Origin of the sequence: Salinirubrum litoreum, from assembly GCF_020567425.1 — an archaeon.
Lineage (GTDB): Archaea > Halobacteriota > Halobacteria > Halobacteriales > Haloferacaceae > Salinirubrum > Salinirubrum litoreum.
In genome coordinates this window covers 115,067-172,581 of the sequence record NZ_JAJCVJ010000004.1, presented here as the reverse complement: position 1 = coordinate 172,581, position 57,515 = coordinate 115,067, and the positions used below count along the sequence as shown (strand labels likewise).

At 68.4% G+C, this 57,515-nt stretch carries 53 protein-coding genes and 1 tRNA gene (1 of these 54 cut by a window edge); 38 read left to right on the top strand and 16 right to left on the bottom strand.

The genetic code is table 11. From position 1 onward, the window contains the following. The 6 genes from LI337_RS19350 to LI337_RS19325 form a co-directional block, all read left to right on the top strand. On the top strand, positions 1–645 hold the 3' end of the coding sequence (locus tag LI337_RS19350; RefSeq protein ID WP_227231576.1) for an AAA domain-containing protein. 2,022 nt of this gene lie to the left of the window's left edge; only the last 645 of its 2,667 coding nucleotides appear in the window; its start codon lies off the left edge, out of view; its stop codon occupies positions 643–645. Positions 646–753: 108 nt separating this feature from the next. Next, the gene (locus tag LI337_RS19345) at positions 754–1,236 is read left to right on the top strand and encodes a DUF6789 family protein (RefSeq protein ID WP_227231575.1); all 483 of its coding nucleotides are present in this window, start codon (positions 754–756) and stop codon (positions 1,234–1,236) included. Between the two features lie 77 nt (positions 1,237–1,313). Beyond that, complete coding sequence (locus tag LI337_RS19340) at positions 1,314–2,531, top strand: lactate racemase domain-containing protein (RefSeq protein ID WP_227231574.1); 1,218 nt, start codon at positions 1,314–1,316, stop codon at positions 2,529–2,531. A gap of 60 nt (positions 2,532–2,591) precedes the next feature. Next, a complete protein-coding gene (locus LI337_RS19335; protein WP_227231573.1) occupies positions 2,592–2,792 on the top strand; it encodes a hypothetical protein in 201 nt (66 codons plus the stop codon). 126 nt (positions 2,793–2,918) lie between these two features. After that, positions 2,919–4,022 carry a hypothetical protein gene (locus LI337_RS19330; RefSeq protein ID WP_227231572.1) on the top strand — a complete coding sequence of 368 codons (1,104 nt, stop codon included), beginning with the start codon at positions 2,919–2,921 and terminating at the stop codon, positions 4,020–4,022. A gap of 141 nt (positions 4,023–4,163) precedes the next feature. Continuing rightward, positions 4,164–5,585 carry an FAD-binding oxidoreductase gene (locus LI337_RS19325; RefSeq protein WP_227231571.1) on the top strand — a complete coding sequence of 474 codons (1,422 nt, stop codon included), beginning with the start codon at positions 4,164–4,166 and terminating at the stop codon, positions 5,583–5,585. 30 nt (positions 5,586–5,615) lie between these two features. Here LI337_RS19325 and LI337_RS19320 read toward each other — a convergent pair whose 3' ends face one another. Beyond that, positions 5,616–8,369 (bottom strand): ATP-dependent helicase, encoded by a 2,754-nt coding sequence (locus LI337_RS19320; protein ID WP_227231570.1) that lies wholly within the window; start codon positions 8,367–8,369, stop codon positions 5,616–5,618. 138 nt (positions 8,370–8,507) lie between these two features. Between LI337_RS19320 and LI337_RS19315 the strand changes: the two genes are divergently transcribed. From LI337_RS19315 to LI337_RS19300, 4 genes are all read left to right on the top strand, one after another. Continuing rightward, positions 8,508–8,957 (top strand): ferritin-like domain-containing protein, encoded by a 450-nt coding sequence (locus LI337_RS19315; RefSeq protein ID WP_227231569.1) that lies wholly within the window; start codon positions 8,508–8,510, stop codon positions 8,955–8,957. A gap of 90 nt (positions 8,958–9,047) precedes the next feature. After that, positions 9,048–9,788: an MBL fold metallo-hydrolase gene (locus LI337_RS19310; protein WP_227231568.1), complete on the top strand. Its 741-nt coding sequence runs from the start codon at positions 9,048–9,050 to the stop codon at positions 9,786–9,788. A gap of 201 nt (positions 9,789–9,989) precedes the next feature. Next, entirely contained in the window at positions 9,990–10,472 is a 483-nt protein-coding gene (locus tag LI337_RS19305) for a dihydrofolate reductase (RefSeq protein ID WP_227231567.1), read from the top strand. A 187-nt stretch (positions 10,473–10,659) separates the two neighbouring features. Next, positions 10,660–11,613 (top strand): phytoene/squalene synthase family protein, encoded by a 954-nt coding sequence (locus LI337_RS19300; protein ID WP_227231566.1) that lies wholly within the window; start codon positions 10,660–10,662, stop codon positions 11,611–11,613. A 17-nt stretch (positions 11,614–11,630) separates the two neighbouring features. On the opposite strand, the gene LI337_RS19295 is transcribed toward LI337_RS19300, so the two are convergent. The 3 genes from LI337_RS19295 to LI337_RS19285 form a co-directional block, all read right to left on the bottom strand. After that, positions 11,631–12,278, bottom strand: a complete 648-nt coding sequence (locus tag LI337_RS19295; RefSeq protein WP_227231565.1) for a bifunctional 4-hydroxy-2-oxoglutarate aldolase/2-dehydro-3-deoxy-phosphogluconate aldolase — start codon at positions 12,276–12,278, stop codon at positions 11,631–11,633. An 83-nt stretch (positions 12,279–12,361) separates the two neighbouring features. After that, positions 12,362–13,933 (bottom strand): SipW-dependent-type signal peptide-containing protein, encoded by a 1,572-nt coding sequence (locus tag LI337_RS19290; RefSeq protein ID WP_227231564.1) that lies wholly within the window; start codon positions 13,931–13,933, stop codon positions 12,362–12,364. 318 nt (positions 13,934–14,251) lie between these two features. Continuing rightward, positions 14,252–16,120, bottom strand: a complete 1,869-nt coding sequence (locus tag LI337_RS19285) for a vWA domain-containing protein (RefSeq protein ID WP_227231563.1) — start codon at positions 16,118–16,120, stop codon at positions 14,252–14,254. 782 nt (positions 16,121–16,902) lie between these two features. Between LI337_RS19285 and LI337_RS19280 the strand changes: the two genes are divergently transcribed. Then, complete coding sequence (locus LI337_RS19280; protein WP_227231562.1) at positions 16,903–17,430, top strand: DUF7344 domain-containing protein; 528 nt, start codon at positions 16,903–16,905, stop codon at positions 17,428–17,430. A gap of 483 nt (positions 17,431–17,913) precedes the next feature. On the opposite strand, the gene LI337_RS19275 is transcribed toward LI337_RS19280, so the two are convergent. Beyond that, positions 17,914–18,993, bottom strand: a complete 1,080-nt coding sequence (locus LI337_RS19275; protein WP_227231561.1) for a tubulin/FtsZ family protein — start codon at positions 18,991–18,993, stop codon at positions 17,914–17,916. A 76-nt stretch (positions 18,994–19,069) separates the two neighbouring features. Here LI337_RS19275 and LI337_RS19270 point away from each other — a divergent pair, with 76 nt between their 5' ends. The 14 genes from LI337_RS19270 to LI337_RS19205 all read left to right on the top strand — a co-directional run bounded on the left by LI337_RS19270 (position 19,070) and on the right by LI337_RS19205 (position 35,212). After that, a complete protein-coding gene (locus LI337_RS19270) occupies positions 19,070–19,606 on the top strand; it encodes a DUF7310 family coiled-coil domain-containing protein (RefSeq protein ID WP_227231560.1) in 537 nt (178 codons plus the stop codon). Continuing rightward, complete coding sequence (locus tag LI337_RS19265; protein WP_227231559.1) at positions 19,603–20,082, top strand: DUF7311 family protein; 480 nt, start codon at positions 19,603–19,605, stop codon at positions 20,080–20,082. The genes LI337_RS19270 and LI337_RS19265 overlap by 4 nt, the downstream gene beginning before the upstream one ends. A 78-nt stretch (positions 20,083–20,160) precedes the next feature. After that, complete coding sequence (locus LI337_RS19260; protein WP_227231558.1) at positions 20,161–22,233, top strand: ATPase, T2SS/T4P/T4SS family; 2,073 nt, start codon at positions 20,161–20,163, stop codon at positions 22,231–22,233. A 59-nt stretch (positions 22,234–22,292) separates the two neighbouring features. Next, complete coding sequence (locus LI337_RS19255; RefSeq protein WP_264475176.1) at positions 22,293–24,095, top strand: type II secretion system protein; 1,803 nt, start codon at positions 22,293–22,295, stop codon at positions 24,093–24,095. A gap of 87 nt (positions 24,096–24,182) precedes the next feature. Continuing rightward, complete coding sequence (locus tag LI337_RS19250; protein ID WP_227231556.1) at positions 24,183–24,653, top strand: DUF7283 family protein; 471 nt, start codon at positions 24,183–24,185, stop codon at positions 24,651–24,653. Further along, positions 24,631–25,077 carry a DUF7285 family protein gene (locus LI337_RS19245; protein ID WP_227231555.1) on the top strand — a complete coding sequence of 149 codons (447 nt, stop codon included), beginning with the start codon at positions 24,631–24,633 and terminating at the stop codon, positions 25,075–25,077. Before LI337_RS19250 ends, LI337_RS19245 begins: the two co-directional genes overlap by 23 nt. After that, positions 25,074–26,072 carry a DUF7284 family protein gene (locus tag LI337_RS19240; protein WP_227231554.1) on the top strand — a complete coding sequence of 333 codons (999 nt, stop codon included), beginning with the start codon at positions 25,074–25,076 and terminating at the stop codon, positions 26,070–26,072. The genes LI337_RS19245 and LI337_RS19240 overlap by 4 nt, the downstream gene beginning before the upstream one ends. Continuing rightward, complete coding sequence (locus LI337_RS19235) at positions 26,069–29,353, top strand: DUF7286 family protein (RefSeq protein ID WP_227231553.1); 3,285 nt, start codon at positions 26,069–26,071, stop codon at positions 29,351–29,353. The genes LI337_RS19240 and LI337_RS19235 overlap by 4 nt, the downstream gene beginning before the upstream one ends. A gap of 22 nt (positions 29,354–29,375) precedes the next feature. Next, entirely contained in the window at positions 29,376–29,813 is a 438-nt protein-coding gene (locus LI337_RS19230; RefSeq protein ID WP_227231552.1) for a DUF5791 family protein, read from the top strand. After that, entirely contained in the window at positions 29,810–30,703 is an 894-nt protein-coding gene (locus tag LI337_RS19225; RefSeq protein WP_227231551.1) for an SDR family oxidoreductase, read from the top strand. The genes LI337_RS19230 and LI337_RS19225 overlap by 4 nt, the downstream gene beginning before the upstream one ends. Before the next feature lie 115 nt (positions 30,704–30,818). Further along, positions 30,819–32,003, top strand: a complete 1,185-nt coding sequence (locus tag LI337_RS19220; protein ID WP_227231550.1) for a DHH family phosphoesterase — start codon at positions 30,819–30,821, stop codon at positions 32,001–32,003. A gap of 514 nt (positions 32,004–32,517) precedes the next feature. Further along, a complete protein-coding gene (locus tag LI337_RS19215; protein ID WP_227231549.1) occupies positions 32,518–32,961 on the top strand; it encodes a DUF5788 family protein in 444 nt (147 codons plus the stop codon). Continuing rightward, positions 32,958–34,706: a DNA polymerase/3'-5' exonuclease PolX gene (polX, locus tag LI337_RS19210; RefSeq protein WP_227231548.1), complete on the top strand. Its 1,749-nt coding sequence runs from the start codon at positions 32,958–32,960 to the stop codon at positions 34,704–34,706. Before LI337_RS19215 ends, polX begins: the two co-directional genes overlap by 4 nt. Then, on the top strand, positions 34,706–35,212 hold the full coding sequence (locus LI337_RS19205; protein WP_227231547.1) for a Mut7-C RNAse domain-containing protein: 507 nt from the start codon (positions 34,706–34,708) through the stop codon (positions 35,210–35,212). The genes polX and LI337_RS19205 overlap by 1 nt, the downstream gene beginning before the upstream one ends. Positions 35,213–35,240: 28 nt before the next feature. Here LI337_RS19205 and LI337_RS19200 read toward each other — a convergent pair whose 3' ends face one another. Next, positions 35,241–36,125, bottom strand: a complete 885-nt coding sequence (locus LI337_RS19200; RefSeq protein WP_227231546.1) for a cell division protein CdpA domain-containing protein — start codon at positions 36,123–36,125, stop codon at positions 35,241–35,243. Between the two features lie 162 nt (positions 36,126–36,287). On the opposite strand from LI337_RS19200, the gene LI337_RS19195 reads away from it, so the two are divergent. Beyond that, positions 36,288–36,578, top strand: coding sequence for a DUF5789 family protein (locus LI337_RS19195; protein WP_227231545.1), 291 nt, complete (start codon positions 36,288–36,290; stop codon positions 36,576–36,578). Between the two features lie 10 nt (positions 36,579–36,588). Continuing rightward, entirely contained in the window at positions 36,589–37,257 is a 669-nt protein-coding gene (locus LI337_RS19190; RefSeq protein ID WP_345777779.1) for a CPBP family glutamic-type intramembrane protease, read from the top strand. A gap of 240 nt (positions 37,258–37,497) precedes the next feature. Here the strand turns inward: LI337_RS19190 and LI337_RS19185 are convergent, their stop codons facing one another. After that, positions 37,498–38,577 (bottom strand): M42 family metallopeptidase, encoded by a 1,080-nt coding sequence (locus LI337_RS19185; RefSeq protein ID WP_227231544.1) that lies wholly within the window; start codon positions 38,575–38,577, stop codon positions 37,498–37,500. Positions 38,578–38,734: 157 nt separating this feature from the next. Between LI337_RS19185 and LI337_RS19180 the strand changes: the two genes are divergently transcribed. Next, positions 38,735–38,992 (top strand): MTH865 family protein, encoded by a 258-nt coding sequence (locus LI337_RS19180; RefSeq protein ID WP_227231543.1) that lies wholly within the window; start codon positions 38,735–38,737, stop codon positions 38,990–38,992. A gap of 193 nt (positions 38,993–39,185) precedes the next feature. Next, positions 39,186–40,481, top strand: a complete 1,296-nt coding sequence (locus tag LI337_RS19175; RefSeq protein ID WP_227231542.1) for an MFS transporter — start codon at positions 39,186–39,188, stop codon at positions 40,479–40,481. Positions 40,482–40,529: 48 nt separating this feature from the next. On the opposite strand, the gene LI337_RS19170 is transcribed toward LI337_RS19175, so the two are convergent. The 4 genes from LI337_RS19170 to LI337_RS19155 all read right to left on the bottom strand — a co-directional run bounded on the left by LI337_RS19170 (position 40,530) and on the right by LI337_RS19155 (position 44,206). Further along, positions 40,530–40,778 carry a Sec-independent protein translocase subunit TatA/TatB gene (locus tag LI337_RS19170; RefSeq protein WP_227231541.1) on the bottom strand — a complete coding sequence of 83 codons (249 nt, stop codon included), beginning with the start codon at positions 40,776–40,778 and terminating at the stop codon, positions 40,530–40,532. Positions 40,779–41,188: 410 nt separating this feature from the next. Further along, a tRNA-Gly gene (locus LI337_RS19165) sits at positions 41,189–41,259 on the bottom strand. Between the two features lie 85 nt (positions 41,260–41,344). After that, entirely contained in the window at positions 41,345–43,315 is a 1,971-nt protein-coding gene (locus LI337_RS19160) for an aconitate hydratase (protein ID WP_227231540.1), read from the bottom strand. A gap of 672 nt (positions 43,316–43,987) precedes the next feature. After that, on the bottom strand, positions 43,988–44,206 hold the full coding sequence (locus tag LI337_RS19155) for a hypothetical protein (protein WP_227231539.1): 219 nt from the start codon (positions 44,204–44,206) through the stop codon (positions 43,988–43,990). A 118-nt stretch (positions 44,207–44,324) separates the two neighbouring features. Here LI337_RS19155 and LI337_RS19150 point away from each other — a divergent pair, with 118 nt between their 5' ends. Both LI337_RS19150 and LI337_RS19145 read left to right on the top strand, forming a co-directional pair. Beyond that, a complete protein-coding gene (locus LI337_RS19150) occupies positions 44,325–44,870 on the top strand; it encodes a J domain-containing protein (protein ID WP_227231538.1) in 546 nt (181 codons plus the stop codon). Between the two features lie 78 nt (positions 44,871–44,948). Next, entirely contained in the window at positions 44,949–45,485 is a 537-nt protein-coding gene (locus tag LI337_RS19145) for a DUF8056 family protein (RefSeq protein WP_227231537.1), read from the top strand. Between the two features lie 60 nt (positions 45,486–45,545). On the opposite strand, the gene LI337_RS19140 is transcribed toward LI337_RS19145, so the two are convergent. From LI337_RS19140 to LI337_RS19130, 3 genes are all read right to left on the bottom strand, one after another. Then, positions 45,546–46,004, bottom strand: a complete 459-nt coding sequence (locus LI337_RS19140) for a DUF7992 family protein (RefSeq protein ID WP_227231536.1) — start codon at positions 46,002–46,004, stop codon at positions 45,546–45,548. A 72-nt stretch (positions 46,005–46,076) separates the two neighbouring features. Further along, complete coding sequence (locus tag LI337_RS19135; protein ID WP_227231535.1) at positions 46,077–46,274, bottom strand: hypothetical protein; 198 nt, start codon at positions 46,272–46,274, stop codon at positions 46,077–46,079. A gap of 293 nt (positions 46,275–46,567) precedes the next feature. After that, positions 46,568–46,717 (bottom strand): hypothetical protein, encoded by a 150-nt coding sequence (locus LI337_RS19130; RefSeq protein ID WP_227231534.1) that lies wholly within the window; start codon positions 46,715–46,717, stop codon positions 46,568–46,570. 273 nt (positions 46,718–46,990) lie between these two features. On the opposite strand from LI337_RS19130, the gene LI337_RS19125 reads away from it, so the two are divergent. The 3 genes from LI337_RS19125 to LI337_RS19115 all read left to right on the top strand — a co-directional run bounded on the left by LI337_RS19125 (position 46,991) and on the right by LI337_RS19115 (position 49,273). Further along, complete coding sequence (locus tag LI337_RS19125) at positions 46,991–48,001, top strand: lamin tail domain-containing protein (protein ID WP_227231533.1); 1,011 nt, start codon at positions 46,991–46,993, stop codon at positions 47,999–48,001. 259 nt (positions 48,002–48,260) lie between these two features. Beyond that, positions 48,261–48,650 carry a DUF7961 family protein gene (locus tag LI337_RS19120; RefSeq protein WP_227231532.1) on the top strand — a complete coding sequence of 130 codons (390 nt, stop codon included), beginning with the start codon at positions 48,261–48,263 and terminating at the stop codon, positions 48,648–48,650. Further along, the gene (locus LI337_RS19115; protein ID WP_227231531.1) at positions 48,650–49,273 is read left to right on the top strand and encodes an METTL5 family protein; all 624 of its coding nucleotides are present in this window, start codon (positions 48,650–48,652) and stop codon (positions 49,271–49,273) included. The genes LI337_RS19120 and LI337_RS19115 overlap by 1 nt, the downstream gene beginning before the upstream one ends. A 65-nt stretch (positions 49,274–49,338) precedes the next feature. Here LI337_RS19115 and LI337_RS19110 read toward each other — a convergent pair whose 3' ends face one another. Then, the gene (locus LI337_RS19110; RefSeq protein ID WP_227231530.1) at positions 49,339–49,851 is read right to left on the bottom strand and encodes a hypothetical protein; all 513 of its coding nucleotides are present in this window, start codon (positions 49,849–49,851) and stop codon (positions 49,339–49,341) included. Between the two features lie 150 nt (positions 49,852–50,001). Continuing rightward, complete coding sequence (locus tag LI337_RS19105; RefSeq protein WP_227231529.1) at positions 50,002–51,708, bottom strand: rhomboid family intramembrane serine protease; 1,707 nt, start codon at positions 51,706–51,708, stop codon at positions 50,002–50,004. A 577-nt stretch (positions 51,709–52,285) separates the two neighbouring features. On the opposite strand from LI337_RS19105, the gene LI337_RS19100 reads away from it, so the two are divergent. From LI337_RS19100 to LI337_RS19085, 4 genes are all read left to right on the top strand, one after another. Beyond that, positions 52,286–53,455 (top strand): alpha-1 4-glucan-protein synthase, encoded by a 1,170-nt coding sequence (locus LI337_RS19100; protein WP_227231528.1) that lies wholly within the window; start codon positions 52,286–52,288, stop codon positions 53,453–53,455. A 121-nt stretch (positions 53,456–53,576) separates the two neighbouring features. Beyond that, complete coding sequence (locus LI337_RS19095) at positions 53,577–54,722, top strand: iron ABC transporter substrate-binding protein (RefSeq protein WP_227231527.1); 1,146 nt, start codon at positions 53,577–53,579, stop codon at positions 54,720–54,722. A gap of 3 nt (positions 54,723–54,725) precedes the next feature. Further along, on the top strand, positions 54,726–56,339 hold the full coding sequence (locus LI337_RS19090; protein ID WP_227231526.1) for an ABC transporter permease: 1,614 nt from the start codon (positions 54,726–54,728) through the stop codon (positions 56,337–56,339). Next, positions 56,329–57,489 carry an ABC transporter ATP-binding protein gene (locus LI337_RS19085; RefSeq protein ID WP_227231525.1) on the top strand — a complete coding sequence of 387 codons (1,161 nt, stop codon included), beginning with the start codon at positions 56,329–56,331 and terminating at the stop codon, positions 57,487–57,489. Before LI337_RS19090 ends, LI337_RS19085 begins: the two co-directional genes overlap by 11 nt. Positions 57,490–57,515: the final 26 nt, after the last annotated feature.

Below are 57,515 nucleotides of genomic sequence, written 5' to 3'. Positions count from 1 at the left end.
GAACAGCTCCCGCCGGTCGTCCGCGCCGAGAACGACCTCCAGACCTCGCTGTTCGAGCGCCTGATCGACCAGTCGCCGGAGGCGGGCGTCATGCTCGACCGCCAGTACCGCATGAGCCAGCGGATTCAGGCGTTCTCCTCGCGGGAGTTCTACGACGGCGCGCTCAAGCCCGCGTCGGGCGAGGTGGCGGGACGACACCTGCGGGACATCGGCGTCGATCCCGCCGACCTGCCGGCCGAGATCCGGAACCCGGTCTCGTTCGTCGACCCCGACGGTCGCAGAGAGGGGAACACGAACCCCCGGGAGGCAGATCGCGTCGCCGAGATCGTCGACGCCGTCCAGTCGGCAGGTGTCCCGGCCGAGGACATCGGCGTCATCGCCCCCTTCCGGGCGCAGGTCGCCGAGATCGGTCGCCGAACCGACGTGACGGTCGACACCGTGGACCGCTTCCAGGGATCGAGCGAGGAGGTCATCGTCGTCTCGTTCGTCGCCACCGGCGACCTCGACGGCCCCATCTTCGAGGACTACCGCCGGGTGAACGTCGCGCTGACGCGCGCGAAACGCGCACTGGTGCTCGTCGGTGACGCCGGGGCGCTCGCCTCGGAGCCGTTCTACGCACGCCTGCTCGACTGGGCGCGTCGGTGAGTCTCGCCGGTGAATTCCCCCCGGTGAGCCCCGCTACCGATCGGCGACGACAGTGAACCGTGCCAACACGCACCAAGATTTTTGCTCTCGCGGCCCGTCGAATCCATCATGGCTAATAGTGCAGAACACGCGACGACCACCGTACAGGAGACCGGCGGCATCGGCGTCAGAGAGATCGTCACGGCGGTAGGTGCCGGATTCCTCGGCACGGTCGCCATGAGTCCAGTCCTCGCGGTCGCGTGGGTCCTCGGGATCATCTCGCCGACCGCCTTCGAGGGACTGGCGACGATCGTCGGCCTGGGGCCGAGTCTCTCCCTCGGGTTGTTCATCTTCGTCGGCGGCGGGATGACGACCCTGCCGCTGCTGTTCGTCGCGCTGGCGATGTTCATGCCGGGGCGCACGACGACCCAGAAGGGGATCGTCTTCGCCGGCATCGTCTGGAGCGGGTGGTCGATCGCCTTCTTCACGGGACAGACTGGGCTGCTGCTACTCGCGTTCCTCGTCGTCGGACTGCTCTCGCACGTCGTCTACGGCGGGGTGCTGGGGGCGCTCTACGGCCGGTTCGCCAGCTTCCCGGAGTACGAGGTCTGAGACGACGGCCGACCGCGCCACCCGGTGAGCCTCCCGCGAAGCCGAAGCTTTTCGCCGAATCGACCCGACGACCCGGTATGGAACTCCCGCTGGGCGAGGGGACGGTTCCGGTCTCGCTCCCGGACTGTGAGGTGACGGTCGCCGAGCCACCGGGCGGGCCGGTCGTCACTCCCCGAGAAGCCGCCGAGCGCGCGCTGGACGACCCCCACGGCCCGGCGCTCGGAGACCTCGTGGCTCCGGACGACGAGGTGGCCGTCGTCGTGACCGACGTGACTCGCGCGACCCCCGACGGCGTGCTGCTCGACGCGATGCTCTCCCGTCTACCGGTCGCCCGCGAACAGGTGACGGTCGTGCTCGGTCTCGGACTGCACCGACCGATGACCGACGCCGAGATCGAGGCGGGACTGGGCGAGTACGCCGACCTCGCGGTGAACCACGATCCGGGCGACACGGTGGTCGTCGGAGAGATCGAAGGGTGCGAGATCGAACTGAATAGCCGGGTCGCCGGGGCTGACACCGTCCTCTCGACCGGGATGGTCGAACCGCACCAGTACGCCGGCTTCTCCGGCGGCGCGAAGACGGTCGTGATCGGCGCGGGCGGCGAGTCGCTGATCCGGTACACCCACGGTCCCGAACTGCTCTCACGCGAAGGTGTCCGACTCGGCGGCATCGCCGACAACCCCTTCCGAGAGACACTCGACCGGGCAGGTGACCTCGCGGGACTCGACTTCTGTCTGAACGTCACGAAGGGACCGGACGGCTTCCTCGGTGCGAGTGCGGGCCGCCCACGCGACGTAGTGCGCGACCTCGCCGACATCGCCAGAGACGCACTCTCGGTGCCGGTCTCGACCGACTACGACGCCGTCGTCGCGGGCGTCGGCGCGCCGAAGGACGCGAACCTCTACCAGACGACGCGGGCGATTACCTACCTCGTGCTCGGCGACCGAAACCCGCTCCGCCCCGGGGGGCGGGTGGTCGTGCCGGCACGTCTGCAGGAGGGTGCCGGCGAGGGTGCCGGCGAACGTCGGTTCGCCGAGCGACTCGCCTCGGCCGAGAGCGCGGCGGCGTTGTACGAGGAGATGCGCGCTGGCTACGAACCGGGTGCCCAGCGAGCGTTCGTCGTCGCCCGGGCGCTCCGAGATCACGAGGCGTGGATCACGAACAGCGAGTCGCCCGAGGTGGTGTCGGACTGTCTGCTGCACCCCGCCGAGTCGGTCGCGGACGCGGTGGAACCCGGAAGCGAGGTGCTGGTCGTCCGGGACGCGCTGAACACGCTGTTGGTCGACGACTCGTGAGCAAGGGACACCCCGTCTCGCGGGCAAGTTACTTGCTACCGTAGCCCGCAGTGGTTGTCGATGCAGACGAACAGGGTCGCGCTGGTGGGGTTGGTCGTCGGCGCAGCCGCGGGCTACGGCATCGGTGTCGGGGCGGCGATGCGGACTCCGTGGCTCGTCGCCTTCACGCTCTCGGTCGGACTGGCGGTGATGGCCGGCGCGCTGGCGATCCACTGGGGGCGGATTCTGGACGAGGAGGAGGCGGTGAAACCGCCACGGTGAGGGGGCAGTGACACTCCCACGGCACCCGGTGTGTCGCGTTCGTCCGGTTCGGCGCGTGCCAGCCACGACTTCGCGTGAGACGAGAGACCAGCAGCTAGTTACCGAGCGGTGCCGAGTCGGTCGCGCATGGAGTATCCGAGCGCCACGCGCGACGACATCGAACAGGACGTGGAGATAGACATCCTCGTCCGCGTCGAGGAGGTGAACGACGGTCGTGGCAAGATCGACAGTCTCGTCCGGACCGTCGACCGACTCGGCAACTCGATCCCACTGACCGTCTTCGAATCGAACCCGGAGTACCAGTTCACGCCCGGCAACTGGTACGTCCTCCGGCGCGCCTCGGGCAACTACTACGAGCGAAAGGACCGACTCGAACTCCGGTCGAACTTCGGGAAACTGTCCGTCGACGCGGTGCCCGACCCGAGTCCCGAGGTGGCTCCGGTGCTCGCGGCCGACTCGACCGACGCCGAGACGCAGTCCGTCGGTGACGCCACACAGCCCACCGCCGGTGCCGACACTGCGACGGACGGCGGCACCCTCGCGCTGGACATCGAGACGGTGTCGGCCGTTCCGGAGTCCGAAGTCGACCTCGACGACTCTTCGACGCTGGAACTGCTGTGTGTCGCAGTCGGCTACCGGGACCGACCCGGCGGTCACGTCGAGACCGAGGTGCTGTTCCGCGAGGGCACGGACGACCGGTCGGAACTCCAACTGTACGCCGACCTCTGTGACTGGATCGAAGCCCGCGACCCGGCCCGACTGTTGACCTACAACGGGAGCGGCTTCGATCTGCCGCACCTCCGGACCCGGATCGACCTGATCGCCGACGCCTCCGACCTGTGGTCCGAGACCGTCAAGTGCGTCGTCCGACTGTTCGGGACGAGCGACGGACCGGGGGCGCTCGACCACACCGACCTGTACGAGCGCGGGAGCCTCGCGGACGCCACCGACAGCAGGGCGACCTACTGGGACGTCTACCGGCACTCCCTCGATCCGACCGACTGGCGCGGAGAACAGCGCGAGGCCGGGCGCTACCCGGACGACTGGGACCTCGACGACCCGCGCGTTCGCGGCGGTGACGTGCCGGGGTTCGGCGACCGCTACCTCTCGCTGGTGGCCGACGGTGCGGGTGACGACCCGGAGGCACGCGCCCTCCGAGAACTCCTGCGACACTACGCGGTCGCGGACGTGGACCCGCTGTTCACACTGGCCGACGCGCGGGGCGCGTGAGATCCCGAGCCGGTTACCGAATCATTCCGAGATACGTACAGGCTACTCGATTCTACAGTGTAGCGCGTGTCACTGCGAATTTATTACTCGACGCGTCGTCGTAGTGGGTGACACTTCGGACACCCGAGCGTCGTGTTCAGCATGGCATCCACCTTCACTACCCCATTCGAGCAGTCGGTCGTCGGCGATCTCCGAGCGAAGGTCCACGGCGAGGTTATCCTCCCGGACGACGAGACCTACCACGAAGCCCGCGCGCTCTGGAACGGGCGCATCGACCGGTTCCCGGCGGCGATCGTCCGCGTCGCGTCGCCCGAGGACGTGCGAACCGTCCTCCGGTTCGCCCGCGAGCAGAACCGTGAGATCGCCGTCCGGGGCGGCGGTCACCACGTCACCGGGAGCGCGCTGGTCGACGACGGCGTCGTGATCGACCTCTCGAACCTGACCGACGTCGCTGTCGACCCCGACGCGAAGACGGTTCGTGTCGGTGCCGGGGCGCGTGTCAGCGACGTACTCTCGGCGACACAGGAACACGGACTCGCCATCGTCTGCGGCAGTGCCGCGCACAACGGCATCGCCGGTTCGACGCTCGCCGGCGCTATCGGCTGGCTTCGCCGGGCACGCGGCCTCGGTATCGACGGCCTCCGGTCGGTCGAACTCGTCACGGTCGACGGCGACATAGTGACCGTCAGCGCCGACGAACACCCGGACCTGTTCTGGGGCGTGCGCGGCGGCGGCGCGAACGTCGGTGTCGTCACGAGCTTCGAGTTCGACGCCTTCGACCTCGGTCCCGAGGTCGCGGTCGCGCAGGTCGCGTTCCCCGCCCCCGACGCGGCGACGACGGCCGACCTCTACCGCAAGTACCGCGAGTACGTCGCCGACGCGCCCGACGAAGTGACTTCGATGGCGATCACGACGGCGGTACCGCCGCTCCCGTTCGTCCCGGTCGAACAGCACGGCGCACCGATCGTGATGTACTACGCGGTCTACGCGGGCGATCCCGCAGAAGGCGAGGAGATCCTCCGGCCCCTGCGCGAGGTCGGCGAGCCCGCGATGGACATGAGCGCGACGATGCCCTTGCTCGCGCTCCACGAGGTCGCGACCGAACTGTTCCCGACCGGGAACCGCTACTCCTGGCACTCGCTGTACGCCACGGAACTGTCGGACGACCTGATCGACCGCATCGCCGAGGGTGGGGTGACCAGCCCCGGTCCCGAAGCCGGGCTGACGCTCTGGCACATGGGCGGCGCTGTCGGCGACGTAGCGGGCGACGAGACCGCCTACGGGTGGCGTGAGGCCGAGTACCTCGTCAGCATCGACGCCGGGTGGCGCGACCCCGCAGACGACGAGGCACACCTCTCGTGGGCCGAGTCGGTCTGGCACGACCTCCGCGAGTCGCCGGCGACGATCGAGGGGTTCTACCCCGGCTTCCCCGGCTTCGTGACCGGCGAGGAGCGCGCCCGGATGGCCTACGGCGAGAACTACGACCGACTCGCCGAACTGAAGGCGGAGTACGACCCCCAGAACCTGCTCCACTCGAATCTGAACGTCGAACCGGCACGCTGACCCGGAAACGATCCGGCCGACCTCCGCCTGCTACTCCGACTCGACCCGCGCTTCCTCGCTCTCCTCGCCACCGATCTCCTGCATGACGCGCTCGTGGAACTCCTGCAAGACGGCGCTCTCGTCTTCGGCCAGCACCACGTCGCTGGCCATCAGCGTGGCGAGACCGAACGCGCGCGGCGAGGGTGTGTCCACCTGCTGGCTGTGGACCGCGATGTCTCCCTCGGCGATCTGCTGGACGATCTCCCGGATGCCGGCGACGTTCAGTTTGTCCTCCATGATCTCCCGGTAGGTCTCCTCCATCACCGCGAAGTCGTCCAGATCCTGCGCGAACGAGAGGAGCATGTCGCTGGAGACCTGCTGCTGGGCGGCCGACTTCTCGTAGCCCTTGTACCGCTTCAGGATCATCAGCGAGCGCGTGGCGTTGATCCGGAAGTAGCGCTTCAGGAGGTCGGTCCCGTCGAGGGCGGCCCGGAGGTCGGCAGCGACCGCCTCGGGGTCGAGCGACTCGATCACACGCGCTACGTCCACCTTCCGGTTCAGTGGCATCGAGACCGTGAAGCCGTGGTCCGCGACCGCCACCTGGACGTTGGTGTTCGCCTGCCGGGCGCAGTGGTACGCCACGAGTCGGGAGAGGCCGTCGTTGAACTTCCGCCCGTAGTTCGCGTGGACGTAGTAGTGCCGGCGGTACTCGTCGTGGTCCAGCGTCACCTCGACCGCGAGGCGGTCGGGCGTCGAGACGCTCCCGGTGCCGGCGTAGCGACACTGCTCGTCGAACATCCGGGCGATGGCCCGGACGCTGTTCTCGTCTAGGGGGAACTCCCGGAGCCAGTCCCGGATCGCCGGTCTGCCACCGGAATCGAGTCTGTCGAGCAGGTCGCCCTGGAACTGGACGATCTCGTGGCCCAGATCGTACGAGAGCGGGAGTCGCTCGGAGAACCACGAGGGGACGTTCGGGCGGGCGCTGGTCCGATTCACGTACACCTTCGAGCCTCTCCGGTACGAGAACTCGAAGCGCTCGCCCCCGAGGACGAACACGTCGCCCTTCTCCAACTTGTCGAGATAGCTCTCGTCCAGATTGCCGACCCACTCGTCGCTGGACCGGACGATCACGTCACAGGTGAAGCTGTCCGGGATGGTGCCGATGTTCGTCATGTAGATGACCCGCGCGAGGCGACCACGCTTGCCGATCAGTGGCTCGCCGACCGGGAAGTCGTCGTAGTGGTACTCCCCGTCAGGCGGGTCGTTGGTGTCGCGCCAGACCTTCGCGTAGACGTTCTTCTCCTCCATCCCGGCGTAGTCCGCCGTGAGGTACCGGAAGAGGCGCTCGAACTCGGCGTCGGAGAAGTCGCGGTAGGGGTACGCGCGGCGGAGCACTGCGCGGACCTCGGACTCGGGGCGCACCGCGTTGATCGCCATGCCGTACACCTGCTGAGCCGCGACGTCCTGTGCGTTCTCCGGGACGAACACGCGGTCCACGAACCCCTCCTCGGCCTTCTTCAGCATGACCGCACACTCGACGAGTTCGTCGCGGTCGAGGGCGATCACGCGCCCCTCGACGGTCTGGCCGAGTCGGTGGCCTGCTCTGCCGACGCGCTGGAGGAGTGCGGCGACCGACTTCGGCGAACCGATCTGGATCACCAGATCGAGGTGTGGCATGTCGATCCCGAGTTCGAGACTCGTGGAGGAGGTGACCACGTCGAGGTCGCCGGCCTTCAGTTGGCGTTCGATCTCCTGTCGGCGCTCCTTCGAGAGGCTCCCGTGGTGACAGCCGGAGTTCTCCTCGTCGTAGGCGTCGAACGTCTCTCTGAGGTTGTGCAGGACGCGCTCCGCGCCGGATCTGGTGTTCGTGAATATCAGGGTGTTCTCGTGGCTCTCGACGAGTTCGTGGATGCGGTCGTACAGTCGGGACTGGACCACCCCGCGCGGCGTGTCGATCAGGTCGTCGGTCGGACACTCCAGTCGGATGTCGAAGTCGCGGACGAACCGGGTGTCCACGATGTCGTAGTCGCGCGGCGGGCCGCCCGGTTCCTCTCTCCCGACGAGATACTCCGCCATCGTCGTCAGTGGCTCGACCGTGGCCGAACAGCCGATTCGGGTCGGGGAGGTGTCGGTCATCTCTTCCAAGCGTTCCAGCGAGACCGAGAGATGTGTCCCGCGTTTGTTCTCCGCGAGGCTGTGAATCTCGTCGACGACGACGTACTCGACCGTCTCCAACTTCTGCTTGAACTTCGGCGAGTTGAGCAGGATGGCGAGCGTCTCGGGCGTCGTGTTGAGGATGTGCGGCGTCGTCTCCAGCATCTTCTGGCGCTCGCTGGAGTCGGTGTCGCCGTGGCGGATCGCGTGGCGAATCTCGGTGTCCTCGCCACGCTCGGCGAGTTTCGCCTGGATGCCGTCGAGTGGGACTTCGAGGTTCCGGTGGATGTCGTTGGCCAGCGACTTCAGCGGTGAGACGTACAGACAGTAGACCGAGTTGTCGAGTCCCTCGGGTTGCTCCCGGTCCCGGCGGTACAGTTCGTTGATGATCGCGGTGAAGGAGGCGAGAGTCTTGCCGGACCCGGTCGGCGAGGCGACGAGGACGTTCTCGCGGTCGTGAATCTTCGGGATGGCCTCCCGTTGGGGCGGGGTGAAGAACCCGCCGTTGCCGGGGACGTACGCGCCGAACTGGTCGACCCACCACTCCCTGACCGAGGGTTCGAGTAAGTCGAGGACGTGGTCGTCGCAGATGTCGACCGACTCGGCGTCGAAGTCGGGGTCGGTGTCGGCGAGTAACTCGCGTCCTCCCATTGGAATGTGGGTAGGACCGGAGGGGTAAGTTCGTTGTGTCCGACGGCGGCGGTCAGTGCGCGGGCACGACGCCGCGTCGCTCTCCTCGGCTTCCGCCGCCCCAGTCTATTTGCTCCCAGCGGTCCAAGCCGAAGTCGTATGTCAGACGTCACCGACCTCCTGAAGCAGGCCTACCTCGACGAACACGAGACCGTCCTCAACTACATGACGAACGCCATCGTCCTCGACGGCGTCCGCGCCGAGGAGATCAAAGAGTCCCTCCAGACCGACATCCAAGAAGAGCTGACCCACGCCGAACAGCTCGGCCAGCGACTCAAGCAACTCGACGAGCGCCCGCCGGCCTCGGGCGAGTTCGAGGCGAGCCAGCACTCCCTCCAGCCACCGGAGGACAGCACCGACGTCCTCTCGGTGATCGAGGGTGTGCTGGACGCCGAGGAGGACGCCATCGCAACCTACCGCTCGCTGATTCAGGCCGCAGAGGCGGAAGACGACCCGGTCACGGAGGACCTCGCGGTCACCATCCTCGCCGACGAGGAGGCCCACCGCACCGAGTTCCGGGGCTACCGGAAGGAGTACAAACGCGACTGAGCCGAGTCGGTACGCGACTCGCGTGCGACCCGTTCGTGGGCTGATACCGGAGCCGACACCGATACCCGACTCGCGGCACAAGTCCCGGCCATGCACGTCACCTTTCTCGGTACCGGGGCGGCGATGCCCCTCCCGGACCGCGCGCAGACCGGTCTCCTCCTCGAGTCCGACGACCGGACACTCCTCGTGGACTGCGGCGCGGGCGTCCTCCACCGCCTCGCCGGGACCGACGCGGGCTACGAGTCGGTCTCGACGGTCCTGCTGACCCACCACCATCTGGATCACGTCGCCGACCTCATGCCACTCCTGAAGGCGCGGTGGCTCGCCGGCGAGGAGCACCTGACGGTCGTCGGTCCCAGCGGGACGAAGACCCTGCTGGACGACCTGCTCGAGGTACACGACTACCTGCAGGACCGCGTCGACCTCCGGGTCCGGGAGGTCACGCCCGACCAGTCGTTCGCGGTCGCGGGCTTCGACGTGGATTCGACGGAGACGCGTCACTCGATGCCGTGTCTGGCCTACCGGTTCGACGACCGGTTCTGCTTCTCGGGCGACAGCGAGGCGTTCGCCGGTCTCGCGGGCTTCGCCGACGACTGTCGCGCCCTGGCCCACGACTGCTCGTTCCCGGACGAGGTGGACGTGTCGAACCACCCGACGCCGACCCAGTTGGGCGAGGCGCTGGCCGACGCCGACCCGGACGTGGACCGGGTGTATCTCACGCACTGCTACCCGCACACCGAAGGGAAACACGACGAGATGCTCGCGTCGGTGCGGGCCGGGTGGGACGGCGACGTGCGGTTCGCGCGCGACGGGTTGCGAATCGAGGTGTGAACGCGGCCGGTGGTCGGATCGAGGTGTGAACGCGGCCGGTGGTGTCGGCCCCGAGAAGCCCCCGAGGAGGCTCCGAGTCGGGGCCCGGACCGTCCCACCAGTCCACCCTCAGGTCCGTCAGGCAGTCGAGTCACTCACACACCCGACGTACTCGCCGTCCGGAGTATCAACCGTTAACCACGGGCAGACCCACCCACGGGTATGGAACTCGTCTCGGTCGCCGCAGTCGCTGAGAACCGTGTCATCGGCGAGGACGGGGAACTCCCGTGGCCCTCGATCCCCGCAGACAAACGGCAGTACCGCGCCCGGATCGCCGACCACCCCGTGATCCTCGGCCGCCGGACCTTCGATTCGATGCGCGAGGACCTCCCCGGTTCTGCACAGATCGTCCTCTCGCGCACCGAACAGACCTTCGGCGTGCCGACCGCCCACTACGCGGGCGACGTGGGCGAGGCCGTCGCAGTCGCCGAATCGCTCGACAGCGAGGTGGCGTACGTCATCGGCGGACAGGCCATCTACGAACTGTTCCAGCCGCACGTCGACCGGATGGTCCTCAGTCGCGTCCACGGCGAGTACGAGGGCGACCGGCACTACCCCGAGTGGGACGAGACTGACTGGGAACTGGTCGAACGGACCGAGTTCGACCGGTTCACGCTCGAAGAGTGGGTTCGGCGTGACGAGTAGACCGTCAGGGGCGGTCTGTGGGGTGTCAGCCGCTCGGCGCGTCCCGACCGAGAGTCACGCCCGGCGGGCCGGTCGCGGGTTACAGTACACCAACTGTTATGCCACTGGGGTTGCTACAATACCATTGGCAAATGCGCGGTCATCAGGGGATTCGACGACGGACGGTAGCACCGCGACCTGACAGTTCATGGTAGCAGACGAGCAGATCGCCCAGAGTAAGGCGATTCAACGGCAGACTGGCAAGACCTTTCACTTCGCCACCCGGCTGTTGCCGGAGCGTGTGCGAGAGGCGACGTACGTACTCTACGCGTTCTTCCGGCTCGCGGACGAGGTTGTCGACGACGTGAACGGCGAGACGCCCGAGGAACAGCGCGCGCAACTGGAGGCGTTCCGCCGGCAGGCGCTCGGCGAGGAACCGGCCGACGACCCGGTGTTGGCGGCGTTCGCGGAGCTACGGGACCGCTACGACATCCCGGACTCGGACGTCCACTCGTTCATCGACGCGATGCTGGCCGACATCGAGAAGAGTCGGTACGCGACGTACGAGGAACTCGAACGGTACATGGACGGCTCTGCGGCCGCCGTGGGCCGGATGATGACGGCCGTGATGGAGACCGAGGAGGCGGAGAAGGCGCTCCCGCACGCCACCGCACTCGGCGAGGCGTTCCAGATGTCGAACTTCCTCCGGGACGTGCGCGAGGACATCGTCGAACGGGACCGCATCTACCTCCCGCAGACGACACTCGCGGAACACGGCGTGAGCGAGGCACAACTCCAGCGCTTCGAGACGGACGACTCGTTCCGGGCGGCGATGGAGGCGGAACTCCACCGCACCGAGTCGCTGTACAAGAACGGCGTCGCGGGCATCAAGTACCTCCCGCAGGACTGCCAGTTCGCGGTCCTGCTGGCGGCGGTGCTGTACGCGGATCACCACCGACTGATCCGTCGGCGGAACTACGACGTGTTGTCGGCGACCCCGTCGCTGTCGACGACCCGGAAGGTCGCGCTGTTCGTGAAGACGCGCTGGCACTGGCAGTGGAACAAGGATCCCGAAGCCGTCTTCCGGAAGGTCTCGACGGTCTCGTACCGCGAGCCGTCGAATCGCGGCGCGGAACGACCCGACCACATGCCGGTTCGCTGAGCTGTCGACGTCCGACGTTACTCGCGGGCCGACTCGACGGCGGCGACCAGTTCTTCGGCGTTCTCGGTCAGCACCTCGTACTCTTCGCGTTCGATGGCACCCCCGTCCACGAGCGCCCCGCCCGCGCCGACGACGAACGCGCCGCTTTCGACGAACTCCCCGGCGTTGTCCGGGCCGATGCCGCCGGTCGGCATGATCTCCAGTTGGCCGAGCGCACCTCGAATCGAGGAGAGATGGCCCGACCCGGCCGACGACGCGGGGAACAGCTTCAGGAAGTCCGCACCCTGCTCGGCGGCCTCGACGGCCTCTGTCGGCGTGTAGATGCCGGGGGCGACGACCGTCCCGTAGCGGTTGCAGGTGTCGACGACCTCGGGATCGAAGTGCGGCGCGACGACGAACTCCGCGCCGGCCCGGATCGCGTCGACTGCGGTACTCGAATCGAGGACCGTCCCCGCGCCGATCACGGCCTCGTCGCCGACCGCCGCGTCGAGGTCGGCGATCATCTCGATGGCGTCGGGGTTGTCGGCGGTGACTTCCAGTGCGGTGACGCCGCCCGCGAGCAGTGCCTCGGCGACCGGCACGATCTGCTCGCCGGGGACGCCCCGGAGGACCGCCACCGCGCCGCTGGCTTCCACTCGCGTCATCACGTCGGACTTGCTTGCCATGCGCGCCAGTGCGTCGGCCGGGCTGAAAAAGCGTACTACTCGGGCGAAAAGCGGTCGAAAGATCCGTGGTTTGGTCGGGCCGCTCAGTTCTGGGTCGACGCGCCGCCGAACGGGTTGGCGTTCGTCATGTTGTGGCGGCACTGGGTCGCCGCAAAGGACAGACCGAAGTCGATGGTGTCGGTCTGGACGACGTTCACGTCGATGTCGTCGGTCGAGTCGAGGCCGAACTTGCGGACCAGTTCAGCCGCCATGTTCTCGTCGGTCGCACTCGGCAGTTGGCCGAAGCCCATGCCGTCGTCCTGCTGGACGAAGCACGGGAGGTACCACCGGAACGCCACGCAGTGGACGCCCGGATCGTAGCACAGCCCCGGGTCGCCCTGCGGGGGCACGTCCGGGTCGTCCGGATCGTCCGGCGTGTCGTCGCCGTCGTAACAGAAGCTGATGTGGCTGATCGCGGCCGGGTTGTTGCTGGGGTTGAGCGGTGACTCGACCGGCCCGCCGCCGGTCGCCTCGTCGTAGACGTAGACGTTCGCGGCGTTGCCACCCTTCACGATGACGGCGTCGACGCCGAAGTTGGTCTCCCAACTGACGCTGACGATCTCGCCGTCGCGGGTCGACTCGACGACGATCGTGACCTCGCGGCCCTCGCCGATGTCGTAGGTCGTCTCCTCGAGGTCCTCGGACTCGATCTTGACCGCGCGCTGGAGGTCGGCACGGATGTCCGAACAGACCGGGTTACCGGGAACGAGGAGTTGGGTGAGCAGTTCGCCCGATCCTCCGTTGTCGCCGTTGTCGCCGTCGTCGTTGTCGTCGTGGTCGCCGTTCGGGTCCGGGATCTGGATGTCCGCGAGGGGGTTCAGTGCGAGACCCTCACCGGCGGCGTCCTTCAGGCCCGCGAGCGAGCCCCGGTAGATGTACAGTTCTTCGGCCTCGTCGTCGAGGTCGTTGTCGTCGTCGTCCGGGCCGTCGTCGTGGATGTTGTCACAGTCGACGTCGTACCACATCTCGACGTAGATGTAGTCGTCGAGTTCGCCGTCGGCGAACGCGTCCACGCCGGTGTCGCCGGCGGACGCCTCGGGTTCGACGATGCCGGCGTCGGCGTCGTTCTCGCAGGTGAACTGCGTCCAGAGGTACGCGGGGTTGTCACAGATGTGGAGGCTGATCGTCGCCTCGCCCTCGTCCTTCGGCTTCACGTCACGGAGCGTGAACATGATCTCGCTGTCGCCGTCGACGTACGCGAGTTCGTCCTCGTTCACACAGGCGTCGTACCGGCGGGTGAAGTCGGCCCACGCCTGGTTGCCCAGCGCCGGACCGTCGTCGCCGGGGACGATGCCGTCGTCGTCCTCGGGGTCGTCGGTCGTCGAGAGCGCCGGCGCCTCGCTGATGAGGACGGAGTCGGAGCCGGGGATCTCACGGGCCGTGAAGTCACCGATCAGCCCACGGGCGTTGACCTCGTCGGCCGAGAGCCACGGGTTGTACGTCGCGCGATAGTCGACCAGCAGGTCGAGGCGGCCGGCCTGCAGGGACGCGGCGACCGCTTCCTCGTCGCTGAAGAAAGCGGTCGTGCCGAGTCCTGCACCGGCCGAAGCGATACCGATGGCACCCAGTCCTGCGAGGACCGAGCGCCGGGAGATACGAACGTTGTCGGATGTCATGTGTAGGTTCCCGTCGGGGTATCCCTCGGGAAACGACCCACCGACGGAGTCGAACCGTCACGACGACGGCGTGAAGCCGTGGTCGCGGACCTGGTGTCGGCGGCGTCGACCGCCGCCGGCACCGACCGGTGAGTCACGGGAGACGAGGCGGGCACCTCGCCTCCGTAGCCCAGACACGGGCTGAGTGGGACCCGTGCGTTGGGGACGCAGGGTAGACCCTGCGCCGGTAGACGCGGGGAGAGTCGGCCCAGCGTCCGGGGGTGGGGCGGGACCGGTCTCAGGCGGTCACGCCCGCGAGTGAGTCAGCGAGTGGGACGTTCAGGCGGGCGTCTGGACTTCCTCCTCGCCGAACGGATTGGCGTTCTCCATGTTGTGGCGGCACTGGATCGCCGCGAAGTCGAAGCCGAACTCGATGCTGTCGGTCTGGGCGACGTTCACGTCGAGAGGGAGGTTCTTCGCCGCGAGTTCGTCGGCCAGCGTCTCGGCACCCTCCACGTCCGAGGGCAGGTCGAAGTCCTCGGGTTCGCAGACGAAGTACCAGTCGAAGGCGTAACAGTAGACGCCCGGCGGGAAGCACGCCATGCTGTCGTCGTCGCTGTCCACGCTCGCGGTGCTGAGCGGGATGCCGTTCTCGGCGAGTTCCAGCAGGCCCGCGAGCGAGCCCTGGTACAGGAACGTGTCGCCGCCGGCGATGCTGACCGCGATGTCGGTGAAGGCGTCGACGATCTCCGTCGAGGAGGGGGTGCCGAGCGCGCTCTGGTCGACCGTCGCGACGAGCGCGGTCGAGTCGGTGCTGGCGAGGCCCTCACCGTCGGGGGTGTCGAAGCCGAACGGGCCGGTCGGGCTGTCGAAGCCCGTGCCCATCAGGTCGATGAGTTCGGGGATCGGGAAGCCGTCGACCTGGTACGTGATGGTGTACATCGTGATACCCGCGTCGCGGGCGCGCTGTGCGGCGTCGATCGCCGCCTCTGCGCCGTCGATGTTGTTGTCACCGGCGACGTTCGGGTCGTTCGGGAAGCCGTCGGAGAGGACGATCATGACCTTCTCGGCGTCCGCGCGGGCGCTGTTGCCGGTCCCGTCGATGCCGTTGACGGTGGATTCGGCGTTGTCGCCCAGCAGGACGTTCTTCGCGGCGTTGATGCCGTCCGCGATGGCCGTGCTGCCGCTGTTGGAGATGTCGTCGACTGCGGTGTCGTAGGCGTTCTCGTTGCCGCTCGTGACGGGCGCGAGGTCGTAGTCGAGGTCGGCGTCGCTGTTGTAGGAGATCAGCGCGATCTGGCTGTCGGTCGCCTCTGCGAGGAGCACGTCGTAGAGGTCCTGTGCGCCGAACTTCGCGGAGTCGAGCTTGCCGGGGACTTCGGTGTTCTCGCCGTCGTTACACCCCGCGAAGGGGTTGAGCCACGTCATCGAGCAGGACTTGTCGAAGACGACCGCGATGTCGGCGGCACCGCCGTCGGGGCGGTTGTTACAGTTGACGTCGTCCCAGAGGCGCGCGTAGATGTAGTCGGCGAGTTCGCCGACGTCGGTCGTCGTGTCACCGGCGGAGTCTTCCGGCTCCACGAGGTCGTTCTCCGCGTTCTCGTCGAGGTTAGAGCGGAGCCACAGGAAGGCGGGGTTGCCGCAGGTGTGGATACTGATCGTCGCCTCGCCCTCGTCCTTGGGCTTGACGTCGTTCAGGTCGAACTTCAGGCCCGGTTCGCCGTCGATGTAGATCTGGCCCTCCGGTCCGAGGTAGTCGTCGTCGCCGTCGACGCGGTAGTCGTAGTCGCGGCCGATGAACTCACCGACGCGGTCGATCTCGGCGGCGAGGCTGTTCTCGTCGACGACGTCACAGGCGTCGGACGCGCGGGTGAACTGCGCCCACTCGTTGCCGGTGACGGCGGAGCCGTCTGCGGCGCGGATGTCGGGTGCCTGGCCGACCAGGTAGTTGAACTCCTGGTCCGGGTCCGGGAGCACGTTGCCGTTCACGATGGCTTCGGTCTCGGCCTGCGGGAGCCACGTGTTGTAGGTCGCGCGGTAGTCCAGCTTGAGGTCGAGGCGGCCCGCTTCGAGCGACGCGGCGACCGATTCTTCGTCGCTGAAGAAGGCGGTCGTGCCGAGACCCGCACCGGCGGAGGCGATACCGATGGTCCCGAGCCCGGCGAGCACTTTGCGCCGGGAGACGTTGAATTGGTTGTCTGATGTCATTTGAGGTTTTCCTCCCGGCTGGACGGGACCGCCCGCGCGTCTCGCGTCGGACGGTGGTCGTAGCAGTCGGGAACATCTCCTTCTCCGAGAGCAGGGGCCATAGGTAAGAACCGGCGACAGGTGGCCTAAGCACCCGGTAGAACTGCTCTCGGCGGTGCTCGTGAACCGGTACGGCTGGCGTACCTGCGAGTAGTCGGGGACGGAATCGAGGTCGGGATTGCTCGACGGTAACCGACAGGCGTGGCCGTGGTACGTGGTGCGTACCCCGGTTTAATCCCCCCTCGGGACGCGGAATTTGTTGGACGATCGACGACTGGTTCGAGGTCGGAACAGACTCGCGACCAGATTCTGGAGCAGATGCGGTGGCAGTTCGCCGGTCCCGGGTGCTCGGTCGCCGGTGACAGAGCGGGGCATCCGATCCCGCCAGCAGTCGGTGGAAACGCCGACGACCTGCGAACGAGAGCGAGCGAGAACGTGCCTCTCGTTTTGCCCGAGGCGGGGAAGGACCGAGGTCCGACCTGCCGTGCGGTCGAAGTCGCGGTGCTGTGCTGTCGCGGTCGAGTCCAGTTCGCGGCGACGAACCGCGCGCAGACCGACCACCTCGGCAGTGGGTGAGCATCGCCGAGAGGCACGCGCCTCACGAACGCCAGTCACCACGAACCCCCGTTTCAGAGCCGGTAAGCACCCCGTACCGTCCGAAACACACAGACACCCGGTCCATACCTAATACCGTCAGCCGCGTCACACGATACTGTCGCCCACCCGCGACGGAGAGTCACACGATGCTATTCAGATCCCAGCGCCTGCCGGAGTACGAGATCCACCAGATCCTGTCGAACCCCCGCCGCCGTGAGGCGCTCCGGTATCTCGGCTCCTCCCCCTCTCGGATCAGCGTGCGTGACCTCTCTGAACTCGTCGCCTCCGCAGAGACCGGCGAGGACCCCGCACCCCGCGACGTGCGCGAATCGGTGTACATCTCCCTCCACCAAACCCACCTCCCGCGCCTCCACGACCTCGGCATCGTCGAGTACGACCGCGACCTGAAGGAGGTCGAACTCCTCGATCGCGCCCGCCACGTCGACCTCTACATGGAGGTGGTCACGAAACACGGCATCACGTGGGCCGAGTACTACCGCTCGCTCGGCATCCTCGGCCTCCTGACGATCGTCGCCAGCGAGGCGTCGGTGCCGCTGATCGAGGCGGTCGACCCCCTGCTGTGGGGGTCGGGCTTCCTCGCGCTCTTTGCTGGCTCGACCGCGTACCAACTGTGGGCACACCGCTGGAACGTACTCCGGGCGCTGAAGCGGTGAGACGACTCCGTCCGTGACTCGGTCGTTCGTGTGGACTCGAGTGGATCGGCTGGAGCGAACGGAGACAGGCCGATTGCCGACATCGAGCGGTGAGCGACTGCCGACGACGAGGTCAGAGCCCCCGATCGCGGTCGGTCTCGTTCGAATCCGCGTCCCGTCGTGTCGTCACCGGCGAGCGGTCGGTGTGTCGTCACCGGCGAGCGGTCGGTGTGTCGTCACTGGTGACCACCGGGCGTCGCGGCGTCTCGGTGGGGAGTCCGGCGGTCGCAGTAGCGTCCCCCCGCCTCCCCGACTGCTGGCGACGCGGCCTGCGAGCAGGCCCTCGCTGTCGCTCGGACACTGCTCGGTCGGGTCGCCAGCAGATCGCGTCCGGTCGGACTCCGGCCCGTCGTCGCGTCGCCGTGTGGCGACAGAGTCGTCGTGTGGTCGGCACGTGGCACCCCGACTATCCGGACGGAGTCACACCCGGAGCGACCGGCCAGTTCACATCAGGTCTTCGAGCTGATCGTTGGCGAAGGCGTCGGCCGGGTCCTCGTCCGGTTCCTCGGCGTCCCGCACCGCCTGCCGAGCGCGTTCCATGAACTCCGCCAGTCGCTGGGTCCCCTCGACGCCCGCGAGCAGGACCAGCGACGCCAGTCGCTCGCTACCGAGCGGGAAGTCGCCGCCGCGAACCTCCATGCTGTTCGTCTCGTCTTCGAGCCAGCGTCGGGACTTCTCGACTCCCTTTCGCGGGATGCGATCCGGCTGGCCGGCGACGACCAGCAGCGCGCTGTCGGCGTCGGTCGCGTTCGGGAGGCTCGCACCCGACAACACCGCGCGCCGACTCGTGGACATCACCGTGTTGATGTTCTCCTCGGCCGACTCTGAGGACTCTGCACTGGCGTAGCCCAGGGAGGCGATACCACCCGATCGCAGGGTGTTGATCACCTCGCTCGTGTCCACGACGCTCTCGCCGACCCCTTCGACTGCCTCGCCGGAGGCGAGCAGCAGGCCGATCCGGCGGGCGATGGCCTCGTTGATCGCGTCGAACCCTTCTTCGACACTCTCACCCGACGACCGGAAGGCGTCGTTGTCCACCAGCAGGACCGAGTCGGCCTCGCGGGCGAACGTCTTCAGCGAGCGCCCGGCGTTGGCCTGGTAGATCGCTCCCTCGTCTCTGCCGGGGAGGATGCCGAGGCCGTAGATGGGCACGTCGTAGACGCGCTGGAGTTCCCTCGCCAGCGCGGGTGCGCCGCCCGATCCCGTGCCGCCGCCGAGTCCGGCGACGACCCAGATGGCCTCCGCCTTCGAGGAGATGCGGCCGTCGAGGGCGTCCATCACTTCGAGCGCGTCGGCCTGCATCACTTCCGCACCGAGTTCGTTGTCGCCGCCGACGCCGTGGCCGTTGACGCGATCCTGTCCGATCAACACCGTGTCGAGGGGGAGGGGCTGGAGGTCCGCTTTCGCGGTGTTGACGGCGATGGCTTCGGAGACCGCACCGAACTCCATCCGCGCGTCGAACTCCGCGAGTGCCGTGGCGAGCTTGCCGCCCGCCTGTCCGACACCGATCAGGACGGTCTTCATACACGAAACCACTCCCCCGCCCGACTTTAACGTTCCCCACGAACGTTTTTGACCGAAACCGGTACCAAGCTCGCTCGTGTCCGATTTCACCGTCTCCGCCAGTGACGCCGACGCGACCCAGTCGATCCCCGAATCGGGGGAGAAAGAGAACTATCCTGACACGAGATCCGGCGACCGACGGCCAGCACTCGACGCACGGCTCACCGCGCTCGAACGTGCCGTCACCGACGGCGAGACCGACGTCCACACGCTGGCCGACAGCGCGACGATGGACGGCCGACTCGACGACCTCGAAGCTCGCACCAGCGAGATCGAGACCAGACTGGACGAACTCGACGCCGCGATCCAGTCGCTCCGGGGCTACGTCGGCGCGGTTCGGGCGGTGAACCGCGAGGTCGAACGCCGGGCCGACGCGGCGCTCGCCGCCGTCGACCGACTCGACGACGCCGACGACGCCGGGGCGGTCGATCTCGATCTCCCCGATGCGGGCGACTCGTCCGAAGACGGGATCGACCGGACAGCAGACGAACTCCCGGCCGACGAGACGACAGAGACGCCACCGGACGCAGGCGACGGCAGCGACTTCGCCGACCGGGTCCGCGACCTGCTGTGATCCGGGCGGTTCTCGCTGTCTGTCTCGCGGTCAGCCTGCTGGGTGTCGCACTCCCCGCCGTCGAGAACGCGAGCAGTGACCACTCGGCGAGACTCGCCGACGCCGAACTCACTCGACTTCGGGCGACGCTCACCGACCTCGCGGCGACCGACGACGCGCTCCCGGCCGACAGCCCCGGCGCACGCCGCCTCGTCACGCTCCGGATTCCGACCCCGGACCTGACTGCCGCACCGGTGGCGTACCTCGCAGTCGGTGGCGTCCCCGACAGCGACTCCCGACCCGGGACCGGATCGACTCCGGATCGACTCGCCTACCGACTCGACGGCGGCCAGCCACGGACGATCACCGTCCCGGTCGACCTCCGCACCGCCGACCGCGACCCACTCGTCTTTCGGAGTCCCGGCCGCCACCGACTCAGGTGCCGACTCCTCGCCGACGACGCCGGCGTCGGGGTCCACGTCGAACGCGTCGGCTGAGAGACCGGAACGAACGAGCGCGACCGACCTCGGGTCGGCACCCAGAGGTTGAAATACCGGCGCGCGACCACCGACGGCGTGCCACTCCGCGACAGCCTCGACCGACACCTCCCGTTCGACGTGGGAGCCGACGACGCCACCGGGCCACCCACCGGCGACTGTGGCTGTGTCCCGACCTTCGAGACAGCACCCGGCAGTGACGCCGCCCTCGACACCGGCGCGGGCACCACCCCCGGCGCGGGCGTCACACTCGTTCTCGACGCCGAGCACTGCCCGCTCCGCGGCGATCTGACGACACCGGACTGCCGGGCGACGGTCGTCTCCGCGCTCACCGGACGCGACGCCGAGAGCGTCAGAGTCCGAGCAGACGGACTCGACCGCCGGTACGTCGGCGAGTCGGCGACACTGCTCCTCGCCGCCGGGCGGTTCGCTGAGCACGTCCGCACGCACGACGCCGAACTCGCGTGTCTCGCACACCGGCACCCGCGTCGGGCCGCCCACCGAGCGACCGGCCGCGCCGGCCCGGTCGCCCGCACCGCAGCCGAGACCGGACTCACGGAGTGTGTCCGGCGACTCGACCCACCGGACGAGAGTGACGGCTTCGGCCCTCGACTCTCCCCGACGGTCGCTGGCTCGTGGGTGCGACGCGACCCGCCGACCGACGCCGAACTCGCAGACGTGACCGACCTGCCGACCGGCGGGGTCGCCAGAGTCTACGACACACCGCGTGCCACCCGACGCTACCACCTCTCGCCCGACTGGTTCGAGTTCCCTCCCGCTGCGACAGCCACGCTGGGCGCCGCCTACCGCGTCCTCGCGGCAGGCGAAGTCTCCGGCGGCGACCGTGCGCCGGGACGGGCAGTGCGAGCAGTCGTGGATCGAGACGAACCCGGTATCGACGTCCCACCGAGTCGGATCACCGCCGTCCTCCGCCGGCACACGCGGGGACTCGGCGTCCTCGAACCGCTGTTCGCCGACCCGCGCGTCTCGGACGTGTACGCCACTGCACCCGTGACCGAAGGGACACTCCGCGTCGTCGTGGACGACGAACCGATGGCCACCAACGTCGGTCTCACGCAGAGCGGTGCCGAGTCGCTCGCCTCGCGGTTCCGGCGAACCAGCGGCCGGGCGTTCTCCCGCGCAGAGCCGACGCTGGACGCGACCGTGACGCCCGAGACCGACGCCCGCGACCGAGTTCGCGTCGCCGGCGTCACCGACCCCGCGAGCGACGGCCCGGCGTTCGCCTTCCGGGCACACGACCGCGAGGCGTGGACACTGCCGGGACTGATCGCCTCCGGAACGCTCCCAGCCGACGCCGCCGCGCTGCTCTCGGTCGCCGTCGAGCGTGCTGTCTCCGGGTTGATCGCCGGCACACGCGGGGCCGGGAAGACGACGACGCTCGGTGCGCTGCTGTGGGAACTGCCGGCCGTCACCCGGACGGTGGTCGTCGAGGACACGCCGGAACTCCCGGTGGCCGCGCTCCAGCGCGAGGACAGAGACGTGCAGGCACTCCGGACGACGACCGACGACGGGCCGAGCGTCTCGCCGACCGACGCCCTCCGGACCGCACTCCGACTCGGCGAGGGCGCACTGGTCGTCGGCGAGGTTCGCGGCGAGGAGGCGAGCGTGTTGTACGAGGCGATGCGCGTCGGGGCCGGCGGGAGCACGGTCCTCGGAACCATCCACGGCGAGGGCGGCGAGTCGGTGAAGGAGCGTGTCGTCGCCGACCTGGGCGTCCCCGAATCCTCCTTCGCCGAGACCGACCTGCTCGTCACCTGCTCGGTCGGCGACGGCGCGTCCGGTGGCAGGGACGCGGCCGGCGCGTCGACGCCGGGCCGGCACGTCGCCAGTATCGAGGAGGTCCAACGAACCGACGACGGCGTGGGGTTCGACCCGCTGTTCACCCGCACTGGATCGGGAACTGCGTCGGGAGACGCGAGCGACAACCCACCGATCGGACTCGCGGCGACCGGACGAATCGAACGCGGTAACAGCCGACTCGTCGCCGGCCTCACGCGACCCGAGGAGTCGTACGCCGACCTGCTCGACCTGCTCTCCGACCGGGAGGCGCTACTCGCAGACCTCGCCGAGACCGACCGGACCCGCCCGGCAGACGTGGTCGCGGCGTACCGCGACCGCCGGAGGCGCTGACGGTGAGCGACCGACTCTCGTCCACCGCGACGACCGACCGATCCGAGCGAACCACCCGGCTGGTCCGCCTCGCGGTCGCGCTGTCGGCCTGTTGTCCGGCTTCGCTCGTCCCGCCGGACACGCTCCCGGCACCGAGTGGGGACCTCCGCCGTGCGCTCTCCTTTCTCGGCGTGAGCGTCACGCCACACGGGGTCCCCTCACTCGACGCCGAGACGGTCGTCCGGGCCGGCTTCGGTGCCGGTCTGCTCGCGGGGCTGCTCGGCTTCCCGGTCGCGCTGTTCTGCTCGCTTCTCGTGCCCGCACTCCGACTCGCGGCACTCCCGGCGGTGCCGGCCGTCGCACTCGGCACCGCGCACACGGTCCACCGACTCCCAGTCTGGCTGGCCCGTGTCCGTCGGACACGCGCACTCGGCCGTGTCACGGGGTTGTTCGGACGTGCGGTCCTCCGGATGCGGATCGAACCGAGTCCGGAACGCTCGGCGGTGTTCGCCGGTCGAACCGGGACCGGCCCGCTGGCCGACAGCCTCGCGGCGCACGCTCGGCGGGCACGCGGGACGCCCCGCTCCGGGTTCGCCGGCTTCGCCGAGGAGTGGCGCGACTGGCTCCCGGCGGTCCGGCGTGCGACCGCACTGGTGGACGCCGCCGGAGACGCGCCGCCGGGTGAACGCGCCCGAACACTCGACCGGGCGCTGTCGGCCGTCCTCGACGGGACCCACGACCGACTGACCGCGTTCGCGGGCGAGATTCGCGGCCCGGCGACCGGGCTGTACGCCTTCGGGGTCCTGCTCCCCCTCGCGCTACTCGGCGTGCTCCCGGCGGCCCGTGTCGCCGGGGTCGGCGTCGGTCTCGTCCACCTCGTCCTGTTGTACGACGTGGTGCTCCCAGTCGGCTTGCTCGCCGTGTCCGCGTGGCTCCTGACGCGTCGGCCGGTCGCGTTCCCGCCGCCGCGAGTCGGTCGAGACCACCCGGACGTCCCGACCGACGCCCGGCGCACGCTGGTCGCGGTGGTCGGTGGAGGAGTGCTCGCGGGGGGCGTCACCGGCGTGGTCGTCGCCGAGTGGGCGGTCCCGGTGGCGGTCCTCGGGGCCGGGATCGGCGCGGGCTGTCTCGTCCGGTTCCGGCCGATCAAACAGGTTCGGGACCACGCGCGGGCCGTCGAGTCGGGGCTGGACGACGCGCTGTACCTCGTCGGTCGGCGCGTGCTCGAAGGCGAGTCCGTCGAGACCGCGCTCACCCGTGTCGGTTCTGAACTCTCGGACGAGACGGGTGAGGTCGTCGCCGACGCCAGCCGCCGGAGTCGAGTGCTCGATCTCGGTGTCCGGCAGGCGTTCGTCGGCGACCTCGGCGCGCTCCGAGACGTACCGAGTCAACGCGCCCGGGGGACCGCCGAACTGCTCGCGCTGGCGGCCAGCGAGGGTCGTCCGGCCGGCGAGGCGGTCGTCGCGTTGGCGGATCACCTCGGCGACCTCAGGCGCGTCGAGACCGACGCGCGACAGGAACTCCGGCAGGTGACGGGGACACTCGCCAGCACCGCCGCGCTGTTCGGGCCACTCGTGGCCGGCGCGACGGTGGCACTCGCAGACGGGATGGCCGGTGCCGGGAGGTCGACGACGACCGCGTTGACCGGTGCGGGTGCGAGTGCCGGTGGTGCTGGCACGGCCGCCGGCACGCTGGCGACCGCCGACCTCGGCGTCGCAGTCGGTGTCTACACCCTCCTGTTGACCGTCGTCCTCACGGCGCTGTCGGTCGGACTCGAACACGGATTGGATCGGGCACTCGTCGGCTACCGTGTCGGCATCGCGCTGCTGTCGGCGACCGCGACGTTTCTGGCGAGCGTCCTGGGTGCCGGACTGTTGGTGTGAGTGGTGACGAGTGCGGACCGGGTCGCGGCGAGTTCGACCGGACCAGTACGCTGAGGTTTAAATCGGAGACCGAGACCACTCCGGTCCATGTTCGACGCCCCCGTCGATGCGTGGTACGTCTGGCTCGGGCTGGCGGTCGCCAGCCTCGCAGTGTTCGGCAGTGCGAGTTCGCTTCCCACCACCCCGCCGCCGGACGCAGCCGGTGTCGCCGACACGGTCGATTCTGTGGCGGCCGACGAGTACGAGACGACCGCCGAACACCCGCTGTCGGTCTCGGCGGTGCGCGTCGGCCCACACCGCCTCGCGCTGCGGAACGACGCCGGGACGAGTCACGCCGAGTTCGCCTTCGGCCCGGTGACGCCCGTCGCCCGCGACTCCCGACTGGAGCGCGTCCTGCACGGGACGCCGGTCGACGTGGCCTTCGAGGACCGACGGGCGTTCCAACAGGCCGTGATCGACGCCCGGACCCGAGAGCCGACGTGGACAGCAGTCGATCGCTCGCTGATCGTTCGCCGCGTCTCGTGGGAGGGGCAGGATGTCACGCTCGTCGGTGTGTGACGGGGCTGTCGGCGACGCCGACTGCGATGTCGATTTCGGCACCGAGGACACCCGCGGGCAGGTCGAGCCACTCGCCGCGCTCGCGGCGGTCTTCGCGGTCTGTGTGGGACTCGCACTCTACGGCGGCGTCCTCTCCTCGGTGACACCCGAGACGAGTCGGAACCTCGCCGAGCCGACGCTGGATCGCGTTCACGACCGCGTTTCGACCGGCGGGGTGGCGGTGCCGGAGCGACTCGACGCCGCGAGGGCTGTCGGTCCGGAGGGGTACGACCTGAACCTCTCGCTGACGGCAGACGACCGCCGATGGTCGGTCGGGGAGACACCACCGCAGTCGACGACCGACACGGCGAGCCGGCCCACGGGCGTCCGAATCGTCCCCGGCCGAGTCGACCCCGGTCGACTCCGCGTGGTGATCTGGTCGTGACGAGCACCGTCCTCGACGCGGCGGTCTGTCTCCTGCTCGTCAGTGCGGGAGCCGTGACGCTGGTGACGGTGCCGGACGCGGGGGGTGTCGCTCCGGAGGCGGGCGCCGGCGGAGATGCGGTCGTGGGCGGTGTCGCCGACGCCGACGACCCCGACCGCGCCGACGCACTGGCGACGACGCTGACCACCGCGACCGCGTCGGTGAACTACACGCTCGCCCCCGGAGCACGCCGAGCGAACGGAACGCGAGTGGCCTTCCCGCACACCGACGGACCCCAGTTCGAGCGCACGAGTCGGGGAACACTCGCCGGTCTGCTGGTGGACGCGACTCTCGCTGGTATCCGCGTGGAGGGCAGTCGACTTGATCACACCGGCGACGACTTCCGACGCGGCGTGCGCGCCCGCACCCTCGAAGCGGTCGGGGCGAACACGCAGGTCGTCGCCGTCTGGCGACCGACAGCCGAGGGACCGGTCGACGGACGGGTCGTCGTCGGTCCCGACCCACCGGCCGACCGATCGGTCCACGCCGCCGTGGTTCGCGCACCGACTGGCTTCGCCGGCGGTCACGACTCGGCTTGGACGACTGCAGACGGCGCACGCCCGGCCGAGCAGGCCACCGACGAGACGCGCGCTCCCGATCCGGCGGCGGGCGAGGAGCGCGAGCGACTCGCCCGCCGTGTCGCCGGGGCGGTCGTCACCGGTCTCCTCCCACCGAGCGAGACGCGCTTCGCACTCCACGGCGACTACCCGGTGTCCGCGCTGACCCGGCACCGCTACCTCCGACTGGCACACCTGTTCGGGGTCGACCTCGACGGGAGCATCGCCGAGGACCCGGCAGAGACGAACGTGACTCGTGCCACTCGACTGCTCACGGCTGGTCTCGCGGACAGTCTCTCGCAGTCGTTCCGGCAGTCGGCGTCGTCTCCGGGAGTGGACGGCCCGGAGATCACAGTCGGACGGGTCCGGATCACGGTCCGGACGTGGGGGGCGTCGTGAGACTCGCAGACGACCGCCGGGGGCGCGTCCCCTTCGCGCTCGTCGGCGTCCTGCTCTTGCTCGGCAGTACGACCTTCGCGGTCACCCTGTCGACACAGCAGACACCGGCCGCGCCGGACGAGGACGTCCAGACCGCGATGGAGCGCGCCGAGGCGTCTGCCGGCGGGGCGGTGCGAGAGGCCACCGACGCCGCCGCGCGTGACGCCGCCCGAAATCCGGTCCTCGACCCGGCGGACACGCCTGCCGGTCGGGTGCTGAACGACTCGACCGCCTTCCGCGACGCGCTCCGACTCCGCATCTACCACGCGGTCCGCGACCGATTCACCGCAGTCGAGAGTCGCTCAGGGGACGTGGTCGCGAGTCCGTCGCTCCCGCCGACACCGAACGCCAGCGCGCTCCGGCGGGCGAAAGGCCGCGTTCAGATCGCCGGTGTCCAGAACGGGACCGCACTGCGCGTCACGGTCGAGAACGTGTCGATCACGGCCCGCGAGCAGAGTCGCGGCAGTTCGACTTCCGGTGCCGGTATCGGGGCAGACGAGTCTACCGACCGCCCCGAGCAGACCGACACTAGCGGTCCGATCGTGGGCGAGGAGGACGAGACGATCACGCTGACGGTCGAGACGCCGGCCCTCGCGCTCCACGAGCGGACCGAACGATTCGAGGAACGACTGAACACCGGTGCACTCGAGGGGTCGGGACTCGGCCGGCGACTCACCGCAGAACTGTACGTCATCACGTGGGCACGAGGCTACGCACAGTACGGCGGCCTCCCGATCCAGAACGTCCTCGGGAACCACCACGTCGAGGTGGCGACGAACGGCGGCATCGTCCGGGAACAGCGCGCCGTCTTCGGGCGGGCCGATCCGGACGCGAAGGCCGGAACGACGCGACTCGCCCTCCACGCAGGACACGAAGACCTCGCAGTGCTGACGGGCGGGAGCAAGGTCCCGTCGGCCAGACTCGCGCTGAAAGAACGTCGGAAGATACACGACGGCGGCAAGAGCCTGCCGGGGTACGACCGAGCGGCGGGTACGCCACGCGCGACCGACAGCATCTCGGTCGGGGTGAACCGGACGGCCGACGTCGCGCTGGTCGGCCTGACGACCGAGTCGAACGAACAGCGCGACACGGTCGCAACGACGACCGACGCGGAGAACCGGTCGCTCGACACCGTCCTCGCAGACGCCTACGAGCCGAGAGTCCGTCTCGTGACCGCGACACGCGAGATCGAAGACGGGGACGAACCGGCACCCGACGCACCCGGTTCCGACTGGGACCTCGTCGGGAGCGATACCGAGCGATCCACGTCGGTCCGGCAGACTGCACGGGCCCCCGACCCGACGGTCCCGGACGGGTCCCACCGACTCGGCACCTTCGACCGCGTCGTCGTCGAACGCCACCACGTCACCCGCGAGTGGCGGCGCGGCAACGAGACGCAGACGACACGCGCCTCGTGGACCGACCGCACCGCCGTCGGTGTCGCGGTCGTCGGTGACCACCTCCCAGCGGAGGTACCCGACCAGCGAGTCAACCCGATCCACGAGACCGGCGGCGCGCTGGACGGCCCGAACCTGCGAGGCGTCCCGGCGGCCGCCAGTGACGCACTCGTCGATTCGCAGGGCGGCCCGGACCGGGTGGCAGAGCGCGTCGTGACCGGCGAACTCGACAGCCGACAGACCCGCGTCGCGGGTGACCGACCGCCCGAACTCGCTCGGTGGGTGCGAGCCGACCTCGTCCGCCTCCGGAACCGCGTGGCGAACGTGTCGGTGACGGTGCGCCGTGGGAAGGTCGCCACCGCGAGGGCGAACCCACCGGCCCGACTGGCAGAGCGGATTCGCGACCGGCGGACGGACCTGTTGTCCGTGCCGCCGCGCCGGTACGACGGGATCGCCGACGTCGCACTGGTGGCCGCGCGGGCGGCGTATCTCGACCGCGTGGTCGCGCGACTGGAAGCACGCGCCGAGCGCACCGAGACGACGAACGGGAAGGTGGGCGAGGCGTTGGCGAACACCGGCGCACCCGCACGCGACAGTCTCGGCGAGTTCCTGCGGTCGAGTCGAACGCGGACGACGCCCGAGCGACAGCAGTTGGCCGAGGGTCCCGGCACGCCCGTGACCGTCGTACCGGACGGATCGCCGGCCGTGCTGACCGTCGTCGGCGTGACGCGGGAGCACGTTCCCGAGGTCGCACCGGGACACACCTACGAACCGATGGCGGCCCGGACGACCAACGTGTTCACCGTCCCCTCGGGCGAGATCGCAGACGGTGTCATCTCGTCGGTCGCCGGGAAACAGGGTCACGTGTCGGTCGGGACCGCCGGCAAGCGACTCCAGCAGGCGAACGGGACGCTGCGACACGCCGACGATCCGGAGTTTCGCGTCCACCGGAACAGCCTCCGACGGACGCTCTCGGAGCGAATCTCGCAGGCCGAAACGCGGGCACGAGAGGTACTGGGGCAAGAAACCGACCTCTCGGCGTCGGCGCGTCGTCGAGCGGTGAGTCGTGGCGTCGCGCGCTGGAACACGACCGGCGAGCGGGCGGTCGCACTCGGTGACGGATCACTGGCGACGGCTGTCGCGGCGGCAGCGGTCGACGCGGGTGCGACGGAGGGACCGGATGCGCCGAGTTCGCAGGCCGTCGAGAGCCGCCTCGAGGTCGCACTCTCCGCCCCCGAGTTTCAGCGGGCTGTCGCCGTCCCGGTCGGTGACGTGAAACCGATCGACCGGTACGCCGAACAGGTCGCCCGCGAACTGGTGAAAGAAGGGATGAAGCGCGGCGTCTCGAACGCGACCGAGTTGGCGAGAGAACGGTGGACCGACGACGTGCTCGGGTCGGTCCCGGCCGGGCTTCCGGTGGCACCGGTGCCGGGCTACTGGTACGCGACGATCAACGTCTGGGACGTGAGAGTGCGCGGGCAGTACGCCCGGTTCACGGTCCGGGCGCGGACCGGCGGGCCGACGGACCCGGACGCGGCGGTCGCGTACAGCCGAGACGGCGAGGCCGTGCGGTTCGACACCGACGAGGATGGGACGAGAGAACGACTCGGCTGGAACGATCCGGTCGACTTCGAACAGCGCACGGCGGTCGTGATCGCGGTCCCGCCGAACGGGAACGGTGTCGGCGACGTGGACGGGAACGCCGACGAGCGCTCGCCGGGGTGGCCGACGCCGGGTTGTCGTGCGCAGAACTGTCTCGCCGAGGGGAACGCGAGCAGGAGTCGGTTCGACGGCCGAGGACTCGCGGAGAGCGCGCTGGGCGGGCGCGGTGAACAACTGTTTTAGCCGACCGCCCCCCAGCACGACTATGCTCCACGATGTCGTCGCCGAACCCGGCGAACTCTCGCCGGCCGAGTTGCGCGCCGAGTACGACGCGCTCCTCCGGTCGGTCGTCGAGACGGTCGGTGTGGATCGAGTCGTCGCCGAGACGGACCTGTCGCGCGAGACGGTCGAGGCACTCGCTGCTGGCGAGTCGGCCGAGTCGGTCGCGTTGACCGTCACCGAAGCGGCCGCGATTCTGGGTCTCTCGGACGAGGTGCCCGACGCCGAGGTGGTCGTGCTGGAACTGCGCGACCACCTGCTGATGGGGATGACGACCGGCGTGCTGGACGTCGACACGATCTCGGCCGAGATCGACGCGGACCTGACGGGACAGGAGGTCCAGCAGGCGCTGGAGGGTCGCACCGAGATGACCCTCGACGAACTGGCGGCGATCCACCGGTTCGTCGCCGCCAGCCAGCGATGAGGGTCGCGGTTCTCGGCTGTGGCTACGTCGGACTGGAACTCGGCCGCCAGTTGTCGGCCGCGGGCCACGAGGTCGTCGGCGTCCGGCGCTCAGAGTCGGGACTCGCGGCAGTCGAGTCCGCCGGCCTGGAGGCCGTCGAGGCAGACGTGACCGACGCCGAGTCGCTGGCAGACGTGCCGGACGCCGACTGGGTGGTGTTCGCCGCGAGTTCCGGCGGGCGCGGTGCCGAGGCGGCACGGTCGGTGTACGTCCAGGGACTGCGGACCGCCATCCGGCAGTTCGGCTCCCGAGACGAACGCCCCGACCGACTGATCTACACCTCCTCGACCGGTGTGTACGGCGATCACGGCGGCGACTGGGTCGACGAGGAGACGCCCATCGAGCCGACGACCGAGAAGACGGAGGTGCTCGCCGAGGCCGAGCGTGTGGCCCGTGAGGTGTCGGCCGAGTACGGCATCGACGGGACTGTCGCCCGGTTCGCGGGACTGTACGGGCCGGATCGGTACCGACTCTCGCGATATCTGCAGGGACCGGTGACGGCTGGTTACCTCAACATGGTCCACCGGGACGACGCGGCCGGTGCGGTCGCGTACCTCCTCAGAGAAGACCTACTCCGGGACGACGTGGTCGTCGTCGTGGACGACGAACCCGTCTCGAAACACGAGTTCGCCGACTGGCTGGCCGACGAGTGTGGCGTGGACCGGCCCGAGAAGCGGTCGAAACAGGAGCGACTGGCGGCGGGTGAGCTCTCGGAGGCCGCCGAACGCCGGATCCTGACGAGCAAACGGTGCTCGAACGAGCGACTGCGCGGGCTGGGCTACGAGTTCCGGTACCCGACCTTCCGCGAGGGGTACCGTGACGCGATCCGGGCGTACAGCCCCGAGTCGTAGGAACTCGGCCGATTCGGCGGGAGTCGGGCTGGCCGCACCGGCGGAGAATCGTGTCCTTTCTCGCACGTCGAAACGTTGGGGAAGGTTCTTACCGGTCGGCTTTGAGGTTCGGACCATGCGGGTAGGGGCCGTCGGGAACGAAGTCGTCGGGCGCGCGGCGGAGTTCGTCCGCGCGAACCCGGAGTTGGTGGCGGCAGTAGTCGTCGGGTTGGTCGTCGCCGTCGCGGCCACGTACGCCGTCTTCCGGTATCGGCGGCCGATGGGCGTGCTGTTCAAGTCGGTGCTGGCCGACCGGGAGGAGTTGTCGGTGTTGATGCATCCGAACCCGGACCCGGACGCGATGGCGGCCGCGATCGGGGTGGCGACACTCGCCGAACAGTTGGACGTCGACACGACCCTCCAGTTCTCCGGACAGATCAGACATCAGGAAAACCGCGCCTTTCGGACCGTTCTCGACTTAGAGTTGGATCGTATCGATCACGTCTCGGAACTCTCTGCGGAAGACGTCGTACTCGTGGACCACAACAGTCCGCGTGGGTTCGCCGGCGCGGAGAGTGTCCTCCCGTTGGCGGTCGTCGACCACCATCCGGGTGAGGGCAACGGCGAGGCGTTCACCGACGTTCGGACCGACTACGGCGCGACCGCCAGCATCGTCGCGGAGTACTTCCGGAACATCGGCGCGAAGCCGGTGCCGCCGGACCAGCACGCCAGCGAGATCGGCGCGCGCTACACCATCCCCTCCGAGGTCGCCACGGGGTTGCTGTACGGAATTCTCGCGGACACCAAGCACCTGACCGCGGGCTGTGACGACGCTGACTTCGCGGCGGCGGGCTACCTCTACCCCGGCGTCGACGAGGACCTGCTGGACCGGATCGCCAACCCGCAGGTCTCCGCCGAGGTGCTGGAGGTGAAGGCCCGCGCCATCGCCGGACGGAAGGTGCAGGGGTCGTTCGCGGTCTCGGACGTAGGCGGTATCTCGAACGTCGACGCGGTGCCACAGGCCGCAGACGAGTTGATGCAACTGGAGGGCGTGACGGCGGTCGTCGTCTGCGGGGAACGCGACGGCATCGTCTACCTCTCCGGTCGGTCGCGGGACGACCGGGTCCACATGGGCCGGGCGCTGGAGGCGGCGGTCTCGGACATCCCCAACGCCAGTGCCGGCGGCCACGCCCGGATGGGCGGCGGCCAGATTCCGGAGCGTGACGAGGTGGACGTCCCCTCCGGCAACGCGAGCGCCCGGCGCGTCTCCCGGTCGGCGCTGATCGACCGTCTGTTCGATACGATGTCCGGCGACGTGTGAGCGGTGGGTCGAACGGTGTTCTCGGGTCGGCTCTGTGGGTGTTCGTGGATCGCCGGAGTACTGTGATCGTCTAGCTCGTCGGTCGTACATCGAAGACGGTGAGCCGCGACGACAATTTCAAGCCTGATCGCACTGCAGACCGCGACGACACCGCGGCTTCCGAGTTTCCACCACAGTTCACGTCACAGGACCAGTCGAACGGGCTGGCGCGACACCTCGGCGGCGTGGGGCCGCTTCGGGCGAGGCGTGGCTCGCCCGTCAGCACCGGAAGGCAGGCGAGCCGGCTTGCCGGCCCGCCTGACCGAGGAGCGTGGTTCGAGAGACGCCGAGGGCGTTCACCACTCGTCGTCTACGAGCAGTTCGACAGCATCCACGTCTGCGACCGATTCGACGGCAATCCACAGCTACAACAGACGCACCCGAAGTCACGACTTCGACTCTCCCGACACAGTACCCCGAGCCACCCACGTACTCCAGCGAAGGAGCGAAGTACGGGCCACCCCAACCGTCTCGCGTGCAAGAGTTCGAGCGAAAACAGCTCCTCGAACGCGTCAACCGGGAGGGAGCGACCGTGGGCGCGTCCATCCCCGAGACCATCGAGGTGCAAGGGGAGGAGATCGACCTCCGGTCGTTCGTCTTCGAGATCAAACGCCGGGACACCATCCCCGCCGGCGAGCGTGACCGGGTGGACCAGGCGAAGAAGAACCTCCGCCGGGAGCGTCTCCAGCGCCTCCAGCGGATCGAGAACGACGAGGTGAGCTACGAGGAGGGTGAGACACTCGTGGAGTCCATCGTCGGGATCGACCGGGCGCTGAACGCCCTCGAACAGCTCCGGCCGGTCGATCTGGAACAGGAGGCCGAACGACAGGCCGCCGCCGACCGGAAGCGCTGGATGTCGTTCCTGAAGCAGGCGCTCGGTCGCGACGACGGCGGCGTCTCGAAGCGGGGTGGCCGGTGAGCCGGAACGACGAGATCGCCGACCTGCTGGAGGAGTTCGCCGACCTGCTGGAAGCCCAGGACGTGAACTACAAGCCGCGCGCCTACCGCGACGCCGCCGAGAACGTCCGGGGCTACCACCGGCCGATCGAGGAACTCGCGGAGGAGGGACAGGAGGCGGTCGAGGAGATCGACAAGGTCGGCGACGCCATCTCGTCGAAGATCGTCGAGTATCTGACGACCGGGTCGATCGAGGAACTGGAGGAACTCCGCGACGAGATGCCCGTCGAGATGGGCGCGCTCACGTCGGTCGAGGGTGTCGGCCCGAAGACCGTCGGCGCGCTGTACGAAGCACTCGGGATCACGACACTCGACGAACTCGAAGCCGCCGCCGAAGCCGGCGAGATCCAGTCGGTGAAAGGCTTCGGCGCGAAGACCGAGCAGAACATCCTCGACGCCATCCCCTTCGCCCGCCAGACACAGGAGCGCGAACTGCTCGGCGAGGCCCGGCCCCTCGCGGACAGCGTGCTCGCGTACTTCGCCGACGTGGAACCAGCGAACCGCGCCGAGGTCGCGGGGTCGATCAGACGTTGGCGAGAGACAATCGGCGACGTGGACGTGCTGGTCGCAAGCGACGACGGCGAGTCGGTCGTCGAGGCGTTCACCGACTGGCCGGAGGCCGACTCGGTGATCGAGGCCGGCACGAGCAAGGCGTCGGTTCGGGCCGGCGGCGTGCGGGTGGACCTCCGGGTCGTCGTCCCCGAGGAGTTCGGTTCCGCCCTCCAGTACTTCACCGGGAGCAAGGAACACAACGTCCACCTCCGGAACGTCGCCATCGATCGGGGGCTGAAGATCAACGAGTACGGCATCTTCGACGTGTCCGAGGTGGAGAATCCGGACGACGGCCAGCGCGTCGGCGAGCGACTCGGCGGCCGGACGGAGGAAGAGATCTACGGGGCACTCGATTTCCCTGTTTTCCCGCCGGAGATGCGCGAAGACACCGGTGAGATCGAAGCCGCGATGGACGGAACCCTCCCCGACCCCATCGAGGAAGGCGCCCTGCGCGGCGACCTGCACACCCACACCGACTGGTCGGACGGGAACAACACCATCGCGGAGATGGTCGCCGCCGCCGCAGAGCGCGGCTACGAGTACCACGTCGTCTCGGATCACGCCACTGGCCCGGGGATGGTCGGCGGCGTCGGCCTGGACGACGACCGCCTGCGCGAGCAGATGGCAGAAGTCGAAGCCGTCGCGGCCGACGCCGACATCCCGGTCCTCCACGGCGTGGAGACGAACATCGACAAAGCAGGCGGTCTCTCGACCGACGACGACCTCCTCGCCGAACTGGACGTGGTCGTCGCCTCGCCCCACGCCGCGCTGGACCAGGACCGCGAGACCGCGACCGAGCGGATCGTCACCGCCATCGAACACCCCTCGGTCGACGTCCTCGGGCACCCGACCGGTCGCCTGCTGAATCGGCGACCCGGGCTGCCGCTGGATTACGAGCGTATCGCGGAGGCGGCCGCCGCCAACGACACGGCACTGGAGATCAACGCCAGTCCGTATCGCCTCGACCTGTCGGGCGAGGCGACGAAGTTCGCGGTGCAGGCCGGCGCGCTGATCGCCATCAACACCGACGCCCACTCGCCGGGCGAACTGGACCACGCCCGGTACGGGATCCACACCGCACGGCGTGGCTGGGCGACCGAGGCAGACGTGGTGAACACACGCGACATCGACGGACTGCGCGACTTCCTCCACTGATGGCCGACGAGGCACCCCGTTCGTCTCCCACCGACAGCCGACTCCTGCTGGACGTGATGCTCGGCAAACTCGCCAGCTACCTCCGGATGTGCGGCTACGACGCGGCCTACGCGCTGGACCGGGACGCGGAAGCCGACGACCGACTGCTCGCACTGGCAAGCGAGGAGAATCGGCGATTGCTGACCCGCGATCACCAGTTGGCGCGCCGGGCCGACCGGGACACCGCCGCCGGGAGCGTCCTGTTGCAGACGCGGGACGTGACCGACCAACTCCGGGAACTCCGCGAGGCCGGGTTCACGCTCGAACTGGATTCGGAACCGGCGCGCTGTGGTCGCTGTAACGGCCCGGTCGCAGAACTCGCGGACCACGACGAGCGACCGGCGTACGCGCCCGACACGACGCAGGACGGCGACCCGATGCGCGTCTGGCGCTGTCGGGACTGCGGACAGTGTTTCTGGAAGGGCAGTCACTGGACGCGAGTGAGCGAGACGCTCTCCGGGCTGTGAGTAGTCGGAAAACAGCGCGCCGTGTCGATCAGTTCCCGCCGCGCGCCTGCCAGTCGCGGCAGGCCTCCATGTCGTCCATCAGTTCGTCGTGTGCGCCGCAGTACGGCTGGATGCCGTCGTCGGTGCGGACGTACTGGAAGTGGTCGCAGTTCCCGCAGTAGCGATCGGTCACGTCCGGGCGCTCGGCGGCGTCTCCTGCCGCCCCGCTCCGCATCACCTCGGCGTCGTCTGTCGTCGGTGCCATCCGGTCGTGCGTGTCGCCGGACTGGTCAAGCGGCGACGAGAGGTCCTGCGTCGTCGACCCGCCGTCGCTCGCCGGCGACCCGGTCTGCGTCTCGACCTCGCCGTCCGGTTCCTGGCCGAACAGCCCGACACCGCCGAAGCCGCCGAAGCCGGAGTCTTCTCGCTCCACCACGACCGTCTCGCCCTGCCGGACTACTTCGAGGCGGGCCGTGCCGCCGGGGTCGTTCCGACGCTTGAACGTGGCGATGCCGACGAACAGACACCAGATGGTCGTCACGGTGCCGAGGAAGTACAGCCCGACGGTCGGGAGTGTGAGGTTCGCCGTGCCGCAGTTCGACCCGGACCACTGACAGGGGTACGCGTGGGCGAACAGGGCGACGCCGAGCACCGCGATCGTCGCGCCGATGACCGCCGCCGCGCGCGTCCGGCGACTGGCCGGTAGGACCGTCAGGACGCCGAGGAACGCCGCCGGGACACCGACACCCGCGAGGATACCGCCGATCCGCCTGGCGGCGGTGAGTCCCTCGATCAGGAGGTCGGTCGTGGTCACGACGATGCCGACGAGGACGAGCAGCGTCCCGAGTCCGAACAGCGCCCCACCGAGATACAGCCGCCGGAGGCTCGTCGCCGAGCCGACGTTGCCACCGTACGCCTCCGAGAGACTGGTCATACCGGGGGTACGGAAGCCTCCCACAAAACCCTACGTCAGACGGTCGCAAGACGCAGTGGCTATGACGCCTGCGTGGCCCGGCGACGGCCGGGACGACCCGTGGTCGGGCGACTCGCGCCGGGGTCCGAAGGGTTTACGCCCGCCGGTGGCAAACGCCGGAGTATGGCTGACGACGACGACGCGGAAGAGGAAGCGCCCGCGGTCGAACTCGGGACGGGCGAGTCCGTCGAGGGGGCCCCGCTGGCGCGGGTCGCCTCGCGGCTCACGTGGCCGAAGGAGGCCAGCCGAATCCGCGAGTTGGAGGGCGAGAGCACCATCCGGACACCCGCCGGACCGCAGACACTCGCGGACGTCCTGGACGACGTGGAGACGACGTACTTCGACTCCCGGCAGGAGTTTCTGGACGACGTGACGAGCGTCGTCGGCACCGGGCCGGTCGAGACTGCGGACTGACGCGTCGGCCGTGTTCGACCGCCTCCGGGGGCTGACGTGGGTCCAGCGGTCTCTCCTCGTAGGCTTACTCTTGACGATCGTGCTGAGCTACTGGCACGTCCCGAACGGCGACCTCACGGCGCGGGCCGTGCGGGACGCGGTGTTGTTCGTGTTCGCCCCCGCGCTGTTGGCGATCACCCACGGCCGGGACCTGGGTTGGCGCGTGGACCGCACCGCCCTGCGGAACACCCTCCTGCTCGCGGCGTTCGTCGTCCCCTTCTACCTCGTGGGGTCGTCGCTCCCCTCCATCCGGGCGTACTACCCGATGTGGCAGACCAGTACCGCGCTGTCGGCGTTTCTCCCGCACGCGGCCCAGCAGCTGGTGGTCGTGATCGCGGCGGAGACGTACTACCGGGGCCTGCTCTGTGTCGGCGTGCGCGACATCGGCTTCAAGAGCGTGTTCATCAGCCCGGTCGTCTACGCCCTGCACCACGTCGGGAAGCCGCCGATCGAGTTGCTGCTCTCGGGGCCGACAGACGTGTTGTTCGGCGCGGTAGATTACAAGAGCCGGTCGCTGTTGCCGTCTATCGTGGCACACGGCCTGGGACTGTGTCTCTTGGACTGGCTGGTCTTACACGAGCCACTGCTCCCGCCGGCGACCGTGGTCGAGTGGCTGTCGTGGCTCCCGATCCCACTGTAGAGCGGTCGCGATCGAGTCACGGTGAATCGGGGTCGGGGTGACGCGGGAGGTCAGTGATCGACTCGACCGTGTTTCGAGATGTGGCTCGAAGGTCGAGACGACTGGAACGATACCGCATCGTAACCACGACCGAATCCGCCACTCCGACCGCGACAGCGACCACCACTCCGACCGCGACAGCTTCCACGACTGCGACCGCCGGCTTCCAACACGACAGAGGAAGCCACGGAAACACGCGCTTCAGAGCGTGTAGTCGTGGTCACCGGTCTCGGTCTCCAAGAACGCCGTCAACAGGTCGATGGTCGCCGACACGTCGTCCGCGTGGACGCTCTCGGTCACCGTGTGGAGGTACCGCGTCGGGATCGAGATGGCACCGACCGCGGTCGCACCCCCGCCGGTCTGGAAGCCGGCGGTGTCGGTGCCGCCGGCCGGGAGCACCTCGGTCTGCGTCCTGATGCCGTGGGCCTCGGCGACCGACGTCAGCCGGCGGTGGACCTTCGGGTTCGTGATGACGCTCGAGTCCTTCAGTTTGATCGCCGTGCCCTGCCCGAGTCGCGTGACGTACTCGCCTTCGTCGAACTCCGGCAGGTCGTTCGCGACCGTCACGTCCAGCGCGATTGCGAGATCCGGCGCGATGTCCACTCCGAGGGCTCGCGCCCCGCGCAGGCCGACCTCCTCCTGTACGGTCGCGGTGAAGTGGATCGTCACCTCCGGGTCCTCGATCCGGCGAGCCGCTTCGAGCATGGCGAACAGACACACCCGGTCGTCCAGTGCCTTCCCGGTGACGTGCTCGCCGAGTCGCCGGGTCGTCTGTGCCATCGTCACCAGGTCGCCGACCGAGACGCGCTCGCGGACCTTCTCCTTCGGAAGTCCGAGATCGACGTAGACGTCCTCGACTGCGGGCGTCGACTCCACGTCGGTCTCGTCTAACGTGTGTGGCGGCACGGAGCCGATCACGCCCGGCACCTGCCCGTCTTCGGTGTGGATCGTGACGCGCTGGGCCTTCAGAACGCGCGGGTCCCAGCCGCCGAGTGGGTCCAGTTCCAGAAAGCCCTCCGAGTCGACGTGCCGGACCATGAACCCGATCTCGTCCATGTGTGCCGGGACGGCGACCTCGTAGTCGCTCGACCCCTCGATGGTGCCGACGACGTTGCCCATCGCGTCCGAGCGGACGCGATCGGTGGTCCCGGCGAGTTCCCGGCGCACGATCTCTCGGATCCGGTCCTCGTAGCCCGGGACGCCGCCGGTCTCGGTCAACTCCCGGAGGAGGTCGAAGTCGAAGTCGAGGTCGGAGCCGGCCGGAGTGTCGTCAGTCTCCATGCCAGGACCTGGCGTGGCCGGTGGCAAAAGCCCGGCGTTCGCGGGCGGTTTCGTGGGCAGGTCGTGTCGCGGTCGCCGGCGACCGTCGTCGAACAACCTTCCACACGTTCTCGGTTGTTCCGGAACGTTTTTGCGCACGATGTGTGGATACTATAGCATGGCAGACGCCGAAGCCGAACTCCGCGACCAGCTTCTCGAAGCGTTCGAAGGCGCAGACTACCCCGTGAGCAACCAGATGGACCTCGTCCCCGCCCTGCCGAACGGGCCGGGCACGAAGTTCGAGGCGGGCGACGTGAGCTTCACCGCGATGGAGATGGCCGCGAAACTCGGCGGGCACCAAGACTTCCCCTACGACTCGGCCCAGGACCTCGTCGACGACGTCATCGCGGGCCTGAAAGAAGAAGGGATGCTCTGAGTCGGCGAGAACGTCACCCGAGACAGGGCGACCGCGCCGCCGGACGACCGAGCCACCACTCGCACCACTTGTTTCGACACCGACCGAGCAGTACCGACAGCCGTGAGCACGCCTCGTGGGGTGTCCTGACGTACCGAACGCGTCCGGAAGAGCGAACTTTAACCCGGTGGACCGAGTGTTTCGAACCGAAACAGTGTCCGGCTCCGGAAACGCACTCGGCCTGCTGGCCCGCGACCGCGAGTTCGCCGCGCTGGCAGGCTCTGCCTTCGCTCGGGCACAGGCCTACTCGACGATTCTCATCGCGCTGGCGCTGTACGCCGAGCGGTTCGGCACGACCGGCACTATCGAGGGGCTGTTCGGGACCGCCTTCGCGATCGTCCAACTGCTGATCGTCCTCCCGCTGGGCCGGAAGGTCGACACGGGCAACGCGAAGTACTTCCTGCTCGTCGGCCTCGCGATCAACGTCGTCGTCTTCGTCGGGTTCGCGCTCGTCTCGAACGCGGTGGACGTGATCCTGGTCCGGGTCGTGCAGGGCGTCGGCGCGAGTATGCTCTGGATCACCGGCTCGACCGTCGTCGGCGAGATCAGTCCCGAGGACGCCTCGGGTCGCTGGCTCGGCTCGTACAACCAGGTCGGCGCGTTCTCCAGTCTCGCGGGCGACCTCGTCGGCGGCTACCTGCTGTACGCCTACGACATGTGGATCGCCTACGCCGTCCTCTCTGCGGTGACGGTCGGTGCGTTCGTCCTCGTCCTGCTCTACTTGCGCGACAATCCCGGTGGGAAGACGGACCCCGAGGAAGCGAGTGGCCGGGAGACGCTCGAAGCCCTGTTCGACCGCCCGTTGATCCGGTCGCTCGTCTTCTTCCGCCTCGCGTTCTCGGTCGGCAAGATGGCGGTCATCATCTTCCTGCCCATCTACGCCAGAACCGAGTTCGGCATCTCGGCGTTCGCCATCGGCTGGATTCTCGCGGGCGGGAAGCTCACGAAGTCCATCGTCCAGGGGTACATGGGCGATCTGACGGACCGAGTCGGCAGGAAACCGTCCTTCGTCGCGGTCGGCGCACTCGTCTACGGTCTCGGCACCGCGCTGATCCCGCTGGCGCTGTACGCCGAGGGTGCGATCGCGCCAGTCACACTGTCGGCGGTCGGCAGAAGCGTCGAACTCGGCGGCGCGTTCTTCACTCTCTTCGCGGCGTACGGCGTGCTGGGGATCGCCGACAGCATCCGACTCCCGGCGAGTATGGCGCTGTTCGTCGAGGAGGGCGAGCAGTTCGACTCGGTGGCTAGCAGTATGTCGCTCCGGTCCATCTCGTGGAAGATCGGACAGGTCGTCGGGCCGGTCTTCGTCGGCGTCGTGAAAGACTACATCTCGACGGAGGTCGCGTTCCTGACGGCGGCGGGGTTCATCGTCGTCGCCACGGGCGTCTTCGTCGTCAGCTACCGGTCCGCGCGAGCGACGCCGACCGCAGAGCCGACGCTCGGGGACTGAGTAATCGGCGTTGTGAACAGCGATGAAAAGTCGGTCGTAAGTGGGCGATCAGCGTGCGGTCGTGGCGGCCTCGTCTTCGAGCAGGGGGTCGGCCTCGCTAGAGGTCGAGTCGTCGACGCCAGCCTTCAGTTCGGCTTCGATCTCTTCGCGGCCGCGCCGGAACTCGCCCATCGCCTGTCCGGAGGCCCGAGCGAGCTTCGGGAGTTTGTTCGCGCCGAACAGCAGGACGACGACCAGCAGGATGACGAGCAGTTCGATGCCGCCGGGGATGCCGGGAAAGAGGGGAAGAAGTATCATATTCGGAGGGAGTAACGCGCGCTGGCAATATCAACTTATCCACTGCTACAGACGCTCATACGTCACAAAACGCGGAACACGGGTCGGCGTCGTCGGGGAGCACCGACCCGCCGAGTGGTCGTGGCCACGACCCAAGCGAGGCGCTCGTCCGCCGATGCTGGGGTCCAGTCGCGTGCGACGGTGGTTCCCGTCGGAAGCCTCACGTACCGAGGCTTCGATGTGTGCTAAACAGTAGCACGATAAAAAGTCTTGTGACCGGCCGACAGGGTTGCCGGAGTCACCAGTGGTACTGCTCCGAGAAGTGATCGACAGAAACTGCGTCGGCCGGGACTCGAACTCGATCGCGAGACCCGTCTCGCGTAGTTCGAGCCACGGCTAGCGAGTGTCGTCTCGCTTCGCTCGACAGAAACTGCGTCGGCCGGGACTCGAACCCGGGTCATGAGCTTGGAAGGCTCAGGTCATACCACTAGACCACCGACGCGCGGTCGATGCTTCTCGGTCGGTAGATAAGGGCCTTACCCTTTCGACCGGGCGCGAAAAAGTGTCGCAGTGCGTCGACTACAGCCTCAGTCGTCGGCCGGGGCCGCGCCGTCGCCGAGCGACTGCTCTTTCGTCCACGAGAGCTTCCCACCGGCCGCGAGGATGTCGCGCTCGCGCTGGGAGGCGTCGAGGTGGGCGGTCGCTTCCCACTCGCCGTTCACGCTGATGGTGAACTCCTCCTCGCCGTTGCGGACGCCCTCGCCGATGTCGTCGACGATGTGGATGTCGTCGCCCTGCTCGATCTTGTCGTAGGTCTCCTGGTCGATCGTCAGCGGGACGATGCCGAAGTTGAACAGGTTCGCCTTGTGGATGCGGGCGAACGACTGCGCGAAGACGGCCTCGATGCCGAGGTACATCGGACACATCGCGGCGTGCTCACGCGAGGAGCCCTGGCCGTAGTTCTCGCCGGCCACGAGGACGCCGCCGTCGGCCTCCAGCGCGCGCTCGGGGAACGTCTCGTCGACACGCGAGAGCGTGTACTCGGAGAGCTTCGGGACGTTCGACCGGTACATCAGGATGTCCGACGTCGCCGGGATGATGTGGTCGGTCGTGATGTTGTCCCGCATCTTCAGCAGTGTCTCGCCGCCGACCTCGTCGTCGAGCGCACCCTTCAGGGGCACGTCGCCGATGTTCGGCCCCTTGACGAGTTCGTCGTCGACTGCCTCGTCCGGCGTGATGAGGTCCGCCTTCGAGCCGTCGTACACGTCGGGCAGTTCGAAGCCGGGTGCCTCCATGTCGCCGAGTTCCTCTGCGAGGTCACGCGGGTCGACGAGTTCGCCCTTCAGGGCGGCCGCGGCCGCGACCTCCGGCGAGGACAGGTACACAGCGTCGTCCTCGATGCCGGAGCGGCCCTCGAAGTTGCGGTTGAACGTCCGGACCGACACGGAGTCGGAGGCCGGCACGTGGCCGTTACCGATACAGGCACCACAGGTCGCCTCGGAGAAGTTGACGCCGGCGGCCATCATCTCGGCCGTCCAGCCGTCGCGGGCGAGCATCTCGCTGGCCTGCTTCGAACCGGGGGCGACGATGAGGTCCGTCTTCTTGTTCACTTCGCGGCCTTCGAGCATCTTCGCGGCCGGGAGGATGTCCTCGTAGCCACCGTTCGTACAGGAGCCGAGGATGACCTGATCGACCTTCTCGCCAGCCACTTCGCGGACCGGCACGACGTTGTCCGGCATCGACGGGCAGGCGACGAGCGGTTCGATCTCCGAGAGGTCGATGGTGATCTCGTCTGCGTACTCTGCGTCCGCGTCGGGCGCGAGTTCGACGTACTCGTCTTCACGACCCTGCTTCGCGAGGTACTCCTCGGTGCGCTCGTCGGTCGGGAAGATGGAGGAGGTCGCACCGAGTTCCGTCCCCATGTTCGTGATCGTCGTCCGCTCCGGCACCGAGAGCGTCTCGACGCCCGGGCCGGTGTACTCGAAGATCTTGCCGACGCCGCCCTTCACGGACAGACGGCGGAGCATCTCGAGGATGACGTCCTTCGCGGTGGCCCACTCGGGCAGTTCGCCCTCCAGGCGGACGTTGACGACCTCGGGCATCTCGACGTAGTACGCGCCGCCACCCATGGCGACTGCGATGTCGATCCCGCCCGCGCCGATCGCGAGTTGGCCGAGTCCGCCCGGCGTCGGCGTGTGGGAGTCCGATCCGAGGAGCGTCTTGCCGGGTGCGGCGAAGTTCTCCTTGTGGACGTTGTGACAGATCCCGTTGCCGGGCCGCGAGAAATACGCGCCGTAGGTGCCGGCCGCAGATCGCAGGAAGCGGTGGTCGTCGGTGTTCTTGAAGTCGAACTGGTACGTCTGGTGGTCACAGTACTGGGCGGCGATCTCCGTCTGGACTTCGTCCATCTCCATCGCCTCGAACTGGAGCCACACCATCGTCCCCGTGGTGTCCTGTGTGAGGACCTGATCGATCTCGATCCCGATCTCCTCGCCGGGTTCGAGTTCACCCTCGACGAGGTGGTCCTCCAGAACCTTTTCGGTGAGAGTTCCTGACATCGTTCGCCGGTTCACGTTGTACGTTAATGAGGGTATTGGTCTCCCCGTATTCTTCGAGCCGCTGTGATGTCCAGCCGAAACCGACGGACGTGACCGATACACCACGACTCGGCCGACTGTTCTGTGACCTCGCTGGGAGGTCGAGAGACACAGCCTACCCCCTCGCACTGTCGACGACAGCCGGGACCCCCACTGGACGCGTTCTGCTGGCGACCGGAATCGGGCAGTGTCCGAGCGACAGCGAGTGACCTGCCCGCAGGTCGCGTCGTCAGCAGTCGGGGAGGGGTGGGGCTACTACGCGAAACTGGGTTCCCGACCCGACAGACGACACGCCGACTAGCGATCACCGGGACAACACGCCAGCCGGGGACTGTCGGCGACTACCGGTCAACCACCAGTAGTGGCACGATGGGACGCAAACTCGGGTGGGACTGAAAGGGGCCGGCGTCTCGACTGGTCCTCGACGCACTAAGCACCGGACTGAACGAGGGCGCGGAGCGAAGCGACGCGCCCTCGTGAAGGAAGCGCGCACGAAGTCGCGGACCGTCGAGACGCCGGGGGCTTTCACTGCTCGTCGTCAGCGACTCATTCGGTTACGACCGCTACGACTCACTCGACTACGACCGCTACGACTCACTCGACTCCAACCTCCACACCGCAGTTCGAGACACGTCACCGCAGGATATCGTCGTCGTCCACGTCGTGTCCGCCGCGACCCTTCGGCCCGCCACCGGACTCGCTCCCACCGCCGCGCCGGAGTTCGGTCGCACAGACCTCACACACGGCCATCTCGCGGTCGTAGTGGTCCTCACACACGGCCCGGCCGCACTGCTGACAGGAGTGGCGCGCCTCCGCCGACTCACAGATCTGACAGACACCGGTGATGCTCATGGTCGTGCTACCACGCCACAACCCTTGAGCGTTGGGCGGGACGACTCCACCCGCGACGAACTGCGTCGCTCTCACCCTCGGGCGGGACGCTTACGGTCGTCCGGTTCCTACTTCCTGCGTGGACCGCGATAGACTGATCCTCGGGCTGGCGGCGGTGTTCACCGGACTGTCCGTCCTGCTAGTCGTGCTGTCGTTCGTCTACTCGCTGTTCCTGCTGATCGTCGCGGTTCCCTTCGGCGCGACGGCGTACTTCATGTGGTACCACGCCAGCGGGCGGATGGAAGCACGGACCCGAGCGAGAGCACGCGGCGCACGCCGCGCCAGCGACGGCGGTCTCGGTGCCGGCGAAGGTGCTCGTGGGGGGTTCTCCGCGCAGGCGCGGCAGGCGCGTGCGAGAGCCAACGCCCGAGAGGGGCGCGGGTTCGGGGCGGCCGGCGCGGCAGGGGCGGGACAGGCCGGCCAGCGTCGGTACGCGCCCTCGACGACGCAGGGACCGACACCCGAAGAAGCCTACCGGACGCTCGACCTCGACCCCGGCGCGGACACCGACGCGGTGCGGTCGGCCTACCGCGAGAAGGTGAAGCAGGTCCATCCCGACACCGACTCCGGCAGCGAGGAGGCGTTCAAAGAGGTCAACCGCGCCTACGAGACGCTGACCGAGTGAGTCCGAGTCCGGTCGTCGGTCGTCTCCGCCGCCGCGAACATCGCGGTGTTTAATCGCCGTGACTCCCTAGCACGTGCGATGGCAGACGGCTACCGCGGCATCGTCGGTGCGTACCCATACGCGCTCCGGGCGAGTCGCTCCCTGGTGTTCAAGTGCTGGGTCCTCGCCAGCGCGCTGGCGACGCTCCTCATCGGTGGGTTCGTCGTACTCGGTATCGTCTTCCTGATCGGCCAGACCGCCGGTATCGGCGGCGGGAGTCTGACGCTCTCCCGGGCCTTCTACGTCGTCGTCGGTCTGTTCGTCGTCGCGCCGGTCGTCGCACCGACGCTGCTCGTCGCCCGGCGACACCGGCGGGGGGTAGCCGAACGCCAAGAGGAGGCCGCCGCCGGGGCGAGCGTCACCTACGACAGACTGCTCGCGCTGTCCGGATTCACCTTCCTCCTCCTGTTGTACCTCGGCCTCGTGGCGACCGTCCCGCCGGCACAGCAACAGCCGGTTTCGGGTGTCTGGGCACCCCTCGTTCGGTATCTCTACTCGCTCCCGCAACCTGCGGGCCTGGTGCCGCCGGCCGTCGGTGCCGTTCTGGTGTATCTCGCTCACCGGGTCGGGAAGTGAGTCGGCTCGTCCGGCCGCACGTGATCGCTCGACTCGTCCGGCGGAGAAACTCTGCGATCGTCAGTCGAAGTCCGGCAGGTCGTCCGGCGCGTCGTACTCCGCCTCCCAGTCGATGTACTCCTCTTTCAGGACGCGGGAGACGACCTGTCCGAGTTCCGTCATCGCGGCGTTGATCCCGGAGACCATCCCCCACGAGACCAGGTTGGGGTGGAGGTCGCGTTCGCGCCAGTCTTCCGGCAGTCCGGGCGCGTGGTAGCCGACGCGGTCGGCGAAGTCGTCCCAGAAGAAGTCGAACTGCTGGATCATGTCGAGGTCCTCGATCACCCGCCACTCGGGGTCGCCGATGTCGGTGTGGACCTTCCACTCGTCGAAGGCCTCGCGCCACGCGCCGGCCTCGAGAAACTCCGACAGTTCTGCGCGCCGGTAGTCGGTCTCGCCGACGACCTCGGCGTCGTCGTACTGGTTCGGGTCGATCTCGGCGAGTTCCGGCGGCTCCGGCGGTTGTACGTCGAGGGACATACCTGACTGGACGACGCCGGGGCGAAAAAAGCTGTCCGTCGCCGGGAGGACCGACGTTCGGGCCGGTCGCACTCAGCCCGCAGTGCGGCGGGCGAACCACAGCGCACAGACGAGGCTGAGCGCCGGGACCACGAGGACCGGTTCGGCGACCAGCAGAACCGCCACCGGCGGCAGACCGGCCAGTGCGAACGCGGCGGTCACCGGCGGCGAGTCGGCCGGGAGTCGGTAGTCGTCTGACGAGGCGAACGGGAGGTTGGTGCGTGCGGACATGGGTGGTGTGTCCCCACGGCGATGTGGCCGTGGCGGACGAGGGGTGCAGGCGGAGTCGAACCGCCACCTGTGCCGGTCGGCGCGAGGAGCGAGGACCGACGGCAGGCGACCGAGGTACACCAGGGACCGGGAAGCGACCCGAGCGAGCGCGAGAGGCTGGCGGCAGTCTTCCGGCTGAGGCGTTGCTCCCTGTGAGAGTCGCGTCGGCGGGACCGGGAGAGACGGCACCGCCACTCGGCGGTCGGCGTCGAACGACGGGAGGGTCGGGGAGGAAGCGCCAGTGGGGCGCGGGGTCAGCCGCGAATCGGACGGCGGGCCGGACGCCGGGCGGTGGCGTCGCGGACGACCACCTCGACGCTGGGGCGTCCGTGGAGGACGAGCGTCGTGGGGTGGGTGGTGGCCGTCATCTGGATCACTGCGTCGACTGGTGCGACGTGTTTCACGGAACTCCTGCCGAGGTGATAACGCTGTTTGAGGTGTGCGACCGACTGGCAGATGTGAGCCACACTGCCGGGCTCTCGTCAGCGTCGCGACGCCCAGGTGGGTGGCGAACCGTCGATCCGAATCGGAGTGGCGAACGCGGGTCCCGTGTGGACGTGACAGGCAGGCCGACGCGTCCGACTCCCGGCGAGACAGTCGGCGACAGTTCGTACTGCTCACTCCAGATTCCGCACACGTCACCGGGGTTCAAGCCGGAGTAGCCCGACAGCCTCGATATGCGCGTCTCGACGCTCCTCGTCGTCGCCCTCCTGCTTCTCGCCGGCTGTACCGCAGCACCCCCGCCCGCCGAGTCTTCGGCCGACACCACCACACCCGACAGCTCGCTCGGCCCGAGTCCGACACCACACCCCGCGACCAGTCCGCAGGTCACCGCCGAGGTCGTGGAGGTCGTCGACGGTGACACGATCAAGATCCGATACGAGAACGGGAGCCGCGATACGGTGCGACTGCTCGGCGTCGACACGCCCGAGGTCCACACCGAGGTCAGCCCCGACGAGTTCGGCGTCCCGGACACCGACGCCGGGCGGGACTGCCTGCGCACGTGGGGTGAGCGCGCCAGCCAGCACGCGAAAGACACCCTCGCGGGCGAGACCGTGCAACTCGGCTTCGATCCGAACGAGGGGAAGCGCGGCTACTACGGTCGTCTGCTCGCGTACGTCTACGTCGACGGCGAGAGCTTCAACTACGGACTGATCCGCCAGGGCTACGCCCGGATGTACGACAGCGACTTCGTGGACCGTCCCCGTTTCTCGGCGGCCGAGACCGAGGCCCAGAGCGACGGTCGGGGCGTCTGGGGCGAGTGTGCGACCGCCGATCCGACCGCCAGCACCGGGGCCACCGACGATACCGACGACACCGATGGAACCAGTGGGAGCGACGCGACTGCCAGCACGACCACCGACCGACTGGCCGTCTCGGTCGTCGCCGACGCCGAGGGCAACGACAACGAGAACCTCAACGGTGAGTACGTCACGCTCCGGAATCGCGGGGACGACAGCCTCGACCTCTCCGGCTGGCAGATCACCGACGAGGCCGGCAAGACGTACACCTTCCCCGACGGGACGACCCTCGCGGGTGGTGCGACGCTCCGCGTCCACAGTGGGAGCGGGGCCGACGACGGCACCGACTACTACTGGAACCGATCCGGCGCGGTCTGGAACAACGGCGGCGACACCGTTCGGCTCTCCGACGCCGACGGGGAACTCGTCGTCAGCCTCACCTACTGAGCCGAGTCGTCAGTCTCGTCTACTGAACCGGGTACTATCTACCGGGAGACACGTTGTCGGGAGAACACAGCAGACACGCGTTCGGGGGAATGGGGGCGTGGAGCGTGTGACCCCCGGGAACACGTAGAGGCTCCAGCGTATTTAGTATTGAGGTTCTGACACCCGGATTAAAATGTAGCTCGCGCTATAGGACCCACCTAATATTACTTCAGGTAATTCGCAAAGACTTTTGTATAACCCGGAAATATGTGTGTGTACGATGAGCACGACCCAGTCTGCGGACGTGTCGACGGCCGTCTCCTCGTGTCGCCCCGAGAGCGTCACCCCGGTTCGGATCGACGCGACCGACCTCGACTCGACGGCGCCCGAGTACCTGCGCGACCTGAAGACCGAACTCGCGGAGGCGGGCTACCAGCCGGCGGTCGTCGGCGTCGAGGCCTGCTTCGACGAGGACTGCTCGCTGGCCACGCAGTCGGAGGCCGACCGCCTCCGGGAGTTCGTCCGGACCGCCGCGTTTCTCGGTGCCGGTCGACTCGCCGTCACGGTCGAGTCGGTCGCCGACCGCGAGAAGGTCGATCCGGCACTCGACGCCCTCGCGGAACGCGCCCGCCGTGAAGGTGTGACGCTCGACGTGACACACGCCGCCTGATGGCCTCGAAACGCGCGCTCGCCGGCCAGTTGGCCGTCGTCGCCGGCTTCGAGAACCCGCGTGTCGCGCTCGAACAGTATCCGACGCCGCCCGAGATCGCCGCTCACGTGATCCACGTCGCCGACCTCAACGGTGACATCGAGGGCAAGACGGTCGTCGATCTCGGCACCGGCACCGGGATGCTCGCGCTCGGGGCCGCCCTGCGCGGGCCGGCGCGCGTCGTCGGCGTCGAACTCGACCGGGACGCACTCGGGACCGCTCGGCAGAACCGGAAGCGTGTCGGGACGACGACGCCGATCCACTGGGTGCAGGCCGACGCGACTCGTGCGCCGCTGTGTATCGACACGCCCACCACAGTCGTCGCCAACCCGCCCTTCGGGGCACAGGACGGCAAGGAACACGCGGATCGGGCGTTTCTGGAGACGACTGCCGAGATCGCCGACGTGTCCTACATGGTCCACAACGCCGGCAGTCGGGAGTTCGTCGAAGCCTTCGCGGGAGACGAGGGTGGCGAGGTGACACACGCCTTCGAGGCGACCTTCGAACTCGACAGACAGTTCGACTTCCACGAGGCCGACCGCCGGGAGATCACGACCGAGGTCTTCCGGATCGTCTGGGATTGAGTGACTCTGTTCTGTCGAGCCTGCCGACCGATGACAGTTCTCCCGGACCGACAGACGGGGAGAGACTACAGTGAGGTCGACGGCGGCGACGACAGTTCGTCACCCGTCTCCCGGCCCCGCCGTCTCCGTAATCCGGCGACTCCGGCGGCGACGAAGAGACATCCGCCGGCGACGAGCAGAAACGGCTCGGCACCGAGGACGAACATGACGGGGTCGCCGGAACGCCGGTACGTCGTCTCCGTGAACAGTGGATAGGGGAGCCCAGTCGCCGCGAGAACGATCGTCCGGACCGCCTCGAACACGACGACCGCACCTGCCGCAACCGGCACGACGGAGAGACGCTTCCTGCGGAGTGAGGCGACCGCCCCGGCGACTCCGGCGATCCCGACTCCCGCGAGCAACCACTTCCGCCGATCGAAGGCTTCCGCGCTGGCGTTGATGGTTCCCTGGTACCCCGGTGCAACGTGCAGAACGCCCTGTTGAACCCCGACGATCACGGCCACCAAGCCAGCTACCGAGAGGAGTATCGGCCCGACACCGTAGCTTTCTACGAACGTTTCCTCTCTTCTATTTTTCATGCATCGACGACGGTGAGAAGAGGTATAATCTTTTGGTCCAGTACGCGACTCGGCCGAGGACGCTGGGATGGACGAGCCCCTGTCGGAACCGCTGGCTGTATTCGATGCACCGATTTGACGCGTCGCAGGTTTCGACAGGACAATCGAGTGTCACTGCTGGCCGCGATACGTCTCTCGCGTGGCGATCCGGACGCGGGTGTCGTCCGAGACGGCGAACAGCTTCGAGCCCTGCCGAGTGAACACCAGATCGGTCGTCGCGGTCGTCTCGTTGTTCGCCGGCAGCGGTACCGACCGGGTCGTGTTCCCGCGTGTGACGTTCAGCCGGAACCCCTCCTCGGCCGGGACGACCGAGACGTTCGTCCCACCGATCCGGCCTTCGACCTGCCGTGCCGGCGACCGGTAGACCAGTCGTCGCTCGCCGTCGGGGGGCGTCAGGCGAATCTGGTAGGCCGTGCCGCCGCCGACGGCGGTCCAGCCGGTACGGTTGACGACGACAGATTCTCGCCAGCCGACACCGCCGACCCGGACTCGTGTCTCCCCCTCGAAGGCGAGTCTAGACTTGGATACTGCTGTGGTCCAGATACCGCGCGACTCGCTCCTGACGAGCACTCCCGAGGTGTTCACCTGCGTCGTCTCGCCGAACGCCTCCGCGTCTACCGCCGAGACCATCCCGTCCGGCACGTCCTCGGCGTAGGTCACCTCGTAGTCCCGGACCGTGATCGGGTCGTTCGGCAGTGGGTCGTCGCTGGCGGTCGTGAGGTTCACCGGCACTGCCGGCCCGGAGAGTGCGGCCGCCGAGAAGACGAGGACGGCGACCGCCACCTCCCAGCGCGGGAGTGTCGGGACGAATCCCCTGACCGTCTCGGGGTCGAAGCCCTCGGCGAAGCGGCCGAACAGCGGTCGGTCGGAGGCGCGGAGCGCGACCGTGACGACCACCGCGAGACCGACGACGAGGATCAGGCCGAGCCACCGGAACAGGACGAACTGGCTCGCGCCCCGGAACCAGTAGACGGCCCACAGTGACTGCACGACCGCGAAGAGGAGGACGCCGGCCCAGAGTCGGAACGCGCCGGGCCGGGGGTCGTCGCGTCGGCGGACGACGAGGATGCCGAGCAGCACGCCGAACAGCAGGCCGATGGCGTGGCCCTGGATGGCGATCTGCGCCCACCACGGTGTGACGAACACCGGCCGGGCGCGAGCGACGAGTTCGGGGTTCGACAGCGTGCTGTACAGCAGGCTGACCACGTCGCCGACCGAGAGGGCGACGACGGTGCCGATGGGGTAGTACACCAGCGCGAAGCCGGCGAACGCGAAGACGACTCCCGAGAAGCCGATGATCGGTCCGATGGCGAACACGGCAGTCAGGAGGCCGACGACGAGCGTGACCGCCGGGAAGACGACGAACGCGCGGACGTAGGGGTTCTCGCCGAGGGACCCGAAGGAAGAACTGCCCCGTTCGCGCGGGAAGTGGCCCCACGCGTACTCGACGAGTGGGGCGAGGGTGAGCGTCCCGACGAGGTTGCCGAGCAGGTGGCCCGCGCCGGAGTGGGAGAACGCGCCGGTGAGGATGCCGAGCGGGTAGAAGTACGACCACGCCCGGAAGGGGATGGTGACCGGGCGATACCAGTTGTCGAGACCACCCTGCAAGAACAGGTAGACCGCGAGGACGAACCCGGCCACGACGAGCGTGCCCCACGGGACCCCGAGGAGGAGGCGTCCCCGGAAGCGGGCGAGCCACGCCCGGTCGTCGAGTGCGAGTGCGACCCCGAGGCCGAGCACGAGGGCGACGAGGACGGCGAGACGTTGGAGTAGTTCGGCGTACGACTGCAGCAGTTCGACGCCGGGCACGGCGACCATATCACGACTCTGTCACTGCCGGCTCTTGAATGGTGCGATAGGGTCTGTCACACCCTGTCTGCGATCGGACCGTGGCCCCGCTCTCCGCCGGAACTCGGCTCGCGACCGCGACAGCACTCGCATCGCGACCGCACCCGCACCTGCCCCTCCGCCGCCTCGCCGGATGCACTCCGCACAACCTGCATCCGGTTCACTCGCGTGCGAGTCGGGGTTACGCACGCCACGCTTCCGGTGAACTCGCACGCCACGCTTCCGGTGAACTCGCACGCCACACCTGCCATCCGAACACGGGACGACGACCGAGACCTCGAGCGGACGCGATCTGCTGGCGACCCGACCGAGCAGTGTCCGAGCGACTGCGAGGACCTGCGCGCAGTCCGCGTCGCCAGCAGTCGGGGAGGGTGGGGACTACTGCGAGAGGCGGGGTCTGCGCCGCCCGCCGACTCGCCGGGTGTCGATCACGGCGTGCGGGCCAGCGAGACCACAGAGCGGGACCGATCGACCACCCCACGGCCGAACCGACCACACCGACCGGAGAACGACAGACATTTTAGGGCGGCCTAAAACCTACCACATGATGAAGCAGAACGTCTGTGTGATCGTTCCGACGATCCGGGAGTACGAGTGCATTCGCTCGTACGTCGCCAACGCGCGGAAGCACGACTTCGACACCGACCGGCTCTTCTTCGTCCTCGTCACCGAGGACTTCTGTGACAGCGACGCGATGCGCGAGATGCTCGCGGAGGAGGGCGTCGACGGGGCCGTGTTCGACGGGAGCGCCCGCGAGCAGTGGTTCGCCGACCAGGATCTCGACGAGTACAGCCACCTCATCCCCGAGGCGAGCCACGCCCAGACCAGTTTCGGACTGCTCTACCTGTGGGCCAACGACTTCGAGTTCGGCGTCTTCATCGACGACGACACCCTGCCCCACGACGAGTGGGACTTCTTCGGTCGGCACATGGAGAACCTCCACCGCGAGGGCGAGGCGATCGAGAGCGTCCAGTCCGACGAGCAGTGGGTGAACGTCCTCTACCAGAACGCCGACGACCACGGGCTCTACCCGCGCGGTTACCCCTACGGCGCGATGCACGAGACGGTCGAGACCGACGCGCGCGACCTGAACCACGTCGTCGCCTCGCAGGGCCTGTGGACGAACGTCCCGGACCTCGACGCGGTGCGCATCCTGATGGACGGCGACCTGCAGGGGCAGGCGCAGACCCGCACCGAGAAGTCGGACTTCACCGGCGACTTCGTGGCCGAACAGGGCCAGTATCTCACGGTCTGCTCGATGAACCTCGCCTTCCGCCGGGAGGTGATCCCGGCGTTCTACCAGTTGCCGATGGACGACAACCAGTGGGACGTGGGCCGGTTCGACGACATCTGGTCGGGCGTCTTCCTGAAGCGCGCGGCCGACCTGCTGGATCACGACCTCGTGAACGGCTACCCGCTCTGTGAGCACAACAAAGCGCCCCGGCCGACCTTCGACGACCTGAACAACGAGGTGCCGGGCCTCCAGTTGAACGAACACCTCTGGGAGATCGTCGACGACACGGCCCAAGACGCCGACTCCTACGCCGAGGCGTTCGACGCGATGGCCGACGCGCTCCGCGGTGAGTCGTGGGACGAGTACGCGAACGGCGAGTTCTTCCACCTCGTCGGCGAGACGATGCACGACTGGCTCGACTGTCTCGACGCCATCGACGCCGACCGCGAGGTCGAAGCACCCGCCGCGGCCGCAGACGACTGAACTGCGTCCGCCTCGCTCCGGGTTCCTCCGCCGATCTCTCTCCGACCCCCCTTCGCCGTCCACTCACACACCCCGACCGAACCGGCAGGTATAAGTGTTTTAGGGCGGCCTAAACTTACGTATGACAGACGACGCGCAGGGACACCGCCGGACCCGCCGGCGCGTCCTCCAGACTGGCGCGGCGCTCGGTATCGCCGGACTCGCAGGCTGTAACGGACTGCCGCCGCTCTCCGAAGGGGGCGGCGACACGGTCGGACAGATCGGGTCCGGGCGCTCACCGTTCGGGGACCGGGACATCTCGGGTGGCGTCTCGATGGCCGAGATGCCGGACCTCTCGGGCGAACTGACAGTGTACTCAGGCCGTGGCGAGCAGTTGGTCGGCACGCTGATCGAGTTCATCGAGGAACTCTACGACGATCTGACGATCCGGACGCGCTACTCCTCGGCCGCCGAACTCGTCAACCTGATCCAGACGGAGGGACAGGAGAGTCCCGCCGACGTGTTCTACTCGGTCAACGCCGGGTCGCTCGGCCAACTGAAGAACAACAACCGCACCCAGCAACTGCCGAGTGGTGTCCTCGATCTGGTGCGCGACGAGTTCGAGGACCCCGACGGCCAGTGGGTCGGCACCTCCGGACGCGCCCGGACCGTCCCGTACAACACGGACAGCTTAGACGAGTCGGGCGTCCCGGACGACGTGATGACGTTCCCGGAGACGGCCGCCTTCGAGAACGACATCGGCTGGGCACCGACCTACTCCTCCTTCCAGGCGTTCGTCACCGCGATGCGCGTCCTGGAGGGCGACGACGCGACCCGGCAGTGGTTGCAGGGGATGCTCGATCTGGGCGTCGAGGAGTACTCCGACGAGTTCCTCGTCTCCCAAGCCGTCGCCGACGGCGAGATCTCGGCCGGCTTCGCCAACCACTACTACATCCAGCGCGTCCTCGCCGGGCGTCCCGAGGCACCCATCGCCACCGCGTTCACGCAGAACGACGCCGGTGCCATCTTCAACGTCGCGGGCGCGGCCATGCTCGACACCGCCGAGGACACGACACTGGCCGGCAACTTCGTCCGCCACCTGCTGTCGGCCGAGGCGCAGGACTACTTCGCGCGCGAGACGTTCGAGTACCCGCTGGTCTCCGGCGTGGAACCGGTCGGTCGGCTCCCGAGTATCGATGAATTGAACCCGCCGGAGGGGGTAGACCTGACCGAACTGTCCGACCTCGAAGGTACGATCGACCTGCTGCGCGAGGTGGGCGTCCTCTAAGACATGGCGACAGACCAGTCGGCACGGCCGGAGTACGACGGCGACAGCGACGGAACCGACCTCCCACTGGCGACGACCGTCGCCGGTGCCGCCGTCGCCGTCGCCGTCCTCCTGCCGATCGTCTGGCTGGTCAAAGCTGCACTCGACGTCGGACTGACCGAAGCACTCGCCATCGTCGCCCGCCCGCAGACGCTCGAGGTCTTCGTCAACAGCGCGCTCCTCGTGGTCGCGGTGACCGGGGTCTCGATCCTCATAGGCGTCCCACTCGCGTACCTCACCGTGAGGACCGACGTGCCGTTCCCGCGCGTGTGGACCATTCTGGTCTCGCTCCCGCTGGTGATCCCGAGTTACATCGGAGCGTTCGCGTTCGTCTCCGCACTCGGCCCGCGCGGGACGTTCCAGCGCGCGCTGGCACCGTTCGGCGTCGAGTCGCTGCCGGAGATCTACGGCTTCCAGGGGGCCGTCCTCGTGTTGACACTGTACACCTACCCCTACGTCTTCATCACCACGCGGGCCGCGCTGAAGTCGCTGGACACGACGCTGGTCGACGCCGCCAGAACCCTCCGGCACGGTCGGTGGTCCGCGTTCCGCCGTGTGACGTTCCCGCAGATCCAGCCGGCGATCGCGGCCGGTGCGCTACTGGTCGCGCTGTACGCGCTGGCGGACTTCGGGACCCCGGCGATCATGCGGTACGACGCGTTCACGCGGGTCATCTTCGTGGAATTCAACTCGTTCGGCCGCGACGTGGCGGCCCTGCTGTCGCTCCAACTCGTCGGCGTGACGCTGCTCGTCCTCGCACTGGAGTCGGCGGTCCGGGGCGACGAACCGATCTACGCCGGCCGACAGGGCGGGCGTGCCGACCGGATTCGCCTCGGCGTCTGGCGCTACCCCGCGATGCTCCTCCCCGCTGCCGTCGCCGGCCTCGCGCTGGTCGTGCCGCTCGGTATCCTCCTGCTGTGGTTCATCCGTGGCCCGGCCGAGACCGGGGCGGCGACCGCACTGGAGCTCTCGACGATCCTGAACTCGGTCGGCGTGGCCGGCGCGGCGGCCCTCGCGGCGGTACTGGCCGGGCTTCCCATCGCGTATCTCTCTGCACGCTACCGGTCGCGGCTGACCGAGTCGTTCGAGCGCGCCTCGTACGTGGGGTACGCGGTGCCGGGCGTCGTGCTGGGACTGGCGCTCGTCTACCTCGGGACGCAGTTCGCCACGCCCATCTACCAGACGATCTACCTGCTCATCTTCGCGTACGTCGTCCGCTTCCTGCCGCAGGCGGTCGGGTCGATGCGGGCGTCGTTCCTGCGCGTCAACCCGGCGCTGCCCGAGGCGGCCCGGACGCTCGGGCGCAGTTCGGTCGGGGCGTTCCGCGCGGTGACGCTCCCGCTGATCGCGCCGGGGCTGTTCGGCGGGGCGGCGCTCGTCTTTCTGACGACGATGAAGGAACTGCCGGCGACGCTGCTGCTCGCGCCGACGGGGTTCGACACGCTCGTCACGCGGGTCTGGACCGCGTTCAACGCGGGATACTTCGGCGCGGCGGCGGTCCCGGCGCTGATCCTGCTCGGCGTGTCGGCGCTGTCGATGCTCGTCATCCTCTCACGGGAGGGCTACAATGTCAAGTGAAATCCACCATCAGACGGACGTGCTGGCGGACAGACCAACCGGTGACGCGGTCCTCGAACTGGACGGTGTCGCCAAACACTTCGGGAGCGAGGCGGTCATCGAGGACCTCTCGCTGTCGGTCCGGGAGGGTGAGATTCTCACCTTGCTCGGTCCCTCGGGGTGTGGGAAGACCACGACCCTGCGACTGGTCGCCGGTCTCGACCGACCGGACGGCGGCGAGGTCCGCCTGAACGGACAGGTGGTCTCGGGACCGACGCAGTTCACCGCGCCGGAACAGCGCGGCATCGGCGTCGTCTTCCAGGAGTTCGCGCTGTTTCCGCATCTCACGGCCCGCGAGAACATCGCGTTCGGCCTCCACGAGTGGGACGAGTCCGCCCGCGAGAGCCGGGTGGACGAGATGCTGGACCTCGTGGGCCTCGACACGCAGGGCGACAGCTACCCTGACGAGTTGTCCGGTGGGCAACAACAGCGTGTCGCGCTGGCCCGGTCGCTGGCCCCGGAACCGGCGATGCTCCTCCTCGACGAACCGTTCTCGAACCTCGACGTGGACCTCCGCGTCGAGATGCGCGAGGAGGTCCGCCGCATCCTGAAGGAGGCAGGCGTGACCGCCGTCTCCGTGACTCACGACCAGGAGGAGGCGATGTCCATCTCGGACCGGGTCGCGGTCGTCAACGACGGACAGATCGAGCAGATCGGCACGCCCGAACAGGTGTTCCAGCACCCCGAGTCGCGGTTCGTCGCCGGCTTCCTCGGGCACGCCTCCTTCCTCTCGGGCTACGTCAGAGGCGCGGAGGTCGAGACCGGGGTGGGCATCGTCCCCCGCGACCAGATTCACGGACTCGCCACGGAGTACGACATGACTCGCATCGACGTGCTGGTGCGCCCGGACGACGTGAGCGCGGTCCCGACCGCCGACGCCGAGAGCGGGACGACTGCGAACGGCCACATCGTCACGCGCCGCTATCTCGGGCCGACGATCCTCTACGAGGTCGAACTCGACAACGGCGACCGCGTCCAGTGTATGCACAACCACGACGAACAGGTCGACCTGGACGAACCGGTCCGGGTGTCGCTGGAGGCCGACCACGACCTCGCGTGGTTCCCGCGCGAGCAACGGACGGGAGAGAACGGAGGGGACCGGAGTGACTGACGCGTCCGTTGTTCGCGCGGGAGCAG

Bases quoted from the DNA above. Each gene is read 5' to 3' on its own strand.
- LI337_RS19180 (WP_227231543.1), top strand. From the start codon at position 38,735: ATGGCAGACGCCGAAGCCGAACTCCGCGACCAGCTTCTCGAAGCGTTC.
- LI337_RS19205 (WP_227231547.1), top strand. From the start codon at position 34,706: ATGGCCGACGAGGCACCCCGTTCGTCTCCCACCGACAGCCGACTCCTG.
- LI337_RS19090 (WP_227231526.1), top strand. From the start codon at position 54,726: ATGGCGACAGACCAGTCGGCACGGCCGGAGTACGACGGCGACAGCGAC.
- LI337_RS19245 (WP_227231555.1), top strand. From the start codon at position 24,631: ATGTCACGCTCGTCGGTGTGTGACGGGGCTGTCGGCGACGCCGACTGC.
- LI337_RS19155 (WP_227231539.1), bottom strand. From the start codon at position 44,206: ATGAGCATCACCGGTGTCTGTCAGATCTGTGAGTCGGCGGAGGCGCGC.
- LI337_RS19110 (WP_227231530.1), bottom strand. From the start codon at position 49,851: ATGAAAAATAGAAGAGAGGAAACGTTCGTAGAAAGCTACGGTGTCGGG.
- LI337_RS19145 (WP_227231537.1), top strand. From the start codon at position 44,949: ATGGCAGACGGCTACCGCGGCATCGTCGGTGCGTACCCATACGCGCTC.
- LI337_RS19135 (WP_227231535.1), bottom strand. From the start codon at position 46,274: ATGTCCGCACGCACCAACCTCCCGTTCGCCTCGTCAGACGACTACCGA.
- LI337_RS19275 (WP_227231561.1), bottom strand. From the start codon at position 18,993: ATGAAGACCGTCCTGATCGGTGTCGGACAGGCGGGCGGCAAGCTCGCC.
- LI337_RS19185 (WP_227231544.1), bottom strand. From the start codon at position 38,577: ATGGAGACTGACGACACTCCGGCCGGCTCCGACCTCGACTTCGACTTC.
- LI337_RS19285 (WP_227231563.1), bottom strand. From the start codon at position 16,120: ATGACATCAGACAACCAATTCAACGTCTCCCGGCGCAAAGTGCTCGCC.
- LI337_RS19220 (WP_227231550.1), top strand. From the start codon at position 30,819: ATGCGGGTAGGGGCCGTCGGGAACGAAGTCGTCGGGCGCGCGGCGGAG.
- LI337_RS19325 (WP_227231571.1), top strand. From the start codon at position 4,164: ATGGCATCCACCTTCACTACCCCATTCGAGCAGTCGGTCGTCGGCGAT.
- LI337_RS19170 (WP_227231541.1), bottom strand. From the start codon at position 40,778: ATGATACTTCTTCCCCTCTTTCCCGGCATCCCCGGCGGCATCGAACTG.
- LI337_RS19340 (WP_227231574.1), top strand. From the start codon at position 1,314: ATGGAACTCCCGCTGGGCGAGGGGACGGTTCCGGTCTCGCTCCCGGAC.
- LI337_RS19105 (WP_227231529.1), bottom strand. From the start codon at position 51,708: ATGGTCGCCGTGCCCGGCGTCGAACTGCTGCAGTCGTACGCCGAACTA.
- LI337_RS19295 (WP_227231565.1), bottom strand. From the start codon at position 12,278: ATGGCAAGCAAGTCCGACGTGATGACGCGAGTGGAAGCCAGCGGCGCG.
- LI337_RS19330 (WP_227231572.1), top strand. From the start codon at position 2,919: ATGGAGTATCCGAGCGCCACGCGCGACGACATCGAACAGGACGTGGAG.
- LI337_RS19225 (WP_227231551.1), top strand. From the start codon at position 29,810: ATGAGGGTCGCGGTTCTCGGCTGTGGCTACGTCGGACTGGAACTCGGC.
- LI337_RS19100 (WP_227231528.1), top strand. From the start codon at position 52,286: ATGAAGCAGAACGTCTGTGTGATCGTTCCGACGATCCGGGAGTACGAG.
- LI337_RS19320 (WP_227231570.1), bottom strand. From the start codon at position 8,369: ATGGGAGGACGCGAGTTACTCGCCGACACCGACCCCGACTTCGACGCC.
- LI337_RS19335 (WP_227231573.1), top strand. From the start codon at position 2,592: ATGCAGACGAACAGGGTCGCGCTGGTGGGGTTGGTCGTCGGCGCAGCC.
- LI337_RS19160 (WP_227231540.1), bottom strand. From the start codon at position 43,315: ATGTCAGGAACTCTCACCGAAAAGGTTCTGGAGGACCACCTCGTCGAG.
- LI337_RS19120 (WP_227231532.1), top strand. From the start codon at position 48,261: ATGAGCACGACCCAGTCTGCGGACGTGTCGACGGCCGTCTCCTCGTGT.
- LI337_RS19095 (WP_227231527.1), top strand. From the start codon at position 53,577: ATGACAGACGACGCGCAGGGACACCGCCGGACCCGCCGGCGCGTCCTC.
- LI337_RS19200 (WP_227231546.1), bottom strand. From the start codon at position 36,125: ATGACCAGTCTCTCGGAGGCGTACGGTGGCAACGTCGGCTCGGCGACG.
- LI337_RS19315 (WP_227231569.1), top strand. From the start codon at position 8,508: ATGTCAGACGTCACCGACCTCCTGAAGCAGGCCTACCTCGACGAACAC.
- LI337_RS19345 (WP_227231575.1), top strand. From the start codon at position 754: ATGGCTAATAGTGCAGAACACGCGACGACCACCGTACAGGAGACCGGC.
- LI337_RS19310 (WP_227231568.1), top strand. From the start codon at position 9,048: ATGCACGTCACCTTTCTCGGTACCGGGGCGGCGATGCCCCTCCCGGAC.
- LI337_RS19195 (WP_227231545.1), top strand. From the start codon at position 36,288: ATGGCTGACGACGACGACGCGGAAGAGGAAGCGCCCGCGGTCGAACTC.
- LI337_RS19140 (WP_227231536.1), bottom strand. From the start codon at position 46,004: ATGTCCCTCGACGTACAACCGCCGGAGCCGCCGGAACTCGCCGAGATC.
- LI337_RS19085 (WP_227231525.1), top strand. From the start codon at position 56,329: ATGTCAAGTGAAATCCACCATCAGACGGACGTGCTGGCGGACAGACCA.
- LI337_RS19250 (WP_227231556.1), top strand. From the start codon at position 24,183: ATGTTCGACGCCCCCGTCGATGCGTGGTACGTCTGGCTCGGGCTGGCG.
- LI337_RS19290 (WP_227231564.1), bottom strand. From the start codon at position 13,933: ATGACATCCGACAACGTTCGTATCTCCCGGCGCTCGGTCCTCGCAGGA.
- LI337_RS19300 (WP_227231566.1), top strand. From the start codon at position 10,660: ATGGTAGCAGACGAGCAGATCGCCCAGAGTAAGGCGATTCAACGGCAG.
- LI337_RS19125 (WP_227231533.1), top strand. From the start codon at position 46,991: ATGCGCGTCTCGACGCTCCTCGTCGTCGCCCTCCTGCTTCTCGCCGGC.
- LI337_RS19115 (WP_227231531.1), top strand. From the start codon at position 48,650: ATGGCCTCGAAACGCGCGCTCGCCGGCCAGTTGGCCGTCGTCGCCGGC.
- LI337_RS19305 (WP_227231567.1), top strand. From the start codon at position 9,990: ATGGAACTCGTCTCGGTCGCCGCAGTCGCTGAGAACCGTGTCATCGGC.
- LI337_RS19230 (WP_227231552.1), top strand. From the start codon at position 29,376: ATGCTCCACGATGTCGTCGCCGAACCCGGCGAACTCTCGCCGGCCGAG.
- LI337_RS19280 (WP_227231562.1), top strand. From the start codon at position 16,903: ATGCTATTCAGATCCCAGCGCCTGCCGGAGTACGAGATCCACCAGATC.